This is a genomic window from Aeromonas sp. MTB (genome assembly GCF_056632455.1).
Genome location: NZ_CP147026.1, coordinates 2,373,702 through 2,429,956, shown reverse-complemented (window position 1 = coordinate 2,429,956; position 56,255 = coordinate 2,373,702). Strand labels below are relative to the sequence as shown.

General features: G+C 58.3%; 52 protein-coding genes, 6 tRNA genes and 4 pseudogenes (1 of these 62 only partly in view). 25 read left to right on the top strand and 37 right to left on the bottom strand.

What is annotated here, in order from left to right; all coding sequences use genetic code 11:
* Positions 1-116: 116 nt before the first annotated feature.
* From WBR25_RS11175 to dcuC, 5 genes are all read right to left on the bottom strand, one after another.
* On the bottom strand, positions 117-926 hold the full coding sequence (locus tag WBR25_RS11175) for a DUF2927 domain-containing protein (RefSeq protein ID WP_429107308.1): 810 nt from the start codon (positions 924-926) through the stop codon (positions 117-119).
* 65 nt (positions 927-991) lie between these two features.
* On the bottom strand, positions 992-1,495 hold the full coding sequence (locus tag WBR25_RS11170; protein WP_005333421.1) for a M48 family metallopeptidase: 504 nt from the start codon (positions 1,493-1,495) through the stop codon (positions 992-994).
* Positions 1,496-1,639: 144 nt separating this feature from the next.
* A complete protein-coding gene (locus WBR25_RS11165) occupies positions 1,640-3,283 on the bottom strand; it encodes a hypothetical protein (protein WP_429107303.1) in 1,644 nt (547 codons plus the stop codon).
* 188 nt (positions 3,284-3,471) lie between these two features.
* A complete protein-coding gene (locus WBR25_RS11160; protein ID WP_236357517.1) occupies positions 3,472-5,118 on the bottom strand; it encodes a bifunctional metallophosphatase/5'-nucleotidase in 1,647 nt (548 codons plus the stop codon).
* Positions 5,119-5,209: 91 nt separating this feature from the next.
* Positions 5,210-6,562: an anaerobic C4-dicarboxylate transporter DcuC gene (gene dcuC / locus WBR25_RS11155; RefSeq protein ID WP_479747927.1), complete on the bottom strand. Its 1,353-nt coding sequence runs from the start codon at positions 6,560-6,562 to the stop codon at positions 5,210-5,212.
* Positions 6,563-6,757: 195 nt separating this feature from the next.
* Between dcuC and WBR25_RS11150 the strand changes: the two genes are divergently transcribed.
* The gene (locus WBR25_RS11150; protein ID WP_139433042.1) at positions 6,758-7,222 is read left to right on the top strand and encodes a hypothetical protein; all 465 of its coding nucleotides are present in this window, start codon (positions 6,758-6,760) and stop codon (positions 7,220-7,222) included.
* 183 nt (positions 7,223-7,405) lie between these two features.
* Positions 7,406-8,002 carry a DUF922 domain-containing protein gene (locus WBR25_RS11145; protein WP_479747925.1) on the top strand — a complete coding sequence of 199 codons (597 nt, stop codon included), beginning with the start codon at positions 7,406-7,408 and terminating at the stop codon, positions 8,000-8,002.
* A 95-nt stretch (positions 8,003-8,097) separates the two neighbouring features.
* Here the strand turns inward: WBR25_RS11145 and mnmC are convergent, their stop codons facing one another.
* Positions 8,098-10,116 (bottom strand): bifunctional tRNA (5-methylaminomethyl-2-thiouridine)(34)-methyltransferase MnmC2/FAD-dependent 5-carboxymethylaminomethyl-2-thiouridine(34) oxidoreductase MnmC1, encoded by a 2,019-nt coding sequence (mnmC, locus tag WBR25_RS11140; protein WP_479747923.1) that lies wholly within the window; start codon positions 10,114-10,116, stop codon positions 8,098-8,100.
* A gap of 90 nt (positions 10,117-10,206) precedes the next feature.
* On the opposite strand from mnmC, the gene fabB reads away from it, so the two are divergent.
* The gene (gene fabB / locus WBR25_RS11135; protein WP_100645761.1) at positions 10,207-11,418 is read left to right on the top strand and encodes a beta-ketoacyl-ACP synthase I; all 1,212 of its coding nucleotides are present in this window, start codon (positions 10,207-10,209) and stop codon (positions 11,416-11,418) included.
* Between the two features lie 315 nt (positions 11,419-11,733).
* Here fabB and WBR25_RS11130 read toward each other — a convergent pair whose 3' ends face one another.
* Positions 11,734-13,419, bottom strand: coding sequence for an aspartate:alanine antiporter (locus WBR25_RS11130; protein WP_128815308.1), 1,686 nt, complete (start codon positions 13,417-13,419; stop codon positions 11,734-11,736).
* 137 nt (positions 13,420-13,556) lie between these two features.
* Here WBR25_RS11130 and WBR25_RS11125 point away from each other — a divergent pair, with 137 nt between their 5' ends.
* Positions 13,557-14,054, top strand: a complete 498-nt coding sequence (locus WBR25_RS11125; RefSeq protein ID WP_421266369.1) for a hypothetical protein — start codon at positions 13,557-13,559, stop codon at positions 14,052-14,054.
* A 138-nt stretch (positions 14,055-14,192) separates the two neighbouring features.
* Here the strand turns inward: WBR25_RS11125 and WBR25_RS11120 are convergent.
* Positions 14,193-14,268, bottom strand: a tRNA-Asn gene (locus WBR25_RS11120).
* A gap of 133 nt (positions 14,269-14,401) precedes the next feature.
* Between WBR25_RS11120 and uvrB the strand changes: the two genes are divergently transcribed.
* The 3 genes from uvrB (at position 14,402) to WBR25_RS11105 (ending at position 17,493) form a co-directional block, all read left to right on the top strand.
* On the top strand, positions 14,402-16,414 hold the full coding sequence (gene uvrB, locus WBR25_RS11115) for an excinuclease ABC subunit UvrB (protein ID WP_128815309.1): 2,013 nt from the start codon (positions 14,402-14,404) through the stop codon (positions 16,412-16,414).
* Complete coding sequence (locus WBR25_RS11110) at positions 16,411-16,668, top strand: YkvA family protein (protein WP_100653657.1); 258 nt, start codon at positions 16,411-16,413, stop codon at positions 16,666-16,668. The genes uvrB and WBR25_RS11110 overlap by 4 nt, the downstream gene beginning before the upstream one ends.
* A 177-nt stretch (positions 16,669-16,845) precedes the next feature.
* Positions 16,846-17,493 (top strand): DedA family protein, encoded by a 648-nt coding sequence (locus WBR25_RS11105; RefSeq protein ID WP_047437729.1) that lies wholly within the window; start codon positions 16,846-16,848, stop codon positions 17,491-17,493.
* 79 nt (positions 17,494-17,572) lie between these two features.
* Here WBR25_RS11105 and dsbB read toward each other — a convergent pair whose 3' ends face one another.
* Positions 17,573-18,094, bottom strand: coding sequence for a disulfide bond formation protein DsbB (dsbB, locus tag WBR25_RS11100; protein WP_005336895.1), 522 nt, complete (start codon positions 18,092-18,094; stop codon positions 17,573-17,575).
* 98 nt (positions 18,095-18,192) lie between these two features.
* Positions 18,193-19,773, bottom strand: a complete 1,581-nt coding sequence (gene nhaB, locus WBR25_RS11095) for a Na(+)/H(+) antiporter NhaB (RefSeq protein WP_064338053.1) — start codon at positions 19,771-19,773, stop codon at positions 18,193-18,195.
* Positions 19,774-20,106: 333 nt separating this feature from the next.
* On the opposite strand from nhaB, the gene fadR reads away from it, so the two are divergent.
* From fadR to WBR25_RS11065, 6 genes are all read left to right on the top strand, one after another.
* A complete protein-coding gene (gene fadR / locus WBR25_RS11090; RefSeq protein ID WP_026034983.1) occupies positions 20,107-20,820 on the top strand; it encodes a fatty acid metabolism transcriptional regulator FadR in 714 nt (237 codons plus the stop codon).
* 265 nt (positions 20,821-21,085) lie between these two features.
* Positions 21,086-21,226, top strand: coding sequence for a TIGR02808 family protein (locus WBR25_RS11085; RefSeq protein WP_005345965.1), 141 nt, complete (start codon positions 21,086-21,088; stop codon positions 21,224-21,226).
* Positions 21,227-21,414: 188 nt separating this feature from the next.
* Complete coding sequence (locus WBR25_RS11080; RefSeq protein ID WP_005336887.1) at positions 21,415-21,972, top strand: YaeQ family protein; 558 nt, start codon at positions 21,415-21,417, stop codon at positions 21,970-21,972.
* A 12-nt stretch (positions 21,973-21,984) separates the two neighbouring features.
* A complete protein-coding gene (locus tag WBR25_RS11075; protein ID WP_139462790.1) occupies positions 21,985-22,869 on the top strand; it encodes an AEC family transporter in 885 nt (294 codons plus the stop codon).
* 265 nt (positions 22,870-23,134) lie between these two features.
* Positions 23,135-23,599 (top strand): hypothetical protein, encoded by a 465-nt coding sequence (locus WBR25_RS11070; RefSeq protein WP_421173073.1) that lies wholly within the window; start codon positions 23,135-23,137, stop codon positions 23,597-23,599.
* 283 nt (positions 23,600-23,882) lie between these two features.
* Positions 23,883-25,718 (top strand): sigma 54-interacting transcriptional regulator, encoded by a 1,836-nt coding sequence (locus tag WBR25_RS11065; protein ID WP_139743259.1) that lies wholly within the window; start codon positions 23,883-23,885, stop codon positions 25,716-25,718.
* 166 nt (positions 25,719-25,884) lie between these two features.
* On the opposite strand, the gene WBR25_RS11060 is transcribed toward WBR25_RS11065, so the two are convergent.
* The 7 genes from WBR25_RS11060 to WBR25_RS11030 all read right to left on the bottom strand — a co-directional run bounded on the left by WBR25_RS11060 (position 25,885) and on the right by WBR25_RS11030 (position 28,258).
* Positions 25,885-25,961 (bottom strand) — tRNA-Val (locus WBR25_RS11060).
* Positions 25,962-25,999: 38 nt separating this feature from the next.
* Positions 26,000-26,076: transfer RNA gene (locus WBR25_RS11055), tRNA-Val, on the bottom strand.
* A gap of 26 nt (positions 26,077-26,102) precedes the next feature.
* A tRNA-Val gene (locus tag WBR25_RS11050) sits at positions 26,103-26,179 on the bottom strand.
* Positions 26,180-26,197: 18 nt separating this feature from the next.
* Positions 26,198-26,274: transfer RNA gene (locus WBR25_RS11045), tRNA-Val, on the bottom strand.
* A 12-nt stretch (positions 26,275-26,286) separates the two neighbouring features.
* A tRNA-Val gene (locus tag WBR25_RS11040) sits at positions 26,287-26,363 on the bottom strand.
* A gap of 159 nt (positions 26,364-26,522) precedes the next feature.
* On the bottom strand, positions 26,523-27,902 hold the full coding sequence (locus tag WBR25_RS11035; protein WP_160880470.1) for an MATE family efflux transporter: 1,380 nt from the start codon (positions 27,900-27,902) through the stop codon (positions 26,523-26,525).
* Positions 27,903-28,051: 149 nt separating this feature from the next.
* Positions 28,052-28,258, bottom strand: a complete 207-nt coding sequence (locus WBR25_RS11030; RefSeq protein ID WP_005352334.1) for a YaeP family protein — start codon at positions 28,256-28,258, stop codon at positions 28,052-28,054.
* A gap of 130 nt (positions 28,259-28,388) precedes the next feature.
* On the opposite strand from WBR25_RS11030, the gene WBR25_RS11025 reads away from it, so the two are divergent.
* Both WBR25_RS11025 and WBR25_RS11020 read left to right on the top strand, forming a co-directional pair.
* Positions 28,389-29,291, top strand: coding sequence for a DMT family transporter (locus WBR25_RS11025; protein WP_429106582.1), 903 nt, complete (start codon positions 28,389-28,391; stop codon positions 29,289-29,291).
* A gap of 102 nt (positions 29,292-29,393) precedes the next feature.
* Positions 29,394-30,011: a riboflavin synthase subunit alpha gene (locus tag WBR25_RS11020; RefSeq protein WP_429106715.1), complete on the top strand. Its 618-nt coding sequence runs from the start codon at positions 29,394-29,396 to the stop codon at positions 30,009-30,011.
* Between the two features lie 174 nt (positions 30,012-30,185).
* Here WBR25_RS11020 and WBR25_RS11015 read toward each other — a convergent pair whose 3' ends face one another.
* The 4 genes and pseudogenes from WBR25_RS11015 to WBR25_RS11000 form a co-directional block, all read right to left on the bottom strand.
* The gene (locus WBR25_RS11015) at positions 30,186-30,389 is read right to left on the bottom strand and encodes a CPXCG motif-containing cysteine-rich protein (protein WP_005336871.1); all 204 of its coding nucleotides are present in this window, start codon (positions 30,387-30,389) and stop codon (positions 30,186-30,188) included.
* A 272-nt stretch (positions 30,390-30,661) separates the two neighbouring features.
* Positions 30,662-31,320: pseudogene (gene hxpB, locus WBR25_RS11010) on the bottom strand (hexitol phosphatase HxpB).
* 126 nt (positions 31,321-31,446) lie between these two features.
* Positions 31,447-32,625, bottom strand: a complete 1,179-nt coding sequence (gene purT, locus WBR25_RS11005; RefSeq protein WP_479747917.1) for a formate-dependent phosphoribosylglycinamide formyltransferase — start codon at positions 32,623-32,625, stop codon at positions 31,447-31,449.
* Positions 32,626-32,709: 84 nt separating this feature from the next.
* Positions 32,710-33,598: pseudogene (locus WBR25_RS11000) on the bottom strand (DMT family transporter).
* Between the two features lie 226 nt (positions 33,599-33,824).
* Between WBR25_RS11000 and WBR25_RS10995 the strand changes: the two are divergent.
* A complete protein-coding gene (locus WBR25_RS10995) occupies positions 33,825-34,412 on the top strand; it encodes an FMN-dependent NADH-azoreductase (protein WP_069528160.1) in 588 nt (195 codons plus the stop codon).
* Positions 34,413-34,595: 183 nt separating this feature from the next.
* Here WBR25_RS10995 and WBR25_RS10990 read toward each other — a convergent pair whose 3' ends face one another.
* The 4 genes from WBR25_RS10990 to WBR25_RS10975 form a co-directional block, all read right to left on the bottom strand.
* A complete protein-coding gene (locus WBR25_RS10990; protein WP_005336860.1) occupies positions 34,596-34,775 on the bottom strand; it encodes a hypothetical protein in 180 nt (59 codons plus the stop codon).
* Between the two features lie 163 nt (positions 34,776-34,938).
* Positions 34,939-35,127: a DUF4250 domain-containing protein gene (locus WBR25_RS10985; protein WP_429106586.1), complete on the bottom strand. Its 189-nt coding sequence runs from the start codon at positions 35,125-35,127 to the stop codon at positions 34,939-34,941.
* Between the two features lie 2 nt (positions 35,128-35,129).
* The gene (locus tag WBR25_RS10980; protein WP_005336856.1) at positions 35,130-35,594 is read right to left on the bottom strand and encodes a MarR family winged helix-turn-helix transcriptional regulator; all 465 of its coding nucleotides are present in this window, start codon (positions 35,592-35,594) and stop codon (positions 35,130-35,132) included.
* Between the two features lie 170 nt (positions 35,595-35,764).
* Positions 35,765-36,979, bottom strand: coding sequence for a UPF0149 family protein (locus WBR25_RS10975; protein WP_429106588.1), 1,215 nt, complete (start codon positions 36,977-36,979; stop codon positions 35,765-35,767).
* 231 nt (positions 36,980-37,210) lie between these two features.
* On the opposite strand from WBR25_RS10975, the gene WBR25_RS10970 reads away from it, so the two are divergent.
* Together WBR25_RS10970 and WBR25_RS10965 are read left to right on the top strand one after the other, a co-directional pair.
* Entirely contained in the window at positions 37,211-38,071 is an 861-nt protein-coding gene (locus WBR25_RS10970; protein WP_429106590.1) for a CvfB family protein, read from the top strand.
* Between the two features lies 1 nt (position 38,072).
* Entirely contained in the window at positions 38,073-38,384 is a 312-nt protein-coding gene (locus WBR25_RS10965) for a DUF1289 domain-containing protein (RefSeq protein WP_005360950.1), read from the top strand.
* A 55-nt stretch (positions 38,385-38,439) separates the two neighbouring features.
* Here WBR25_RS10965 and WBR25_RS10960 read toward each other — a convergent pair whose 3' ends face one another.
* Positions 38,440-38,763 carry an HI1450 family dsDNA-mimic protein gene (locus WBR25_RS10960; protein ID WP_005336851.1) on the bottom strand — a complete coding sequence of 108 codons (324 nt, stop codon included), beginning with the start codon at positions 38,761-38,763 and terminating at the stop codon, positions 38,440-38,442.
* 147 nt (positions 38,764-38,910) lie between these two features.
* Here WBR25_RS10960 and WBR25_RS10955 point away from each other — a divergent pair, with 147 nt between their 5' ends.
* The gene (locus WBR25_RS10955; protein ID WP_267511908.1) at positions 38,911-39,039 is read left to right on the top strand and encodes a hypothetical protein; all 129 of its coding nucleotides are present in this window, start codon (positions 38,911-38,913) and stop codon (positions 39,037-39,039) included.
* Positions 39,040-39,042: 3 nt separating this feature from the next.
* Here WBR25_RS10955 and mtgA read toward each other — a convergent pair whose 3' ends face one another.
* From mtgA to minC, 5 genes are all read right to left on the bottom strand, one after another.
* On the bottom strand, positions 39,043-39,834 hold the full coding sequence (mtgA, locus tag WBR25_RS10950; protein WP_252657327.1) for a monofunctional biosynthetic peptidoglycan transglycosylase: 792 nt from the start codon (positions 39,832-39,834) through the stop codon (positions 39,043-39,045).
* A complete protein-coding gene (locus WBR25_RS10945; protein ID WP_005352317.1) occupies positions 39,819-40,145 on the bottom strand; it encodes an HI1450 family dsDNA-mimic protein in 327 nt (108 codons plus the stop codon). The genes mtgA and WBR25_RS10945 overlap by 16 nt, the downstream gene beginning before the upstream one ends.
* A 197-nt stretch (positions 40,146-40,342) precedes the next feature.
* Positions 40,343-40,609: a cell division topological specificity factor MinE gene (minE, locus tag WBR25_RS10940; RefSeq protein WP_005336848.1), complete on the bottom strand. Its 267-nt coding sequence runs from the start codon at positions 40,607-40,609 to the stop codon at positions 40,343-40,345.
* Between the two features lie 2 nt (positions 40,610-40,611).
* Entirely contained in the window at positions 40,612-41,424 is an 813-nt protein-coding gene (gene minD / locus WBR25_RS10935; RefSeq protein WP_005336847.1) for a septum site-determining protein MinD, read from the bottom strand.
* An 18-nt stretch (positions 41,425-41,442) separates the two neighbouring features.
* Positions 41,443-42,162 (bottom strand): septum site-determining protein MinC, encoded by a 720-nt coding sequence (gene minC, locus WBR25_RS10930; protein ID WP_013723728.1) that lies wholly within the window; start codon positions 42,160-42,162, stop codon positions 41,443-41,445.
* Between the two features lie 107 nt (positions 42,163-42,269).
* Between minC and WBR25_RS10925 the strand changes: the two genes are divergently transcribed.
* Positions 42,270-42,548, top strand: a complete 279-nt coding sequence (locus WBR25_RS10925) for a YcgL domain-containing protein (protein WP_005360946.1) — start codon at positions 42,270-42,272, stop codon at positions 42,546-42,548.
* An 856-nt stretch (positions 42,549-43,404) separates the two neighbouring features.
* Here WBR25_RS10925 and WBR25_RS10920 read toward each other — a convergent pair.
* From WBR25_RS10920 to ppnP, 3 genes and pseudogenes are all read right to left on the bottom strand, one after another.
* On the bottom strand, positions 43,405-44,775 hold the full coding sequence (locus tag WBR25_RS10920) for an L-serine ammonia-lyase (RefSeq protein WP_005336844.1): 1,371 nt from the start codon (positions 44,773-44,775) through the stop codon (positions 43,405-43,407).
* 275 nt (positions 44,776-45,050) lie between these two features.
* Positions 45,051-46,435 (bottom strand): annotated as a pseudogene (locus tag WBR25_RS10915) (L-serine ammonia-lyase).
* 154 nt (positions 46,436-46,589) lie between these two features.
* Positions 46,590-46,874, bottom strand: a complete 285-nt coding sequence (gene ppnP, locus WBR25_RS10910; protein ID WP_005336842.1) for a pyrimidine/purine nucleoside phosphorylase — start codon at positions 46,872-46,874, stop codon at positions 46,590-46,592.
* A gap of 269 nt (positions 46,875-47,143) precedes the next feature.
* On the opposite strand from ppnP, the gene WBR25_RS10905 reads away from it, so the two are divergent.
* The gene (locus WBR25_RS10905) at positions 47,144-48,385 is read left to right on the top strand and encodes a dicarboxylate/amino acid:cation symporter (protein WP_005360943.1); all 1,242 of its coding nucleotides are present in this window, start codon (positions 47,144-47,146) and stop codon (positions 48,383-48,385) included.
* A gap of 1,617 nt (positions 48,386-50,002) precedes the next feature.
* Here the strand turns inward: WBR25_RS10905 and pfkA are convergent.
* From pfkA to elyC, 3 genes are all read right to left on the bottom strand, one after another.
* Positions 50,003-50,974: a 6-phosphofructokinase gene (gene pfkA / locus WBR25_RS10900; RefSeq protein ID WP_005336840.1), complete on the bottom strand. Its 972-nt coding sequence runs from the start codon at positions 50,972-50,974 to the stop codon at positions 50,003-50,005.
* A gap of 149 nt (positions 50,975-51,123) precedes the next feature.
* Positions 51,124-51,879 carry a triose-phosphate isomerase gene (gene tpiA, locus WBR25_RS10895; protein ID WP_120414341.1) on the bottom strand — a complete coding sequence of 252 codons (756 nt, stop codon included), beginning with the start codon at positions 51,877-51,879 and terminating at the stop codon, positions 51,124-51,126.
* A 135-nt stretch (positions 51,880-52,014) separates the two neighbouring features.
* Positions 52,015-52,785 (bottom strand): envelope biogenesis factor ElyC, encoded by a 771-nt coding sequence (gene elyC / locus WBR25_RS10890; RefSeq protein ID WP_479747910.1) that lies wholly within the window; start codon positions 52,783-52,785, stop codon positions 52,015-52,017.
* Between the two features lie 101 nt (positions 52,786-52,886).
* Between elyC and cmoM the strand changes: the two genes are divergently transcribed.
* From cmoM to mukB, 4 genes and pseudogenes are all read left to right on the top strand, one after another.
* On the top strand, positions 52,887-53,663 hold the full coding sequence (gene cmoM, locus WBR25_RS10885; protein ID WP_033113262.1) for a tRNA uridine 5-oxyacetic acid(34) methyltransferase CmoM: 777 nt from the start codon (positions 52,887-52,889) through the stop codon (positions 53,661-53,663).
* A 100-nt stretch (positions 53,664-53,763) separates the two neighbouring features.
* Complete coding sequence (gene mukF, locus WBR25_RS10880) at positions 53,764-55,098, top strand: chromosome partition protein MukF (RefSeq protein ID WP_429106598.1); 1,335 nt, start codon at positions 53,764-53,766, stop codon at positions 55,096-55,098.
* Positions 55,079-55,798: a chromosome partition protein MukE gene (mukE, locus tag WBR25_RS10875; protein ID WP_005336835.1), complete on the top strand. Its 720-nt coding sequence runs from the start codon at positions 55,079-55,081 to the stop codon at positions 55,796-55,798. Before mukF ends, mukE begins: the two co-directional genes overlap by 20 nt.
* Before the next feature lie 3 nt (positions 55,799-55,801).
* A pseudogene (gene mukB / locus WBR25_RS10870) lies at positions 55,802-56,255 on the top strand (chromosome partition protein MukB) (it continues 3,973 nt past the right edge of the window).

The window sequence follows — 56,255 nt, the reverse complement described above, 5'->3', positions numbered from 1 at the left end:
GCATGCCCGCTAATGCACTGCTGATACCCATACAACAAAAAACGCAGCCAGGTGGCTGCGTTTTTGTTGGTGATGAGTTCGCGATGGCTTGTCTGGCTCTGGGTTGAGCCATGCCGTTACAACCCCGCCCAGCTTTTCAGGCTCTGCTGCTGCACCCGGCGATTGGCTTCGCGGATCTCCCCTTTGGCGCGCAGGTCGGCCAGCGCAATGGGCAGTGCGGTGCGGATCTCGTCACTGCTCATCCCGGCTTTGAGGGCAGGGTGATAGGCCATCTTGAGCAGCACATAGTCCAGCCCGGTCAAAAAGCTGTCGATGCTGTTGTCATTGAAGATGGAGGGAAACACCTTGTCCGAGTCGTTGGGCAGCCCCATCACCTGGGTGAACTCCTCCACCACGCAGTCGAGAAAGCGCCCCTTGGCCCGGCTGTAGTCTACCGGAATGATGATGGTGGCACGGCTGATCTCGTGTTTCGCATTGGTTGCGAAGTTGGCAAGGCAGAGCCCCTCCTTGAGCGCCATCTTGACCGATGGATCCCCCCCCATGGTGCGGTTGGCCCAGCTCTTCATCTTGCTGTAGTCGGTCATGATCAGGGTGAGGTTGGGCTTTGCGGTCACCATGCTGATGGGATGGCCGGTGATGCGAGCCAGATGGGCCGCCTGAACCTTCACCACGTCGGCCTGCAGCGGCTTGTCACCCGATTCGTTGATAAGTTGCAGCCGGATCGGCTGCTGCCAGCGGGCAAAACGGGTCTGCCTGGCTTCGCCATACTCCCGCTCCATGGCGATGGCCATAAAGCTCTCGGTGAGATAGCTGTCGCTCTGCCAGCGCTCATCGGCCCGGGCGCTGTGGCCCACGAGCAGAAGCAGCAGGGCCAGCAGCCCAAGTGACGCGCGGCGGGGACGGGCAGCGCAGCCCAAGCTGGCCATTACCAAAGTGGCAATAAAGCGGGTGGCGGCAAATGACATGTTTCCTCCCTGAAACGGTTGTCAGCCTAGCGGTTGGCCTTGTCGATATCACGCCAGGTGAGCCAAAGCCTGAGATCAAACTCCAGTTGATGATAGTCGGGCTCCATGTGCTGGCAGAGCTGGTAGAAACTCTTGTTGTGATCCTTCTCTTTGATATGGGCCAGCTCGTGCACCACGATCATTTTCAGGAACGGGGGCGGTGCCTCCTTGAACAGGGCGGCGATGCGGATCTCGTTCTTGGCCTTGAGCTTGCTGCCCTGTACCCGGCTGACGTAGGTGTGCAGGCCGAGGGCATCCTTGATCACGTTGATCTTGCCATCGAACACCACCTTTGACAGGGGGGCCGAGCTCTTGAGGTAGCGGTTCTTCAGCTCCATGGTGTAGGCGAGCAGCGCCTTGTCACTCTGGATCTGGTGGCTCTCCGGATAGCGTTTGGCCAGCATCTCCCCCAGCTTGCCTGCCGCAATCAGCTGCTGTACCTGTGCCTTGAGAGGGTCGGGATAGCCGCCCAGATAAGTCAGTTCCGCCATGGTGTCACTCGTTACATCAAAAAGAGCGTCATTGTAGTTATCTCGGGCGGGCTTGCCTACTGCGGGCCGCTGCTGCAAGGGGCTCTGGCGCAATAAAAAGGGCGGCCATTGCAACAATGGCCGCCCTGCGGGGCGTATTGACGATCAGCGTCGGCGATAGAGACCCGGATCCACCTCTTCATAGTGGCTGGTCAGGTATTGATAGAAGGCAAGATGGGAAGGGGAGCTCGGCTTTTTCAGCTCCTCGCTCACCCGATCCGGCTTGGCGATGATGAACTTCGGATTCTGGCGCTGGATATCGGCCAGCACCCGCTCGCGCACGTCATAGGGCGGATTGACGTTGGCAAAGAAGAGGTAGGCGGACGCTGGTTGGCGATCGGTCCAGAGATAATATTGCGGCTGGATGCCATCGACCCAGATCTTCTCGTTTGGGTTGGTCTCGGTCTTGATACGATCGACCCGTACCTGCGCCGCCGGATTGAAGGGGCGACCCTTGAGGGTCCCTTCCCAGGCGTTATTGATCATCAGCAGCAGCATGGCCAGTGTCGCCAGCCAGGGGGTGGCACTGCGCACATCCCAGGCGCGCCAGAGGGGGATGAGGATCAGCACCGGCAGCGCCCACAGCAGGCTGGTGCCGAGCACCTCGTTGACCCGCTCGAGGGACCACTCCTTGGTGCTCCAGCCAAAGGCGAGCTGCTGGGCCAGCAGCCAGCTGGCAGTGAGCACCACCAGCGAGATGCAGAGCAGGCCGATCGCATCAGCCTGTTGTTCGCTGCGATCCAGCAATACCGCCAGCGGCAGCACTGCCAGTTGCAGATAGAGCACGTCGTAGTGATCGAACACATGTCCGGAGACCGAGTTGGCGATCAGGGTAAACAGCACCCCAAACAGGGTCGCCAGCAGGGCGGGCAGATACCACTCCTGACGGCGGCTCAGCATCAGAATGATGAAGGCGGGCAGCAGCATGATAAGGCCGGTGCGCAGCAGGCCGACGGCGCCCACCATGGGGGAGAAGCCATTGCCGTAGCTCCCTTCGAAGAAGATGTCGAAGGCGTAGTATTTGAAGGCCGCCAGCAGATCATGCTGCTGGAAGTAGGCGTAAAGCGGGCCGCCAATCAGCGCCAGTCCCAGCAGGCTGGAGATGAGCAGCAAGATGGCATCACGCCACTTCTCATGCAGACACCAGTGGCAGAACAGTACCAGATACCAGGCGCCCCAGAAGGCGCCGTTGTTGGTGCGCATCCAGGCGACGATGGCGAAGGTGAGTGCCGCCACCAGCGCCGGCCACCAGCGAAATCCCTTGTCCAGCAGCAGGGTAATGAAGGCCCACTGGGCGATGAGGGCGAGGTGGAAGGTCCAGTCCTCGGTCATGTTGCCGTAGTAGTAACGGGTGCCGTAGAGAGCCAACACCGCCAGCATGGCGCCAAGGCGCGCCTTGAACGAGAGTCCGAGCTGGGCAAAGGCCTGCCAGCTGGCCAGCAGCCCGAGCCAGCAGAGCACCCACTCCAGCGCCCAGATCCCGACAAAACCACCCATTCGATAGCCCAGCGCGTCGAGGGCGAAGATCATCGGCCCCTTGATATCGATCATGTCGCGATAGAGCACACCCCCTTCGCTCCACATCTTGCCCATCACCGCGAACAGCGAAGCATCAAAGCCCGGCGCCATGGCGTGGAAGAGCGGGTTGCGCAGACAGAAGAGCAGCGCCAGCAGGGCGGTCAGCAGCACAATGGTTGGCTTGATACCCGGGTTGACGCGAGGGGGAGTGAAACGGATGGAGTGATTCATGAAGTCGCCTGTTCCTGCAGCTGGTCTTGAAAGCGGGCCTATCTTGCCGAGCTAGTGAGTGTGATGCAATGGGGCAGGCCTGTGTGGGGCAAATATTCTCGAAAAAGCCCGGTTCTTGCAGGGAACCGGGCGCTGGCTGCGGCAATATTGGCCGTCAGGGGATGTGGCAAAGCCATCCCCTCTCTGCATCAACTGATGTACTCAAGCAGGGGCGGCTGCGCTTCCAGTGTCGGCAGGTGACGGGCCCAGCGGATAAAGGCGTCGGCCAGGGTGATGCCGAGCTCCTGATTGTGCTGGGTCAGGGTACGCGCCAGTGCGGTGTAGCCCTCCTTGCCGGAGGCGGTATAGGCGCTCGACACCCCGCGATAGACCTGTTCGGCATTGACCGCTTGCCACTGGCCGGGGGCGGCTTCCCACTCCAGTCGGGTGATGCGCTGACCCTTGGGCCGATCGGCCTGATAGGTGAATCGCACCCCTGCGGTGTAGGGGAAGCTGCCGTTGCCATTGCCGACCACGCCGTTGTTGGTGGCGTTGTCGATGGCATTCTCCAGCGCTTCCGCCAACTCGTGACCGTGCACCCGATAGAGGGTGAGGGGAATGGCAAACGGCAGCAGGCGACCGGCGATATCCGCTTCGCTCAGGGGGCCCGGCTCCAGCGAGCAGCGCACACCGCCAGCGTTGTGCAGGGCAAAGTCCACCTCGCCTACCTGTTCACGGGCGGCGGTCAGCATGGCGCGGGCCACCAGCGGGGCGAGCTGGCTGCCGTGGGGCAGGGTGGCATCCGGCAGCCGCTGATGGGGAAGTGGCGCCGCCAGTCGGGTGACGATGCGCTGGCTCATGGTTTCAATCTCCGGCCGGTAGCGTTTGGCCAGATGCTGTTCGAGCTGTGGATCCGGCTCGCAGAAGGTGAGCCCGACAGGTGGCGTGGAAGCGAACGGCCAGGGCTGCCAGGGGAGCCACTCCAGCTGCCCCTCACTTTGCACGACGCGGCCCGCCTCATCGAAGGTGAGCTCGCAGACACCGAGGCAGAGGGCGCTGTGGCCAGCGTGCAAAATGGCCACCCCGTTGTTCATCAGGGGGTAGGTACCTTCGCTTGGCAGACCCAGCGGCGCGAGATCGCCGAGCAGGCTGTGGGTGTGGCCGCCAATGATGAGACTGAGCTCGGGGAAGCGCTCGGCCAGCAGCTTGTCCTGATCCAACCCGAGGTGGCTCAGCAGCACGATATGCTGGAGCCCTTCGCGCTTGATCTCCCGCAGCACTTTAGTGAGGGTCTCGGCGACCGCGTGGAAACGGGTGTGGGGATCCGGGTTGGCGATGGCAGCCATTTGGGCGAGGGTGATGCCGAGCAGCGCAAAGGGAACCCCGTCGATCACCCGACGATGCCAGGGCTGATGGGCGTCGTAGAGGTGGGGAATATCCCACAGCCCGAGGGTTGTGTCGGCAGGCTCCTGACTGTTATCCAGATTGGCGGCCAGCACCGGAAAATCGAGCTGGCGCAAGAACTCCACCAGTGGGCCGTTGCCCAGATCGAATTCGTGGTTGCCAAGTACCATGGCATCGGGGGCCAGCATGGCGAGCAGGTCGGCGTTGGCGCGCCCTTTGAAACGGTTGAAATAGAGAGAGCCCTGAAAGGAGTCGCCACCGTGCAGAAACAGAAAACGCTGGCCGGCTGCTGCGGCTTTGGCACGCAGTTGGGTCAGTCGGGTCAGGATCCGGGCATAACCGCCGCACTGGGTGCGCCATTGGCCTTCACCGACAGGGGAGAAGCTCATGGGCGCGCCATCGAAGTGGGAGTGGCAATCACTGAAATGGGCAAGTTGAACCGTAATACTCATCTCGGTCCTCCTTAGGGGGAAAATGAGCACCGAGTCTACTGCAAAGGGGGGGGAGGATACCAGCCCGGCAGGGTGCCGGGCTGGTCAATGATCAGGCGGGTACCATGATCTGGGTGGCGACGATCACCACCAGTAGGCCGACGGCGACCGGCATACTGGTGCGCTTGACCACCTCGAACGGCGAGAGCTTGCCCATCCCGGCACAGGCAACCACCACCCCGGAGACCGGAGAAATGGTGCGACCCAGGTTGGAGGCTTGCAGCATCGGGATCACCAGATAGGCCGGGTTGATGCCAAGGCTGCTGGCCAGGTTGGGGATCAGCTCCACGAAGGCGTAGAAGGGGGCATTGCCCGAGCCGGTGGTGAAGGCGGCCAGGGTGGTGATCACCACCAGTGACAGCATCATGATCAGGCCACCCGAACCGAGATCCTGCGCGTGAGCCAGCAGGGTGTCGATAAAGCCGATGGTCATCAGACCCTGGGCGAAGACACCGGCACCGACCAGCAGCATGACCACACCGGCAAAGGCGTCAGCCATGTTGCGCCAGCAGACCTGCAGACCGTCCAGCAGCTCCTTGCCATTGCGGATCCGCACCAGCTCCAGCAGGCTGGCCAGCACCATGCACATGACGATGATGGTGACGATATCCAGCTGCGGACCCCATTTGCCGTCAAACACCAGCACCCCGATGATGGGGGTAAAGGGAAGGATTGCGTAAAAGGCAGGCGCAGTCGTCACCAGATCACCCGGGGCGACCGGCTCGTTGTGCTCACCGGATTTCTGGTCAAGGTAGCGTTGCCAGAAGAAGTGGGTCACCGCCATGCAGGCGATCGCCACCAGCGAGATAGGCAGGGTCAGCTTGAAGGCAAAATCCAGCAGCGGCATGTTGGCGGCCTGAGCGGCCATCACCACGTCCCCTGAGGTCGGTGCCAGAATGATAGCGGCTGGCGAGGCGCACACGGCCACAGCCGCGCCACGGGAGATCCCCATGTTGACCATCAGCGGGAACAGGGTGGCCATCAGCAGCACGCCGAGGCCGGTAGCGGAGCTGACCGCCAGCGACATGGCGCAGGCCACCAGATAGGCAGCCACCAGCAGGATATAGGGGGACTTGATGATGCCGAGCGGTTTGCTGGCCAGCTTGACTAGAATGGTGTTGGCGCCGATATGGCTCATGTAGCCGGCGAAGCCGCACAGCACCATGATCAGCATCCCCAGTCCACCGCCACGGTCATTGAGCAGGAAGCGGACGTATTCGAAGATATCGGTTGCGATATAGCCGGTGCTGACCACCTTGCTCGGCAGTACCGGCTTGCCCATCATGGCGGTGATGACCAGCAGCAGCAAGCCGCCGCTCAGCAGCACCCCGGTCGCGGAGTATCCTTTGAAAATGGCACGGCCCACCACCAGGGTGACCAGGGTGCCAACGATGAGTTCCAGCATATGTTGCCTTCTGATTGGATGAGAGTGGAGGGAGTCTATTCCGATAGGGGTAGAGTGGCGACTGGAAACAGGATGTTGTGTGAGCTAAATCAACGTTTAACCCCGTGAACAGAATTAAAGAAAGGTAAAGGTACTTTACCCAGCGGGTTTGGCTACCTACCCTTGCCAGCCTTGGTTGTCTTTTGAGGCTTTTATATGGTGGTTGGTGATTTTTCAGGCATTAAACGCTCTCTTTTCCTGCTTGCGATGCTATTTTCACCTACTTGCGTGTTTGCGGTAACCAATGACGGTTTTCATCAAACCGGTCCTCATCAGGCGGTCGCCATGCGGCGTCTCATGGCTCCTCACTCTTACGGCGTACTGGTGGTTGCCGAGGGGAACAGACCCCGTTTTGCCGCGCTGGCATCCAAAACCACCGAAGCAAACTGCCTGGCCCGTCATGCCATCCGGGTAGATGGGGTCGCGCTGCTGGTCACCCCGAGATTCTATGCCAAAGAGGGAAAACGGGGACTTTGCGAGCTGTGGCTCAATGAGGGGGCAGATCAGGACTTTTTTGCCAACCGTCTTAAAAATGATCATTTTATTCAGATAGATGGTCATGACATCAATGTGAAAAACTATCACCTCGACTGGCAGCGCATCAGCCGTCATGCTCAATAAAAATACAGTTTTGGCCTTGTGCCATACTCTGCTCACGCAACCTGTGAGCGTGCTCTGATTTCTGGGCGCATCATTGTATTGCGCCGCCTCGTCGTCACACATAGGCTATACCCGTCATCTGTGTGGCGGTGGGGTTCACCAAGGTTGGTACTCCGCCCGTGCAATCAAGGAAGGTAGTCTGGCATGGTCAGCAAGGTTTATGGAGTAGTGGGGGTCGGGTTGTTGCTGTTGCCCCTGATGAGTCAGGCTCAGCCGAGCCGGCCGCAAGTGGTGCCAGAGTCCCGCATCAATGTCCGTTTTTATGAGGTCAATGCAACCGGTCCTGAGCAGCTTGCCCGGGCGATTGCCCAGAGTGCTCCCAAGGTGAATGGCAAGCCCGTGCTCGGCAAGGCGAGTTATCAAGTGGACTGGCAGCTGGATACCGAGCAGTTGCCGGGGCGCTGCCAGCTTAACCGGGTGACGGTGACCACCAACGCCACTGTGTTGCTGCCCCGCTGGCGTCAGAGTGCTAACAGTAACGATCCTGCCCGTCAGCGCTGGGGGCGGCTGCTCTCCAGCATGTTTGACTACGAATCCCGCTTCAAGGAGATGGTGCTGCAAGGGGCCAATCATGTGGGGGGCGCCATTGCGGCGTTACCGGGCCATGCAGATTGCCAGGCGCTGCGCTATGCCGCGTGGGCCGCGGGCAGTGGCGAGCTGAACAAGATCAAGGGACGGCTCGATGGATTCCAGCGGCAGACAGGTTACGGCGAACAACTCGGGGTGCACTGGCCCAAGTGAGCGCTATCTCAAGACGCAATATCCAGCATCGCACGATTTGATAAACAGAATGGCCGCCCGATGGGCGGCCATTCTATTTGTTTGCTGAGTCCGGTTTAGACCAGCGCTTTGCCCTTGAGCAGCTTGCGCACCCAGTAACGGGCCGGGTGGAGCGCTTCCAGTAGATCGGCGGCCAGCGGCAAGGGATCGCCGCAGATCTCGCTGGCGAGCAGCTCACCACAGAGCGGCGCCGAGCAGAGGCCCCGCGAGCCGAGCGCCCCCAGCACATAGAGGCCGGGGTGAAGGGGGAGTGGCTGGGCGTTGTGCTGATCATGCTGCAGCTGCGCATAGTGATCCGCCAGACCTTGCAATCTGGCCACTGGCCCCACCACCGGCAGGTGATCCCGGCTGGCACAACGCACCCCTACGCGCGCCTCGTTGCCGCTCACATCCACTTCGGCGGGCCAGGTTTGCTCCGGCAGGCAGGCTTGCAACCGCACCTGATTCTGGATTTGCTCCTCGACACGAAACTCAAGGCTGCTCTGGTTACGGCCATAACTGGCGCCGATGCAGTGTTGATCGTTGTGCATTGGCGTGAGGTAGCCATCGTAGCAGAGCACGGTCTTGAGCTGACGCAAGCTGGCCGTGGTTGGCACATGGCTCACCTGACCGCGCACCGGATAGAGGGGCAGCTCGGCAAAGGGGAGCAGTGCTGGCAACTGGTGACCGGCGGCGACCACCAGATTGGGGGCCTGCCAGTGGCGGCCATCCTGGCTTTCTACTTGCCAGCCATCGGCCTGCTCGGCAATGGCGCTTACTTGGGTGTGGTACTCCACCTGCAGCAGACCACTGGCTTGTGCTTCTTTGATTGCGGCGCGGGTGAAATCGGCCGGGCAGAGCCAGCCCCCCTGCGGGTAACTGACGCCGCTGTGGCCACAGGGCAGGCCAACCACCTGCTCTACCTCTAATGTAGAGAGGGGATGCATCAGTTCGGACGGGAAGGGGCCCTGACTCATCTTGGCCAGCTTGGCTGCCGATTTGTCGTCATAACCGAGCTGGGTCACTCCGCATAATTCGAAAGCGATAGGATGGCGTTCGGCCAACGCCAGCAGCCGTTGGCGGGCATAGCCAAAGGCGAGCGAATAGAAGCGTGACAGCGCATCGTGCTCGCCGTTAAGCAGTGGATAGAGGGCTCCTTGGCGGTTGCCGGAGGCGCCGGTGGCCGGTTCGCCATCTGCACACAGCAACGTCACCTTGCGACCCCGCTCCACCAGAGAGAGCGCCGTCATGGTCGAGGCGATGCCGCCGCCGATGATCACCACCTCGCCAGTGCGTCCGGCAGGACGGGCATACCAGGGGACTATGGTCTGCTGCGGCTGCTTGTCGGTGCGATCCCCCACCAGCATCTCCCGCTTGCTACCGTGGCCCTTCACCTTCTTCATGGCAAAACCGGCGGCAATCAGGCCGCGACGGACAAAACCGGCACAGGTAAAGGTGGCGATGGAGCAATCGGGACGGGCGAGGTGAGCGAGACCATCAAACAGATCCTGTGTCCACATCTCCGGGTTCTTGGCCGGGGAGAAACCATCCAGATACCAGGCGTCCACCAGACCTTCTGCCCGGTGAGGCACCTGCGGCAGCATATCCTTGATGTCGCCAAACCAGAGATCGAGGCGAATGCGGCTACCCGCAAAATGCAGGCGGTGGCAACCGGAAACCGGCAGCGGCCATTGGGCGACAAGATCCTGACTCAAGTGGCCAAGTTCAGGCCAGGAGGCCAGCGCCTTGCGCAGATCGTCCCGGGTCAGGGGGTATTTCTCGAAACTGATGAAGTGCAGACGGGAGCCGTTGCCGGATTGAGGCGCCTGTTCCAGGAAAGCTTGCATTGTCGCCAGAAAGTTAAGGCCTGTGCCGAAACCTGTTTCACCTATCACGAAACTGTCACTATCGTGGTGCGAAAATCGCGCAGGTAGCCGGTTTTGCTGCAAAAAGACGTAGCGGGTTTCACTTAGACCGTTATCATTGGAAAAGTACACATCCCCGAAGTCACTGGAGACAGGAGTTCCCGCTTCATTCCAGTCCAATCGGGCATGATGTAAGGATGTTTGACTCACGTTTTCCTCGGCTCGCGTCACAAAATCGCGGGCATTCTACGTGAAAGCAGACCAGTTTGGCAGCCGAAAGCGGGTAGACTTGGCGCCAGTTTTTCCAGACGAGATGAATTAATGAGAAGAGCAGTGATCACCGGTATCGGCGTCATCTCCAGTATCGGCAACAACAAGGAAGAAGTGCTGGCCTCCCTGAAAGCAGGTAAATCCGGCATCACCTATTCCGAGCAGTTCGAGCAGCACAACCTGCGCAGCCGTGTCTGGGGTAACATCAAACTCGATCCGTCTGAACTGATCGACCGTAAAGTCATGCGTTTCATGGGCGACGCTGCGGCCTACGCCTACCTCTCCATGCAGCAGGCCATTGAAGATGCCGGTCTGGCGGAAGATCAGGTCTCCAACGAGCGTACCGGCCTGGTGGTCGGTTCAGGTGGTGCCTCCGGCAAGAACACCTCGGAATCTGTGGACATCGCCCGTGAGAAAGGGGTCAAGCGTGTGGGCCCTTACATGGTGCCGCGCACTATGTCCTCCACCACCTCTGCTTGCCTCGCGACCCCGTTCCAGATCAAGGGTGTCAACTACTCCATCAGCTCAGCTTGCGCCACCTCTGCCCACTGCATCGGTCACGCACTTGAGCTGATCCAGCTTGGCAAACAGGATGTGGTCTTCGCTGGTGGCGGTGAAGAGCTGGACTGGTCCTCTACCATCCAGTTTGACGCCATGGGCGCGCTCTCCACCAAGTACAACGACACGCCGGAAAAAGCGTCCCGTACCTATGATGCGAACCGCGATGGTTTCGTTATCTCCGGTGGCGGCGGCATTCTGGTGATCGAAGAGCTGGAACATGCGCTGGCGCGTGGCGCTCACATCTATGCCGAGCTGACCGGTTACGGTGCTACCTCCGATGGCTATGACATGGTCGCGCCGAGCGGTGAAGGTGCGGTGCGTTGCATGAAGATGGCGATGCAGGGTGTGGGCAAGGTTGATTACATCAACACCCACGGCACCTCCACTCCGGTCGGTGATACCAAAGAGCTGGAAGCTATCCAGACGCTGTTTGGCGCCAACGGTCCCAAGATCTCTGCCACCAAGGCGATGACCGGTCATGCGCTGGGCGCTGCGGGCGTGCACGAGGCTGTCTACTCCCTGCTGATGATGGAACACGGCTTTATCGCCCCCAGCATCAACATCGAGACTCTGGACGAGAAGGCTGAAGGTCTGCCCATCGTGCGTGAGTACGAAGCGGCCGAACTCAACACCGTCATGTCCAACAGCTTCGGCTTTGGCGGTACCAACGCCTCTCTGGTGTTCAGCAAGTTCAAAGGCTGATTATCCGGTTGATATAAAAAAGCGCCTCAGGGCGCTTTTTTTGTCTTCGGGATCTACCATCACTCATTGCAGAGCAGAGCAGAGCAGAGCAGAGCAGAGCAGAGCAGAGCAGAGCAGAGCAGAGCAGAGCAGAGCAGAGCAGAGCATCGGCCATTGTGGAATAGGAAGAGTGGGTTGGTGGCAGATTTCAGCGCAGATGGTGGGGGGAGGTGACGCCACACCAATGAACCTGACCTACATCTCTCTAGCGGGGCAGATAGCAAGAAGGGAGCCTGAGGCTCCCTTCTTTGTTAGCGGTAATGTGATGGCTGTTGGCTAGAACCAGAAGCCGATGATAAAGGAGCCCGCCAGGGTCAGCATCACGTTGGCCACCGCATAGGTACCGGCATAACCGAGCGCCGGAATGGAGCTGTTGGCTGCCTCGTTGACCACATCCATCGCCGGGGCACAAGTACGGGCACCTGTGATGGCACCGAGCAGCAGCGCCGGGTTCATCTTGAGCACCCAGACCCCGAACAGATAGCCAACCAGCACCGGCAAGGTGGTCACCAGCATGCCGGAGAAGAGCACTACCGTACCCACCTCGCTGAGGTGATCCAGAATGCCGCCACCGGCTTTCAGGCCCGTGCTCACCATAAAGACCGCCAGACCAAGATCCTTTGCCAATCTGAGCGCGCCGGGCGGCACATAGCCTACCGTCGGGTGGTTGGCCCGCAGATACCCCATCAGAATACCAGCCAACAGCAGGCCGACGGCGTTGCCGAGGCCAAACTCGATCTGACCGAACACCAGCGAAACGGAGCCGATCAGCAGTCCCAACACAAAGAAGGTGGTGAAGGCCACCAGATCTGTGGTCTGACTGTGAATGCTGATAAAGCCGATCTTGTTGGCCAGCAGTTTGACCCGCTGCTTCTCGCCGCTGATCTGCAGCACGTCGCCTTTTTGCAGCATGATGTTGCGATCGAACGGCATCTCGATCTGGGAGCGCACTACCCGGTTGAGGAAGCACCCTTTCTCGGTGAGGTTGAGCTCCACCAGATGGCGGCCTACCACGGAGTCATTCTTTACCACTATCTCTTCGGTGACGATCTGCAGGTCGAGCAGGTTGCGGTCAAACACCTCTTTACCGTTGCGATAGTTGACGTCCAGCTTCTCGTGGCTCTCGGGATAGCCCACCAAGGCGATCTCGTCCCCTTCCTGAATAACGGCATCACCATCGGGACTGGCCAGAATGCCGTTGCGGCGGATCCGCTCTACATAGCAACCGGTATGGGGATAGATGCCGGTCTCTCGCAGGGTACGACCACCTATCCATGCCGCCAGCTCAGGGCCCACCCGATAGGCGCGGATGATGGGCAGATAGGTCTTGCGACTATCGCTATCGGAGAGACCCCGCTCACGGGCGATTTTTTGCGCCTCGGTATTGAGGTCGAGGCGAGCTAGCGATGGGAGGTAGCGCACCACCAGCATCAGGCCCACCAGACCCACCAGATAGGTCAGGGCGTAGCCGATGCCCATATTGTCCAGCACCGCCTGCATATCGGTCTGATGGGGCAGGTTGAGCAGACCGCTGCGCAAGGCATCCTGGGCACCCACCAGAGCCGGAGTCGAGGTGAGGGAACCCGCCAGGATCCCCGCCGCCATGCCCGGCCCCAGATTGAAGAACTTGGCGAGCCCCACTGTCAGCAGCAGGGCGGTCAGCAAGATCACCAGAGTCAGGGTGATGTAGTGGATGCCATCGCGCAAGAAGACGCTGAAGAAGTGAGGGCCCGCCTCGATCCCCACACAGAAGATGAACAGCATAAAGCCGACGTTTTCAGTGGTGGCTGCAAATTCGAAGCCCATCTGGCCGAACAGCAGGGCGGTAAACAGCACACCTATGGTGTTGCCAATCTGAAAGTTGCCAATTCGCACCTTGCCCAGCAGCAGGCCGAAGGCCAATACCACGAACAGCAGCAGGGAGTCGCTTTGATGTAGCAGTGTCACGAAATCTATGGTCATGCCCGGAAAAACCGAGGAAAAAAGTGGGGTCGATATTGTGCCGGATCTATCCCCAATAAAGAAGCGCAAGGGAGCGATTAATCGGACGTTATCGGACGCTATTTGTGGAACCGGCGGCGTGATAGGGAGACAAGCGGATGAAATCTGGCAATTTTTGCTGTAACCGCCGTTGTCAATTAGTGAAATCTGCTGCCCGCGACCGAAGTGCTCTGGCGCAGGACGATTTTTTAGATTCTGCTGTCCGGCTGCTTGGCGGGGATCAGTTTCAGCAGATTCAACCGATGGCCGCCATGGTGGATAGAGGGGCAAATCAGCTTGATATTTGCCCGTTCGCCCACGGGAAAAGGGTTGGCAAAAAGATGCTTCTGAAAAGTGCCAATAGAGCCTGTCACCCCGCTGTTCCTGAGGGGGCAAAAAAACAGCATAAAATCAGGTTGGCCAGCAAAATGACTCTTTGCCGGGGGCCATCAAGGGCAATCCCGCGTCCTGACAGGGCTTGCTGCACTTACCCACAGAATCTGTGGATAACCCTGTTTATGAAACTTGTTCATCGCCCTGAAAGCCGCGCCAGCACTGGGATGCAAGGGCTGTTCAAAAAATACCGGAAGAAAAATGTTTGTATAAAAATCAAATAGTTAGATGCGACAGGAGAAAACTCTGTCGAGCCGGGACGGGTAACAAAAGGGAGCGTCAGCAGCAAGAAGGATCTTGTGCATTAAAATTGGCAGAGGAGGGCACTAAAGTGGATAACTTGCACCGAGATGGTGAGGAATTGGCTCCCCCGACTGGACTTGAACCAGTGACATACGGATTAACAGTCCGCCGTTCTACCGACTGAACTACGGGGGAACATCAGGCAAGGAGGAGCATCATACAGAAGGTGTCCGAGGTGGTCAAGCCATTCGCGGGATGATGGCACGGGTGTACCGCTGCCAAACCCTCGGTTACACTGCTCCTCTGCTGTTTTGTGTCGGGAGTGTTCATGAGCAAATTGTTCAAGTTAGCCAGCCAGTTTCAACCCGCCGGGGATCAGCCCACGGCGATTGCCCAACTGCTGGATGGCATCGAGTCGGGGCTGGCCCACCAGACCCTGCTCGGGGTGACCGGTTCGGGCAAGACCTTCACCATGGCCAACGTCATCGCCACCCTGAACCGCCCGACCATGATCTTGGCCCCTAACAAGACCCTGGCCGCCCAGCTCTATGGCGAGATGAAGGAGTTCTTCCCCGACAACGCTGTAGAGTATTTCGTCTCCTACTACGACTACTACCAGCCCGAAGCCTATGTGCCGACCACCGACACCTTTATAGAGAAGGATGCCTCGATCAACGATCACATTGAGCAGATGCGATTGTCGGCCACCAAGGCGCTGCTGGAGCGGCGCGACGTGGTGATCGTCGCCTCGGTGTCGGCCATCTATGGTCTGGGGGATCCCCAAGCTTATCTGAGCATGATGCTGCATCTCAAAGTGGGGGATGTGATCAACCAGCGGGATATCCTGCGCCGTCTCGCCGAGCTGCAGTACACCCGTAACGACATGGCGTTTCAACGCGGTACTTTCCGGGTGCGCGGTGAAGTGATCGACATCTACCCTGCCGAATCGGACAAGCTGGCCCTGCGGGTGGAGCTGTTTGACGAGGAGGTGGAGCGGCTCTCCCAGTTCGACCCGCTGACCGGCGCCATCGAGCAGACGGTGGTGCGCTATACCATCTACCCCAAGACCCACTACGCCACCCCGCGCGAGACCATTCTGGGGGCTATCGAGCATATCAAGGAGGAGCTGCGCAGCCGCCGCGAGCAGCTGTTGTCTCTCAACAAGTTGGTGGAGGAGCAGCGTATCAGCCAGCGCACCCAGTTCGACATGGAGATGATGCAGGAGCTGGGTTACTGCTCCGGAATCGAGAACTACAGCCGCTACCTCTCCGGCCGTGCGCCGGGGGAGCCGCCGCCTACCCTGTTTGACTACCTGCCGGGGGATGGCCTGCTCATCATCGATGAGTCCCACGTTACGGTGCCGCAGATCGGCGCCATGTTCAAAGGGGACCGCTCCCGCAAGGAGACCCTGGTGGAGTACGGCTTCCGGCTCCCCTCGGCGCTGGACAACCGGCCGCTCAAGTTCGACGAATTTGAAGCGCTGATGCCGCAGACGGTGTTTGTTTCGGCGACTCCCGGCCCCTACGAGCTGGAGAAGTCCGGCGGCGATGTGGTGCAGCAGGTGGTGCGCCCAACCGGCCTGCTCGATCCGGAGATCGAGGTACGTCCGGTGACCACGCAGGTGGACGATCTGCTCTCCGAGATCCGCAAGCGGGTCGCCGTCGAGGAGCGGGTGCTGGTCACGACCCTGACCAAGCGGATGGCGGAAGACTTGACCGAGTATCTGGCGGAGCACGACGTCAAGGTGCGCTACCTCCACTCCGATATTGATACGGTCGAACGGGTGGAGATCATCCGCGATCTGCGCCTTGGCAAGTTCGATGTGCTGGTGGGCATCAACCTGCTGCGGGAAGGCCTCGACATGCCGGAGGTGTCGCTGGTGGCGATTCTGGATGCGGATAAAGAGGGCTTCCTGCGCTCGACCCGCTCGCTGATCCAGACCATCGGCCGGGCGGCGCGTAACCTCAACGGCAAGGTCATTCTCTACGGCGATACCATCACCAACTCGATGAAGGTCGCCATTGAGGAGACCGAGCGGCGCCGCGCCGTGCAGCATGCCCATAACCTCAAGCATGGGATCACCCCCAAAGGGCTCAACAAATCCATTGGCGATGTGATGGACATGGGGGGCAGCCGCACGGCAGGCAAACCAGGCAAGGGGATGCGCAAGGCAGCCGAGCCGCAAGGGGAATACCATGTCCGCTCTGCCAGCGAGATTGCCAAAGAGATCAAGCGGATGGAGGAGCAGATGTTCCAACATGCCCGGGATCTGGAGTTCGAACAGGCGGCGGCACTACGGGATCAGATCCAGCAGTTGCGCAGCGAGTTGATCGAATCATGAGCCGCAAACGCTGGTTGATTTGGCAACGGCTTCGTCGTCTCTATCAGGGCTTTCGCCATCCCGGTACCCCCTGGTGGGCGAGGGGACTGGTGATCCTTATCCTGCTCTATGGCATCAGTCCGGTGGATCTTATCCCTGACGTGGTGCCCTTGCTGGGATGGTTCGATGATGTGACCCTGCTGCTGGTGTTGCTATGGGGCTGGGAGCGTTGTTTGCCCCCCGCAGTGCGCAGCGAGCTGGAACAGGTCTCCTAGTTCATTTTCAACACCACGCTCGGCATCTCTCTTTGTGCTCCCACCCTCGAAGGAAGCGGAAAAACGGTTTCATTTGAAGGTGGGCGCTGCGGGATGAAAAAGAGGCTGGCCCGGTGATTGTCGCCCGGATGGCATTGGCGTAGACTCCACGCCGTTCACTTTATGGGTATGGAAAAAATGGATCTGATCCTCTTTGCAATCGACTTTATCCTGCACGTAGACGTGCATTTGAAAGAGCTGTTCGAGAACTATGGCGTCTGGGTTTACGCCATCCTGTTTCTCATCATCTTCTGTGAAACCGGCTTGGTAGTGACGCCGTTCCTGCCGGGTGACTCCCTGCTGTTTGCCGCCGGTGCGCTTACCGTGGGCAGCGTGCTGGACGTCCATACCCTGGCGGCCGTGCTGATCATCGCTGCCGTGCTGGGCAACGTGGTCAACTACACCATTGGTCACTTCTTCGGCGAGCAGCTGTTCCGCAACCCGGACTCCAAAATCTTCCGCCGGGATTATCTGGAGAAGACCCACGCCTTCTATGCCAAGCATGGTGGCAAGACCATCATCATCACCCGCTTCCTGCCCATCGTACGTACCTTTGCGCCGTTCGTTGCAGGGATGGGTGCCATGACCTATCCGCGCTTCCTGGCGTTCAACCTGGTTGGCGGCTTGCTGTGGGTACTCTCCTTCGTTTATGCCGGCCACTTCTTTGGCAATCTGCCGGTGGTGCGTCACAACTTTACCCTGCTGATCTTCGGCATCATCGGTATCTCCCTGTTGCCCATGGTAATTGGCGCGGTCAAGGCCAAGATGGGTACTGCCAGGGCGTAACCAGAAATAGGGTCAGCCATAACGAGAAAGGGGGAGCCATCATGGCTCCCCCCTTTTTATCTCCACGCGGGCATGATGATCAGTTGCAGCAGCGCCCTTTCACCAGATTGCCGATGGCCACTACGGTGAAGACCAACAGGTAAGCGGCGAAGATGACGACCAGCCACTGGGGCATGGAGTAACCGAAGAACTGCCAGGTGATCTGGGCACAATCCCCTTCTGGCATAAAGAGCCAGGGGAGCCACTGATCGAGCGGAGCCCAGCTCGGGAAGTCGGCAAACGGGCTGCAGACGTTGAACGGGGAAGGATTGACCTGATAGTCCACATGCTTGAGGGCCAGCTGGAAGCCGCGGAAGGCACTGTAGCCCCATAGCAGCATGGCGCTCCAGCGAACATACCACTTATCCGGCGCCACCATGCCGAGCAGACCGGCGGCCAGCACACCCAGGGTCGCCAACCGTTCGTAAACGCACATCACGCACGGGGAGAGGCCCAGCACATGCTGGAAGAAGAGGGCGCACAACTCGAGGAACAGGGCTGATGCTGCCAACAGACCCCAAGCCAGCCGATGGGCGGCAATACGGCGGAGAAACTCGATCATCTCATTGATCTCTCAGAAAAAACAGTGGCTGAATTAGAGCAGAGCGGAACCGAAAAGAAAAGGGCCCTGAAAGGGCCCTCGGAAACCATCTCAATGGATTAATGCAGTGCCGGTTGTACCGCTGGCAGCGCACTCTCCATCACCAGCCATCCGTGCTGATAGAACCACTCGGTGGCAGGACCAAGCAGCAATTCGACAGAGAAAAAGCCGATCAGCCCCAGCACCAGGGTGTAGGGCAGCGCCATCCAGACCATGCGGCCATAGGAGAGACGTAGCAGCGGCGCCAATGCCGAGGTGAGCATAAACAGGAAGGCGGCCTGACCATTGGGGGTTGCGACCGATGGCAGGTTGGTACCTGTATTGATGGCTACCGCCAGCAGATCGAACTGGGCGCGGTCGATGGCACCATTGAGCATGGCTGTCTTCACCTCATTGATGTAGACGGTGCCGACAAAGACGTTGTCACTGACCATGGAGAGCACCCCGTTGGCCAGATAGAAGAGGGCCAGCTGGTTCTCCGGTTTGGCTGCCAGTACCAGCTGGATCACCGGCTTGAACAGCTGCTGATCGATGATGACGGCGACTACGCTGAAGAAGACCGCCAGCAGGGCGGTGAAGGGGAGTGCCTCCTGGAAGGCTTTACCCAGCGAGTGCTCCTCGGTGATCCCGGTCAGGGAGGTGGCCAGCACGATGACCGAGAGACCAATCAGGCCAACGGCAGCCAGGTGCATGGCCAGACCGACGATCAGCCAGACCGCAATCAATGCCTGAACGATCAGCTTGGCCTTGTCTTGCGGGCTGCGTTTTGCCTCTTCGTAGCGGTTGTACTCCTCCATGATGGCGCGCACCGTGTCCGGCAGGCGGGCGCCATAGCCAAACCAGCGGAACTGCTCTACCAGCACGCAGGTCAGCAGACCGCAGATAAAGACGGGGACGGTGACGGGTGACATGCGAATGGCAAATTCGGCGAAGTTCCAGCTCGCTTGCTCGCCGATGATGAGGTTTTGCGGCTCGCCCACCAGGGTGCAGACACCACCCAGCGCGGTGCCGATGGCGGCATGCATCATCAGGCTGCGCAGGAAGGCGCGAAAATCGTCGAGATCCTGGCGATTGAGCTCGGCGACTTCCTTATCATCGGTATGGTCATGGCTGTGACCAAACTCCTTGCCGGACGAGACCTTGTGATAGATAGCGTAAAAGCCGGTGGCGACGCTGATCACCACGGCAATCACGGTCAGGGCATCGAGAAAAGCCGACAGGAAGGCGGAGACCAGACAGAAGGAGAGGGAGAGCAGGATCTTGGAGCGTACGCCGATCAGCAGCTTGGTGAAGACATAGAGCAGCAGCTGCTTCATGAAATAGATGCCTGCCACCATGAACACCAGCAACAGCAGCACTTCGATATTCGCGACCAGCTCGTGCTTGACCTGATCGGCGGAGGTCATGCCGATCAACACGGCTTCGATCGCGAGCAGACCACCCGGTTGCAGGGGGTAGCACTTGAGGGCCATGGCCAGGGTGAAGATAAACTCAACGACCAGTAACCAGCCCGCAATGAAAGGATCAAGGTGGAAGGCAATCGGATTGATCACCAGAAATAGCAAGATGGCGCTTTTATACCACTGTGGTGCATTGCCCAAGAAGTTCTTGGCGAATGCCTGCCCTAGGCTTATTGGCATGATAATGGGTCTCAACTTTGTTGTTAGGATCTGCTTCTATGCAGTCAAGGATGATTCGACCTGTGCCTCCGGATGTTGGCCTTTATCTGTCTGATTCCTCGTGATTTTAATCAAAAAGCGTGACGATTATAAATGATAGCCGATGGATCTCTGCCCATCTGTCTGTTTTATAACCACCTTGTCGGGGTTGGCTGGCTCCCTCGTGGCGATTAGATACATATTCCCAACACTATATTTGCCATATGTGAGCAGAGGACTGACCTTATGCTTGCCAGCCATCATCGCTTTGATATCATTCGTCAGCCTTTTTACGCATTACAACAGAGTCAATTCATGGTTATAAAAGCGCAGAGCCCAGCTGGGTTTGCCGAGGAATACATCATCGAGTCCATCTGGAACAATCGCTTTCCTCCCGGATCTATTCTGCCCGCCGAGCGTGAATTATCCGAGTTGATCGGGGTGACGCGGACGACCTTGCGCGAAGTGCTGCAGCGACTGGCCCGTGATGGCTGGTTGACCATACAGCATGGCAAGCCGACCAAGGTGAACAATTTCTGGGAAACCTCCGGCCTCAATATTCTGGAGACGTTGGCTCGTCTGGATCAGGACAAGGTACCTGATCTGATAGCTCAGCTGCTCTCCGCCCGTACCCATATCTGCACCATCTTTATCCGCGGGGCGATCCGTCACAATCCGGAACAGGCCGCCGAGATCCTGCGTGGTGCCGATGGGGTCGAGAACAACGCACAGGCTTATGCCGAGTTCGATTATCGCCTGCACCACCAGCTGGCGTTTGCTTCCGGCAATCCGATCTACGCCCTGATCCTGAACGGTTTCAAAGGGTTGTACAGCCGGGTCGGCAGCTACTACTTCTCCGACAAGCAGGCCCGCGAGACCGCAGATGCCTACTACAAGACCCTGCTTAATCTGGCGGAGACCAAGAACCACGAAGCCGTGTTCATGACGGTGCGTCAGTACGGTATCGAGTCCGGCAAGCTGTGGACCCGCCTGCGTCAGGACATGCCAAGCGATCTGTGCGACAACTGATCCCTTGCCTGTGCTGTCCAAGAAACGCGCCATCCGGCGCGTTTTTTTATTCTGCCGTGTTTGTGTCTATCCTTGATTGGCGGTGGTAATTGCTTGAACTGCATGGATATTTGGCCAAAAAGCTTGATCCAGCGCAAATGAACCCTGCATTTATCACTTTGGTGGCATAGGACCCAACCGCTGATTGAGGTCAAATGGAGGCATCAAGAGCGGAACCAATATCCGCCAGAAGGAACACACCTTTCACCGGATGAAGGACACAACAATGAGTCTTCTTGAACACACCATCTGGACAGTACTGGGATACGGGGCCATGCCCTTTATCTTTCTGAGCGGATTCGTGGCGGTGGCAGTGACCTGTTGCATGCTGCTGAATGCGTTCGGGGTACAGTCCGCCGAGAAGTGAGTCGCTTCTCCATGCCGCCAAATGCCAGTCTTCGGACTGGCATTTGTTTTTTGTGTCTTTTAAAGCACTTATCCCGGCAGGGAAGGGGAAATCTTTGGTCAGGATGGTCGAACCTGCCGCCGATTTTGATTACACTGGCGCCCGTATTTCCAACTCACCCTTCTCTTATCAGGTGTTCAAGGTTTTCTATGGCTCTCAAGGCAACCGTATTCAAGGCCCAGATCAGTTTGTCTGATATGGATCGCAATCTGTATCAGGACTTCTCCCTCACGCTGGCGCGCCACCCCTCCGAAACCGATGAGCGGATGATGATCCGGCTGGCGGCCTTTGCCTGGCACGCTGCCGAGCGACTGGAATTCACCAAGGGATTGAGCGCCGATGATGAACCCGAGCTCTGGTGCAAGAACTACTCGGACGAAATAGAGCTCTGGATCGAGCTGGGCCAACCCGATGAAAAACGGCTCAAAAAAGCCTGCAACCGCGCCCGTCAGGTGGTGCTCTACCTCTACGGCGGTCGTGGCACCAGCGTCTGGTGGAAGCAGAACCAGGGCAAGCTGAGCCAGCATGACAACCTCAGCATCATCGAACTCTCCGACAGCCAGACTCTGCCGCTCACCGCCATGGTCGAGCGCACCATGCAGCTCACCTGCACTATCTCCGATGGTCAGCTCTGGGTCAGTAACGGCGCACTGGAAGTGACGCTGGATCCGGTGGTGCTGATGGGCAAACCGGCCCGCGAGCTGTAACGGACGCCGCCCATGTTCAGCGCCTTGCTCAATATCGTCATTCCGGTGTTCGGTGTGGTCGGGCTCGGCGCCCTCTACGGGCGATTGCGACCGGGGGCTGCGCTCGGTTACGTCAATCGGGCCAATATCGAGCTGTTTACCCCGGCGCTGGTCTTCTCCGCGCTGGTCAAGTATCCGCTGGCGTTGGCGGAGCATATGCCGCTGATTGCTGCGGGGGCGCTGGTTATTCTGTTACCCGGTCTGCTGCTCGCGCTGCTCAAACTCAAAGGGATTGAGCGGGCAGCCCTGATCTTGCCCGCCATGTTCCGAAATACCGGCAATCTCGGTATCCCCTTGATGGTGCTGGCGTTTGGCGAGCAGCAACTGGGGGCCATCGTGATCCTCTTTGTGCTCTCCAATCTGCTGCACTTTTCGGTCGGCATGTTTATCCTCTCGGCCAATACCTCCCGCTGGCTGTGGCTGCGCAGCCCTGTGTTGTGGGCCGCGCTGGCCGGTTTGCTGGTGGCCAACCTGCACATTGCGCTGCCGGAATATGTGGTGACCACGGCCTCGCTGCTCGGCCAGATCTCGGTGCCCCTGATGCTCTTTGCGTTGGGCATTCGCCTGATGGAGGGGGAGCTTGATCACCTTGGCCTCGCGCTCAAGTGCAACCTGCTCTATCTGCTGGCGGGGGGATTGTCGCTGCTGCTGGCGATCTGGCTGTTGCCCCTCAAGACGGAGTGGATCCCGCTGTTGATGTTGTCGGTTTCCTTGCCCCCTGCGGTCTTGAATTACATGCTCTGCGAGCAGTATCACTGCCAGCCGGACAAGGTGGCCAGTATCGTGCTCGGCGGCAATGCCCTCTCTGTGCTGGTGATCCCGCTGGCGGTCTGGTTGGCACTTCATCTGCCCGGCTAAGCCAGATTGCATTGGTGCGACGGTGCGACTCACTGGCCAATTGCTTGATCGAACCGAGTCACAGTCGTTCGCATCTCATCCTTGCAGGGGAAAGTTAGCCTATCAGGATCAGCAAGCTCTTCCATGCCATCTCTGTCCATCATTGCATCCGTAATATATCTGTCGTCCCCGTATCCGGCCCTGAGCCCCGGGCCTAACGGCGACAGCTATAGTATGAAAAAGAGCTGACTGACACTGTTTAACCAATGCCAGTGAGGGAAACCGGATGGGCACAAGTGAGCAATCTGAGCCTGTGGGGCAGGCAAAATCGCGCTATGACCCGGCATTGCCTACCGGTTATGACTGGCGCAGACACCGCCGTTTTATCCTCAGTGGCGGTGGTTACAAGGCAGAATGTCGCCGTCGCAACTGGTTTCTGGAGTTGCTCAACCCGGTGCCCTATGTGGTGGTGCGCGACATAGCCATCGGCGGCATCGGCATTCTGGGGGCCATACGGTTGAAGGAGGGGGATGAGCTGGTGATTGCCATTCCCTCTGGCGAGAAGCTGCGCGGTCTGGTCGTGAGATCCCAGCCAGACCCACTCTTTCCCAAACTCTATCGCACCGGTATTCGTCTGCATCGATATCCGACGGCCGAGCTGTTTGCCCGCTGGCAAAGTTACATTCAGCCGCAAGATAAAGCGGATTTCGACCATGAGTGCCAAGTCTTGAAACAGGTACGTGGTGCGTGAACCAGATGCCATTTCAGAGGTTGTTTTCCCCACATTCAGCATGATCTGTCGATGGACTTTGCGGATCAGCAGGCTTGGCTGGCCCAAGTGATTTATCTTGCTGCATGTGTTTTCATCTTTTTGTTTTTATTGAATTTTATCTGTGCCTCTGAAGTCACGGAGGATACGGATCATTTTCCCTTTTCGTGATCCCCCCCGAAGTAGTTCCCCCTGATATCCCTTAGTATCTGGCCAGCATGACTCCCTTTAGGGGGAGGATAACAAGAACAAAAAGGAATGATGGATGAGATCCGTGAGCAACCAGTGTCTGTTGATGCAGATCCAGCCGACCATCTTGCGCTTTGCCAAGATGCTGGCGAGTGTGCTGCAGCTTGAGGTCGAAATTGTGGATGCCGATATGGTTCGGGTGGCTGGCACCGGGCCCTATGGCAAGTTCTTCGGACGTCAGCTGGAGGGCGACTCCCGCCTGCTGCGCTATGTGATTGATAACCAGCGGGAGAAGATCGTTACCCACACCAGTGATGATCCCGTGTGTGACGGTTGTACCTGCAAGGAGAGCTGCCGTGAGCGCGCCTTCCTCGGGGTGCCCATCATGGTGGACGAGCGCTGCATCGGGGTGATCAGTCTGGTGGCCTTCAGCGACGAGCAGCAGGCGCGCCTCAACAACAATCTGCAGGATGTGTGTGACTATGTGCGCCATATCTCCACCATCTTTGTAGCCAAGTTGCTCGATTCACGCGGGCTGTCGGATGGGGTCAACAAGGTGTTCCTCAATCTGATGACCAACATGGATCAGGGTTGCCTGCTGCTCGATGACAAGAGTCAACTGCTCTACGCCAACGAGGCGGCACTCCATCATCTGGGTTGCCAGCAGGAACAGCTGCAGGGGCGCGAAGTGGGGATCCGCCCGCTCACCTTCTCCCAGCAGGGGCTGAGTGGTCATCTTCAGCACATCATCACCTTTGAAGGTCGTCAGGAGCTGATCATCGGCCAGCTACATCATGTGCAGGGCCAGCAGCTCTTTCTGATGGCGTTTCACCAGTCCCACTCCGGTCAGGTTCAGGAGCCGGATCCGGATGTGCGGATCGATCAGCTGATCGGCGAGAGCAAGCCGATGCGCACCCTCAAGCGACTGCTGCACCGCATCGCCCAGAGCCCCTCCAGCGTGCTGATTTGTGGCGAGAGCGGCACCGGTAAAGAGGTGGTGGCCCGCGCTGTCCATCGCCTGAGTCCCCGTCAGGACAAGCCTTTTATTGCCATCAACTGTGCCGCCATTCCCGAACAACTGCTGGAGAGCGAGCTGTTTGGCTATGTGAAGGGCTCCTTTACTGGCGCCTCCAGCGGCGGCAAGCAGGGCCTTATTCAGGCGGCCCATCAGGGCACCCTGTTCCTCGACGAGATTGGCGACATGCCGCTCACCATGCAGGCCAAGCTGCTGCGGGTGCTGGAGCTGCGGGAGGTGACCCCCATCGGTGCCAGCCGACCGGTGCCGGTGGATATCCGCATCATCGCCGCCACTCACCAGCATCTCGATCAATACATCGCCGAAGGGAAGTTTCGCGAGGATCTCTACTACCGCATCAACGTCATCCCCCTCAACCTGCCGCCACTGCGGGAGCGGGAAGGGGACGTGGAGCTGCTGACCCACTACTTCCTCAACCTGCACACCAGCCGCATTGGCATTGTCTATCCTGGTTTGGCTCCCGAGGTGATGGCGCTGCTCAAGGGGTATCGCTGGCCGGGCAACGTGCGCGAGCTCAGCAATCTCATCGAATATCTGGTCAACGTCAGCCAGGCGGGCGAGGTGATTGACGCCAGCCTGCTGCCCCCCAACATCATCCGCAATCAGGAGCCCCATCGCGTTGCGGCCCAGTCGATCCCGGTGACCAACCTGGATGCGGCGTTCAATGTACCTGCCACAGCGCCGCGTGCCACCACGCTGGAGAAACTGCCTGAACCCGTACCGGGTGAGAGCGGCCTTGAGAGCATGGAGAAACAGATGATTGAAGAGACCCTGCAGCGGCTCGGCAACAAGAAACTGGCCGCACAGGCGCTGGGGATTGGGATTGCCACCCTCTATCGCAAGATAAAGAAGTACGAGATTGCCGTGCAGAGCTGAGGCGCTGGCGGCATCGATCTAGCCCGTGTCGTTTATCGGATGACACGGGTTTTTTATGGGAACAAGGCTCTGCGCCATTGCCGAACAGTGCTGAACGGAGTGGCGGGGCAGGGGAGTGGCTGGACAGAATGCAAAAAGCCCGCTCGATGAGCGGGCTTTTTTAATCTGGTGCGTCCTAGTGGATTCGAACCACCGACCCCCACCATGTCAAGGTGATGCTCTAACCAGCTGAGCTAAGGACGCAGGGTGCGCAATGCGACTTTTATTTCTTTATGCAGAAGTGGTGGGTTTAATTGGATTCGAACCAACGACCCCTACCATGTCAAGGTAGTGCTCTAACCAACTGAGCTATAAACCCACATCTGCATTTCTTTCAATGCTGAATGGTGCGTCCTAGTGGATTCGAACCACCGACCCCCACCATGTCAAGGTGATGCTCTAACCAGCTGAGCTAAGGACGCATAATCAGTGTTCTGTAATGGTGCGTCCTAGTGGATTCGAACCACCGACCCCCACCATGTCAAGGTGGTGCTCTAACCAGCTGAGCTAAGGACGCATCACAGAAAAGTGGTGGGTTTAATTGGATTCGAACCAACGACCCCTACCATGTCAAGGTAGTGCTCTAACCAACTGAGCTATAAACCCACTTTCTCTTACTTCACTACGCCAGCGCTGCTGACGTGGTCGGCATACTACCCATGCCCCCCAAGGCTGTCAACAGGCCATATGCACAAAGGAGACTGTTTGCCCAGTTCTTGCGCAGCCTGTTGATTTTGCAGGCGAGTTGTCGCTCGCCAAGCCCTGTTACTGAGATCGCGACAGGGTAGTGCAGGCCTCCGGAGTGGCAAAACGGCCATAGATGTAGCGCAATCTCGCCCCCAGCATCAGGGCCGCACTGGTGAGGCCGACGATAAAGCCGATCCAGAAACCCTGCGGCCCCATCCGCGGCACCAGCCAGTCGGTCAGACCCAGGATCATGCCGGTGGGCAGCCCCAGTCCCCAGTAGGCGACGATGGTGACGTAGAAGATCGCCTGGGTATCCTTGTAACCGCGCAGTGCGGCGGCCGCGACCACCTGCACCGAGTCGGAGATTTGATAGATGGCGGCGAAGAACAGCAAAATGGCCGCCAGGACGATCACCTGCTGATCATCGGTATAGATGGAGGCGATCTGCTCGCGCAGCAGCACCGTCATGGCGGCAGTGGCAGCGGCGATGGCTATCCCCAGCATCAAGCCGGTGCGGGCCGCTACCCGGGCATGGTGGGGCTGCCCTTCACCGATGCTGTGGCCGACCCGGATGGTGACACCCACCCCGATGGAGAGGGGCAGCATAAAGACCAGGCTGGAGAAGTTGAGGGCAATCTGGTGACTCGCCACCGTCTCGGCGCCGAAGGGGGCCAGCATCAGGGCCACTACGGTAAACAGGGTCACCTCGCAGAAGATCGCCATGGCGATGGGGAACCCTAAGCGGAACAAGCGCCAGATCCGGCTGCCGTTGGGGCGAGCCAGCTGGGAGAAGAGCCGGATCTCGGTGAAGTGACGGGAGAGCTTCACATAGAGGATCATCGCCAGCAGCATGGCCCACAGCACGATGGCCGTGGCCACGCCACAACCCACCCCGCCCAGTTTCGGCATGCCGAAGTGGCCGTGAATGAAGATGTAGTTGGCGGGAATATTGACCGCCAGCCCGACAAAGCCGATCACCATGGTAGGCATGGTGTGGGAGAGCCCCTCACTGAAGTTGCGCAGCACCTGGAACAGCACGAACGCGGGCAGACCCCACAGGATGGCGTGCAGATAACCAGTGGTCTTGGCCGCCATCACCGGCTCCACATCCATGAACTGCAACGCCAGCGGGCTGTAATAAAGCGCAATCATCGCCAGCGGGGTGACGATCAGTGCCAGCCAGAAGCCCTGATGAACTGCCGGACGGATTGCCTCCCGTTTACGGGCACCATTGAGCTGGGAGACGATGGGGGTGAGCGCCATGATGATCCCCTGCACCAGCAGGATCACCGGTAGCCAGAAGCTGGACGCCACCGACACGGCAGCCAGATCGACCGCACTCACCTGACCCGCCATCACGGTATCGACGAAGTTCATGGCGACCTGGGCGACCTGGGCGACCAGAATGGGGCTGGCTAGACGGACGAGCTGCTTCGCCTCGGACCAATAACGTTGCACTGACACCTCCGAGTGGATCAGATAAGAGTAAAAAAGAGCGGAAATCGGGAAGAGCCTTTGCACTTTCGGACGAAAGTGCAAAGGGTGGGGGAGGCATTCTAGCCTGAAATTCAGCCAGGACGAAATAGTTGCCGCCCCGGGGGGCAGGATCAGGCGTCTTCGTGATCGCTGATCAGCAGGTTGGCTGCCGCATAGGCTGCCTGTTCACGCAGTTCGGCGGGCACCCGTTCATCGGCGGCGACCGCGTTGAGGGCGCGGATAGTGGCGGCGATGGCCTTCGGCACATAGCCCTGCTCACCGGAGCCAATCTGGTTATAGGCGATACGGATCGCTTCACAGCACTCATAAACCATCATGATTTGCTTCCTTGAAAGTAAAAAGGCGAGCAAATATAGCGGTTTTGCTCCCATTTTGTCAGTCTCGCGGTTGTAATTTGCGGCAAGCCCGTTAGTTTGGTTACCCCCTTTTCCTGTTTCGGCCTCTTTGATGCTGTTCTCTTCGCGCAACTCACTGGCGATCTTTCTGACGCTGTTTGCACTTCTCGCCCTGACGCTCAAGGATGGCGCGGACAAATATCTGGTACTCCATGGCTACTCCGTGATGGAGATGGTTTGGTTTCGCTTCTTTGTTCCTTTCCTTGGTCTGCTGCTGTTGTTGCCAAGGCGCACCATGTCGGCGCTGCTGGCGGTGGATCGCTGGCTATTGTTGCGCTCGCTGCTGTTTCTGGTCTGTGCGCTGGTCTCGGTGATTGCGCTGGCCCATGTACCACTCAACGTCTACACCATCATTTGCCAGCTTGGTTCGCTGGCCTTCGTGGTGGCGGGCGTGATCTTTTTCAGGGAGCGGCTGACCCGGGCCAAGGTGGCGGCCGTGTTGCTGGGGCTGTTTGGTGTGCTGGTGGTGACTCATCCCGACGGGGGCGATGCGAATCTCTACTACCTGCTGCCACTGGTCATCGTGCTGGCCAACACCGGCTACAACCTCATCACCAAGCTGGTGGATCCGCGTCTGACCACCCTCGATATCCTGATCGTCACCTGCTTCATGCTGGGGATGGTGGCAATGGTCGTGCTCTGCTGGCAGCCTGCACTGTGGCGCTTTCCGGTGCTTGCCGACTGGCCCTATCTGCTGGCGCTACCAGTGGTGACCCTGCTCTCCCAATATTGCCTTATCAAGGCGATGCAGTATGCGCAGGCCTCTACTCTGGCGCCCTTCTTCTATTTCCAGATCTTTTTTTCTACCCTCTGCGGCTATCTGATGTTTGGTGAAATGCCGACTCTCAGTAGTATGGCGGGGTGTCTGCTCATCGTGCTGGCTGGCATAGTGGTCATCCATTCCCAGCGCCGGGCTCGTGTGCTGGCGCGGTCTGAGGCGGCGGAGCAGGTGTGACAGTTTGTACGAAACGAATTGTGTAAAAACGGATTATGTAAAAGAAGCGGCCACAGGCCGCGATAAAAAACAGAGCGTGTTACCAGAAACAAAGAGGTGATGATGTTTACCGGAATTGTGCAAGGTGTGGCCGAGCTGGTCGCCATCGAAGAGAGTGCTTCATTTCGTACCCACGTGATCCGCATGCCCAGCCGGGAGTGGGGGGAAGGGTTGGCCCTCGGCGCCTCAGTCGCTCACAACGGCTGCTGCCTGACCGTCACCCGTGTCGAGGGGGAGCTGGTCAGCTTCGATCTGATGCAGGAGACCCTGCGCCTGACCAACCTCGGCAAGCTGCAGGTGGGGGACAAGGTCAATGTGGAGCGGGCCGCCCGCTTTGGCGACGAGATCGGTGGTCATGCCATGTCTGGCCATATCATCGGCATGGCAGAGGTTACCTCGGTGATCAATACCCCCAACAACCGTCAGGTGTGGTATCGCCTTGCTCCCGAGCTGATGAAATATGTGCTGACCAAGGGGTACATCGGCATCGATGGCATCAGTCTGACCATCGGCGAGGTGCGCGAGCGGGAGTTCTGCGTCCACCTGATCCCCGAGACCCTGGCCCGTACCAATCTGGGTTGGGTCAAGGCTGGCTGGCAGACCAATATCGAGATCGATCCCCAGACCCAGGCCATCGTCGATACAGTGGAGCGGGTACTGGCGGCGCGCGCGGGTAACTGAAAGGAAACGGCTCGGTGTTAATCGCCTCATAAGCAAGGGCCTGCAGTGTGCAGGCCCTTGTTATTTACATGGTGAAAATATCCACTCAACTTTCTATGGCTCGCAGTCACAACATCTGCTCAGCTCTTTGCGACTTGCAGGCAAAACAGCTGTTCGGCCTTTTGTGACTCGTAATCAAAACAGTTGCTCGTCGTCTGCATCCACAAACAACTGCAAACAGTCGCGGGCTTCGTCGCGGTGAAGCCGCAGGTGGATCGGATTGCAACAGGCCATGCAATCTTCGTAAAACTCCTGATCACCCTGGCTGGCATCCAGCTCGACCCGGGTATGGTGACCGCAGTGGGGGCAGACGATGCGCTTGCTGGTGTACTCGATCATGATAACCTCCTCGGGCCCTGAGGCCGCCTATCTACCCTGATTCTAGTCGGGCTGCAGGGGGTTAACCGCGAGCAAACGCACGTTTATGACAGAGATCAAGCCTTAGAAATGGCAAGGCCCAACTGGTTGCGTGGGCCGTTCAGGATAAGAGCCGTCTGGTTGCTGATCGCGGGTGACAAGAGGGGGATTGCCAACGGTTGTTTGGCAATAACAGGGGGCCAGCTGCCCCCTGCGGGTATGAGGACGCGAGCGCAACAAGGCGCCGATAGGCGCTACTTGACCCAGCTGGCCAACATGTCGGCATTGAGCTCGGCCAGCGAGCTCAGCTGGTAGTTGGCGATGGCCAGACGCGGGTCGCCGACTAAAGCGGGATCCGGCACGATCAGCGCAGTCATGGAGGCCGCCTTGGCCGCCAGCAAACCGGTAAAGCTGTCTTCGATGGCCAGACAGTGTACCGGTTCCACCCCCAGCTTTTCGGCGGCGTGGATGTAGACATCCGGGTGCGGTTTGCCGAAACGCTCGATTTCAGCGGAGTGAACCGCCATAAAGCGATCGCGAATGCCAAGTTTGCCGAGCACCGCTTCTACCATCGCAAAGGGGAGGAGGTGGCCAGACCCACTTTCAGGCCGCGGGCTTCGATAAGGTCGAGCGCCTCCAGCACACCGGCTTTGGCCTGACCTTCGGAGAGGATCAGGGCGTTGACCCGATCCAGAATGCGCTGTACCACTTCTTCCTGGCTCGGGCCGCTCCACGGGCGCAGACGATACCAGTGGGCGACCAGCTGATCGATGCGCACGCCGATGGTCGATTCACAATCCTCGACGGTGTGGGGGTGACCCAGTTCGGAGAAAACGGCGATCTGGGCCCGTTGCCAAAAGGGTTCCGAGTCGATCAGAACACCATCCATATCGAAGATCACGGCAGCTAACATCTTGTACTCCTGACAAATTTGAAGAGGGGATTATAAGCCTGACGGGGAAATGCAAAAGGGGCATTGCCATGCCCCTTGCGCCCGATCACATCGGCAAACGTTTGTTTTGCTATGGCAAAAAAGCCCTTAGAACAGTACATCGACCTTGGCGGCCACGGCTTTGGCTTTCTCTACCGCATCCTGGCAATCCGCTGCGCGGGCCAGCGCCACGCCAAGACGGCGGCGACCGGCGATCTCCGGTTTGCCAAACAGCCGCAGCTGGGCGCCCGGCACCAGCGCCAATGCCTCACCAATTCCCTGATAGCGGATATTCTGGCTGTGCCCTTCGCGCAGTACCACGGCAGAGGCGCTCGGCCCGTACTGGGTGATGGTGCCGACTGGCAGCCCCAGAATGGCGCGCACATGCAGGGCGAACTCGGAGAGATCTTGCGAGATCAAGGTCACCATGCCGGTATCGTGGGGACGCGGCGAGACCTCGCTGAACCACACCTCATCGCCCCTGATAAAGAGCTCGACCCCGAAGAGGCCGTAACCGCCCAGCGCCTCGACCACCTTGGCCGCTACCTCTTTGGAGCGGGCCAGCGCCAGTTCGCTCATCACCTGTGGCTGCCAGGATTCGCGGTAGTCGCCATCTTCCTGCCGGTGGCCGATCGGCTCGCAGAAGTGAATGCCATCGACGGCGCGTACCGTGAGCAGGGTGATCTCGTACTCGAAGGGAACGAAGCCCTCGACGATCACCTTGCCACGACCGGTGCGGCCGCCTTCCTGGGCGTAGGTCCAGCTCTCATCGAGCTTGGCGAGATCGCGCAGTACACTCTGCCCCTTGCCGGAAGAGCTCATCACAGGTTTTACCACGCAGGGCAGGCCGATGGCCTCGACGGCGGCGACAAACTCCTCCTTGCTCTGGGCAAAACGGTAGGGTGAGGTGGGCAGACCCAGGGTCTCGGCGGCGAGGCGGCGGATCCCTTCCCGGTTCATGGTGAGCTGGGTAGCGCGGGCGTTGGGCACTACCTTGACCCCTTCTTGCTCAAGGGCAGCCAGGGTATCGGTGGCAATCGCTTCAATCTCGGGGATGATGAGGTCGGGTTTAACCTCGGCAACCAGGGCACGCAGGGCGTTGCCATCGAGCATGTCCAGCACGTGGGCTGCGTGGGCCACCTGCATTGCGGGGGCGTTGGCATAGCGGTCGGCGGCGATCACTTCGATCCCGAACCGTTGCAACTCGATGGCGACCTCCTTGCCAAGTTCGCCGGAGCCCAGCAGCAGGGCACGGGTGGCGCCGGGGCGGGTTGCGGTTCCAAACATACGATCTCTCCTGATGTCGATGGTCATTGTTGATGATCGCTATTACACAAATAGCGGACAAAAAAGAGGCACGCATGGCGTACCTCAGGAAACGGGTTTGTGAGCGCGCTGCTCCAGATGGGTCAGCAAGGTAATGGCGCCAATGATGATGGCGGCGCCAAGCCACAGACGGCCGGGGGCGCCCAGCCAAATACCAGCCAGCCCGCCAGCACGTTCATCGGCAGCTTGGCAAAATCGAAAGGTTGTACGAAGGAGGCTCCGCCACGCTGTAAGCACGAGCGATGGACATCTGGGCCAGCGCCGTCAGCACGCCGGAGGCGGCTACCAGCAGCCATTGGCTCTCGCTCGGCCACTGCCACTCCGGCAGTGCCAGCATGACGTTGAACGGGGTACTGAAGATAAGCAGATACACCACTATGGTGTGGGATGATTCGTTGGCTGCCTGATAGCGCACCATCAGGGAGTAACCTGCCCAGAACAGCGCCGCCGCCACCGGCAGCAGGGAGGCCCAGTTGAACTCGTCAGTCCAGGGGGCGAGGATCAGCATGGCGCCGGCAAAGCCCGCCAGGGTGGCCAGAATGCGGGCGCGGCTCACCTGCTCCTTGAGCAGCAGCGCGGAACCCAGGGTGGCAAACAGCGGCGAGGTCATCAGCAGGGCGATCCCCTGCCAGATGGGGACGGGGTACGCCAGCGCCCAGAGCCAGAGCTGGATGCCGATCACCGCCAGCAATACCCGCAACAGGTGCAACCGGAACTGATTGGTCATCAGGGATTGGCGCAAGCCATGACGAACCAGCCAGGGCAACAGGCAGATCAGGGCGATCAGGTATTGATGAAAGGCGACCTGAGTAGAGGCAAGGCCGAGTTTGAAGCTGACATACTGGCTCAGGCTGTTGACGGCGGCGAAGCAGAGTCCTGCCACCATCATCCAGACTGCACCGGCCAAAGGAGAGTGCCTGCGCGAGGGTATCATGGGATCCGGGTCGCTGGAAAAAAGTGCGGCGGATCATAACGGCAATCGTTTGTTCTGCCAAGGGTTGAAGCGCGGCCGCGAGATTGGCTGGCGAGGAAGTGGCCTTTCATCAAAAATTTTGAACAAGTTGAGCATCTATTTTCGCTATCAGCAAATAAGCACAATGTTTAGAGTGACCTCCATCGACAGCAACGCTGTTCAACCGACAACCAAATGGAGTTTCACCATGGCCAATATCCTCGTACTCAAATCCAGCATCCTGGGTCAATATTCCCAATCCAACGCCCTGATCGACGGCTTCCTGGCTGATCATCAAGATGATGCCGTCACCGTGCGTGATTTGGCTGCCCTCAACCTGCCGGTGCTGGATGGCGAGCTGGCCTCCGGCCTGCGCGGTGGTGATAACCTGAGCGAGCGTCAGTTGGCAGTGATCGCCCAGTCCGACGAGCTGATCGCCGAACTCAAAGCAAGCGACTTGGTGGTGATTGCGGCCCCCATGTACAACTTCAACATCCCGACCCAGCTGAAAAACTGGATCGATCTGGTGGCTCGCGCTGGCGTCACCTTCCGCTATACCGAGACCGGTCCGGTCGGTATGGTTGAAAATACCCGTGCGCTGGTGATCAGCCCCCGTGGCGGCATGCACGTTGGCAGCGCCACCGATCTGGTCACTCCCTACATGCGTACCGTGCTCGGTTTCATCGGTATCAAAGAGGTGGATTTCATCTACGCCGAAGGGATGGGAATGGGTCCGGATGCCCAGAGCAAGGGGATGGAAGCGGCCAAAGCGCAGCTTGAGGCTCTGGCTATCTAAGGGCTCTCTCTATAAGGGCTATCTATCCCGTCAGGGGTTATCTCTTCAAGGGGTTGCCCCGCGAGATACAAGAACGCAGCCATCAGGCTGCGTTTGTTTTTGGGCTAGATATGATTGCGACAGACGTTGCTGCTACAGAGAGTATCAGGGCAAGTGGTCGGTATAGACGTTCTGACAGAGTCACTACTCCATCATAAAGCGGCGACAACCGCGTACCAGCAGCAGCGCCACCGCGACCAGCAGGCCAAGCAAGAGGGTGGTCAGCCACTGTTCGGTACTTTGCGGCAAGTGGGGCGTGAAGAGGCTGATCATCAACAGGGTACAGAGCGTGATCAACAGGCTCTGTCGGGTCATCAATATCATGGGGTCATCCTTGGTTTGCTCACCTGAAACGATTTTAATGCCCTCTTGTGACAGGGTGATGTATCCGTGCATCACCCTGTTGGGGCTCTTCAGACCATATCAGGTTTTTACCGCAGAGCCAGTGCCATCACTGGCCCTGTGATCCCGATCCCGCTAGCTCTCTTTATCTGAACTGTTTCTGTGCTGGCTGGTAGTGAAAATCGCCGCCAGCGAGCCGCGCTTCCAGTGCAGCCTGATCGATCTCGTGCGCCTTGCAGAGATCATCCAGGTCGTCATAGCGATCACGCAGCTGCATATTGACGACGCTCAGCAGCATGTTGATGTCCATGGTGGCGAACTTTTTCAAATCCATGATTATTTCTCCCGATCCAGTGATTGCAGCTGCTCAATGGCGGCGCTGACGCTGTGCAGATGCTGGCGGATCGCCTCGCGGGATTCGCTCGGCAGATAGTCGGTCAGGGTGTGTTGCCAGCTGCCAGCTTCACTCTTGAGCTGCAGGAAGAGGGCGAGCCCAGCATTGGTGAGGGAGACCAGGCTGATGCGTTTGTCCTGCTCGCTGCTCTCGGTAAAGATGATCCCTTTTTCGACCAGACGGCGGATCTCGCGGGAGATGCGCACCTTGTCCATGCCGCTCGCCTCGACCAGCTCTTTCTGGCTGATGGGGTAGTTGGGGCCGAGCACCATCATCAGGCGCCACTGCGGCACGGTCAGCTGGTAGCGCTGTTCATAAAACTGTTCGAAGGTATCCCGTAGCATCTCGGCGGCATGTACCAACTGATAGGGCGGGTAGTGAGCGAGTAACGCTATGATTTTTGACATATTACACCCTGCTGTGACGGCTGCATCAGATGCAGTTTCTTTTGATACTTTGACATTGATGATACGAAACTCAAGCTGATTTGTCTGACCCGGTTGCGATGAAATGTGCGGTGGCGCACGCCCTCAAGGAAAAACCGGGTCTGACCGACGGGATTTTAAGCCAACACTGTTCAGCCTTTACGCAACCAGATGAGGGCGTTCTGCTTGAGCCAGGCCTCGCGTGTGTGGATGGCGTAGAGCGCGGCCTCGTCGCGGCTGCCCGCTTGCCAGCTTTGTGGCTCCTGTTTGGGCAGCTTGCGCTGACCCAGCAGGCAGGCCGGAATGTGCGGGTTGGCCTCGATGGCGACCAGCAGATGGGGCTTGGCTGCCTCGGCACCCTCGGTAGCAAAGACCATCAGCGCCTTGTTATAGAGCAACCAGCTGGAGGCTTCATCGAAGCGCACCAGCAGGGCGGCCAACGCCTGCCAATCCCCTTGCAGTGCATAGAGGGTGGAGAGGTTGTAGCGGCAACCCAGCTCATCGGCTACGCAGATTGTCAGCAGCGCCAGATACTCCGCTTTGGCCTCGCCCAGCTTGCCAAGGCGCAGCAGGCAGTCGGCGCGGCCGGCTCTGGCGGCCAGCAGAGGACGCAGCTCGGGGGCACTCCAGCCGTGGCCGGCGATTTGCTGCCAGAAGGCTTCATCAAAGAGCGGAGTGGCATCGGCGATGATCTTCTCGAACCAGCCGAGGCGGGCCTGATGATCGCGGCAGCTGTCGGCCAGCTCGAACCAGGTCTGCCACTGCTGGGCCTGCTCGCCATTGAGGGTGACATCAGCGCTGGGGGCGGCCTGATACTGGTCGAGGTTGAGCAGCTGGTTGAGGGCGGTTTTCATATTCTGGCGCTGGCGTTTGCAGAACTCGACAAAGGGGAGTTCACTGGCGGCGGCGCTATAGAGCATCTGGGCCATCTGCTTGTCGCGAAACAGGCTCAGCTCGGCGGCCAGACTGAAGCGGTACTGGGTGGTCGGGTCGTTCAAATCCTTCGGCTTGGGCCAGGTGGCAAAACCCATGCTGAAGCCATAACACCATTGACCGAGGGGGTGGCTCTGTTCGAACACCTGCTCGGGGTTATCGCTGGGCAGGCGGCACTGGCTGGGCAGGGCCAGCTGGGCGTCGTCGGCTTGGGATTCCAGTTCGGCGATCAGGTGGTTGAGGGCTTCTGCGCTTTTTTCATCCAACTCGGCATCCTGTTCCAGCAGACCAGCCAGCGGGCGTTGCCAGTCAGGGCTTTCCGGCCCCACCAGACGAGCACAGAGAAAACCGTGCAGGGCCGGGTAGGTCATGTCCTGATCGCTGTGGCTCTGGATCCATTGATTAAGATGGCGGGTACGAGTGGATGGGTTCATCGACAGTTCCTCTGGATTTGAACAGCCGCGAAGTCTACCTAAAAGTGGGGTTATTTGCAGCAAATGGCCGCCTGTTTGGCGATTTAATCACCATTGGCGGATAAGATAGGGGAGAAAGGGCGGCTCGTGGTGGCTTGGGGACTAGGCCGGATCACCGCTCTTGAGGTAACATGCGCGCCCATAGGGGCCATGATCAATTGGTCCATCCGGGTAATGAAAAAAGAGAGCACCATGATACAGATTGGCAAGATGAACACCCTCACCGTTGTTGAACTCGAAGATCGCGGCGCCTGGCTTGCGGCCGATGAGTACGGTGAACTGCTGCTGCCCAAGCGTCAACTGCCAGAAGGGGTGAAAGAGGGGGATAGCGTGCAGGTCTTCCTCTATCTGGATGCCGACTGCGAACCGGTGATCACCACCGACAAGCCATTTGCCATGGTGGACGAATTTGCCGGTCTGAAAGTGGTCAATGCCAACAAGATTGGTGCTTTCCTCGACTGGGGCATGAAAAAGGATCTGTTTGTGCCCAGCCGCGAGCAGAACAAGCCGATGCAGGTGGGCCACGTCTATCTGGTGCGTCTGCAACTGGATAACGAAGGGCGCATGGTCGGCACCAGCCGCATCGAGCGTTTGCTGACCCCGGCCGGCAGCAACTTCAAGGTTGGTGACGAAGTGACCGCGCTGCCGGGTGAGCACTCGCCCCTTGGCATCAAGGTGATCGTCAACGGTCAGTATCCCGGCATGCTGTTCAAGAACGAAGTGTTTGGCCGGGTGATGACCGGTCGGCCGCAAACCGCCTGGGTCAAGCAGGTGCGCGAAGATGGCAAGCTCGATCTGACCCTGCAAAAGCCGGGTCTGGCGCGGGTTGATGACGCTGGTGAGCGCATTCTGAGCCGGATGAAAAAGCAGGGCGGCAGTCTAGCGGTGGGTGACAAGAGCGAACCCGAGCTCATCTACAAGCTGTTCAGCATGAGCAAGGGTACCTTCAAGAAGGCGATCGGCGGCCTCTACAAGCAGGGCAAGATCGTCATCGAAGATAACGCCATCACTCTGGTGGCCACAGAGACCGACTCGGCCGTGGATAGCGAATAAGATGCCGAGTCCCTGTGTTGGCCTCTGCAAGGCGAAAGACGGGCTTTGCCTTGGTTGTGGCCGCACCTTGACCGAGATCGGCCACTGGTCGGCGATGGATAGCAAGGCCCAGCTGGCGGTGATGGCCGAGCTGAATGGCTCGAAAAGCACCCACCGCTGTCCGGGTTGTGGCGAACCGGCCTATTGCGCCGTCTCTGCCGGTCAGACCATCGCCCAGTGCTGGTGCAGCCAGTTGCCGGTATTGCCGATGCAGGAGGCCAGCGCTTGCTGGTGCCGCCGCTGTCTGGCCAAGGCCATCGCAGCGCAGGATTAGCAGAAAACAGCAATAAGAGTGCACGGAAACAAGAAAGGCGCCGATGGCGCCTTTTTTATGCCTGCTGCTGGCGATGCCAGCGCACATGCACTTGATCTTCGGTCAGTAGACGGGGCAGCAGGAAGGTGGCGAAGATCACCTCAAACTCATCCTGATGATCCAGCAAACCGACCCACACTTCGACCCAGCGCTCCATATCGACCGGCTCACCCAGCTCGGTCGACCAGTCGGCATTGGGCAGGGTTGCCTCCACGGCGCCACGCTGCTCAAACTCCAGGGTGATGTCGACTATTTGTTCGGGGGCCAGCATATCGGCGGCCTGCTCAAGAAACTGATCATAGGCCCATTCGACCAGCTGATCCGGGGTACGCTGTTCCATGAAATCACTCCAGATACATCGAGGTTCGCTACTGTAACAATTATTGGCTGTGGCGGCCAGACCAGTGCACCGGGCGTGGCTGACCTGTCCAAGTTGCCGTTGGGGGAGTATGGTTAAGGCGCGGATCATCTGGCAGGGAGTAAGGGGATGAAGCAGCGGGGACGGCGGCAACAGATCAAGCGACGGCGCGAGGCCTGGTGGTGGCACTATCTGCCGCTTCACCGCGAGACGGTGGGCGGCCATCTGGGCCCACCGGAGAAATCCGATGAGCCCTGAGGATCAGTCTGCCTGATGCACCCGATTGAGGGTGATCTGGCCCAGTTGACCCATTTGGCGGCGGATCCAGACCGAGCGCTTCTGCACATAGGGTGAAGGGGGCTTGACCCGATAACGCCACGGATTGGGCAGGGCGGCGGCCAGCAGGGATGACTCGTAGCGGGTCAAGCGGCTGGCCGGTTTGCCAAAGTAGGTGCGGGCGGCGGCTTCGGCGCCATAGATGCCGGGGCCGAACTCCACGATATTGAGATAGACCTCGAGAATGCGGGCTTTGTCCCAGCCCAGCTCCATCAGCAGGGTAAACCAGGCCTCCAGCCCCTTGCGCAGGAAGCTGCGATCACTCCACATAAAGAGGTTCTTGGCGGTCTGCTGGCTGAGGGTGCTGGCACCGCGCACCCGTTCGCTGTGCTGGTTGTGCTTGAGTGCGGCGTTGATGGCATCCATGTCAAAGCCGTTGTGATCGGCAAAGCGCTGATCCTCGGCGGCGATCACCGCCAGCTGCAGCTCCTTGGAGATGGACGCCAGATCTACCCATTGATGGCGCACCTGGGTGATCTTGGCGGGCGGAAACAGGGCCCGCTCGATACGCCAGCTCCACATCGGCGGATCGATAAAACGCAGCAAGGCGACCGAGCCGACCGAGCAGAGCAGCCCGGCCAGCGCGATCTTGCCTGCCCACCTCAACACCCGGCGCCCAAACGATGCTGATGGACGTACGGGGGCCACGGCGTCAGGGCCAGACTCCCACTGATAGTGGCTGGGATCATCGGGATCCGGAATTATTGGGGCAGCCATTCGATGTGGCAGAACTTCTCGTCAACACGGCGGGAGAGCAGCATGCGGGCAAACAAGTGCTCATACTCTTGTTCTTCATTGCCAAGGCCAACCCAGATCTCGGCATAGTCGGTGTCGCTCACCGCAAATCCCACGTCCGCTTCCCAGTCATCGGCCGGGTCGGTTTCGGCCAGCAGGCCGCGGTCGTTGAACTCCTGATTGAAGCGGGCGATCTCCTGCTCCGGCAGGTTGTCAGAGGCCAGCTCCATAAAGAGTTCAAGGGCGGTATCGAGCAGTTCCTCGACGCTGTGCATTTCGTCATTCATAGACATAAGCGGTCTGTTCCAGAAAAGAGAAAAAGGTGCCATCACAGATCACAGCCTGCGGGGCGGCGCTATTCTAGCGGTCGGCAGACCCCTTGGCGAGATGAGGCGAACCGCTGTGACCTGTTTTTGTGCCAATAAAAAACCGGATCCAGTGACAGGATCCGGTCTTCATTGGGGGAAGGGGTCACGCATAGGGCGTCAGCTCATCCCTTCTTGTCATCGGCGAAGGTGATGTTGAGCTCCAGTACCGACAGCTCATCACTCTTCTGATCCAGTTGGACGGTTATCTTCTCCGGATCAATGTTGACGTATTTGCGGATCACATCGAGGATGTCCTGCTTGAGCTGGGGCAGGTAATCCGGCCCCCCTCTGGATGAACGCTCGTGAGCAACAATGATCTGCAACCGCTCTTTGGCCAGTTGTGCGGTGTTCTGTTTCTTGTTGGAACGAAAATAATCCAATAATGACATGTTTAACTCCCGAACAGTCGGCTAAAGAAGCCCTTCTTCTCTTCTTCCAGAAAACGAAATTCCTTGGCATCGCCCAGCAGGCGGGACACCGCATCTTCGTAGGCCTGACCGGCATCGGACTCCTTGTCCAGAATAACCGGTTCGCCGGAGTTGGAGGCGCGCAGCACCGCCTGGGACTCCGGGATCACCCCGAGTAGCGGGATGGCCAGGATCTCCTGCACATCCTGCACGCTCAGCATGTCGCCGCGGTTGACGCGGGTCGGGCAGTAGCGGGTCAGCAGCAGGTGCTCCTTGATGGGGTCTTCGCCACGCTCGGCGCGACGGGACTTGGAGGCCAGGATGCCAAGGATGCGGTCGGAGTCACGCACGGAAGAGACTTCCGGGTTGGTGGTGACGATCGCTTCGTCGGCAAAATAGAGCGCCATCAGTGCGCCCGCCTCGATCCCTGCCGGGGAGTCGCAGACGATGTAATCGAACTTCATCTCCGCCAGCTGATCCAGGATCTTCTCGACCCCCTCACGGGTGAGGGCATCTTTGTCCCGGGTCTGGGAGGCGGGCAGGATAAACAGATTTTCCGAGCGTTTGTCCTTGATCAGCGCCTGATTGAGGTTTGCTTCCCCGTTGATGACGTTGACGAAGTCATACACAACGCGCCGCTCGCAGCCCATGATGAGATCCAGGTTTCTCAGACCGATGTCAAAGTCAATGACCACTGTCTTGTGACCACGCTGGGCTAAGCCGGTGCTCAGGGCCGCACTGGTTGTGGTCTTGCCAACGCCACCTTTACCCGATGTAACGACTATGATTCGCGCCATTCTCGCTTCCTTGTAACTCTATTTGATACGGTCTATTCGGAGTTGTTCGTTGTCCAGCCGGACGTGTACCGGTTGCTGGATCAGGCCTGCCGGCAATGCATCGCTCAGCTGGAATGTGCCCGCGATGGAGAGCAGCTCGGCCTGTAATTGCTGGCAATAGATCCGGGCCTGGGTGTTGCCCCGGGCACCGGCAATGGCTCTGCCACGCAGGGTGCCATAAATATGAATGCTGTCGTCGGCGAGCACTTCGGCTCCCGGACTGACGGACCCCAGCACCACCAGCGAGGTGCCGGCGGCGTAAATCTGCTGGCCGGAACGAACAGGTCCCACATGTACCTTGCTCGGGATCAAGGGGGCGGGTTCGGGCTCGGGAACCACCTCAGGGGCGGCTGGCGCGGGGGCAGGCTCGGGTTCCGGTTCGCTCTTGCGACTCTTGCCCGAGGCCATCACGGCCAGTCCCACCGCCTTGGCGGCTGTCTTCATCTCTTCACTGCGCGCCCCCGTGATGCCGACCAGCACAAACTCTTCGGACTCCACCAGCTCCTTGAGCTGTTCGAAATCGGGAATATGTTCCAGTCGGGAAACATTGATCACCAGCGGCGCACAATTAAAAAAGTAGGGTGCCTGGGCCACTTTTTCGGCCAACAACTGACGGATCCGCTCAGGCTCGCCATCGCTGATATGCAACACAGAAATAGTGAAGGTGGTCCCTTTCAATTCGTTATCGCGCTCAACCATGAATCTTCCCCGAGGCAGAGATGCTAATCCGTTATTGTTATTCAATTCCTGATGTTATAGTTTGCCCCCATCAGAGGCAATAAACTCGTCGGATTATATCAATTTCCATGTTGTGTGCAGTCTATAAAAGTCGCAAAAAAGCCGAGACCTACCTTTTTGTTGAAAAAAGAGAGGATTTCTCCCGCGTTCCCGAGCCATTGCTGAGCGCATTCGGGCGTCCCGAGCTGGTGCTGATGACCAAGCTGGATCCGGCCAAGCCCTTGGGGCTGGCTGATGTCGGCAAGGTGATGGCCGCGCTGACCAACCAGGGGTTCTACCTGCAGGTGCCACCGCCCCCCGAGAATTTGCTGGAGCAGCACAAGGCCAGCCTGAAAAAACCATCCTGAATATCCAGCCCCGTTGTGTGATCTGCCCAGCGGGGCTAATTCTTTGTGACTCTGCATGACGCATTCCGGCTCCGGAGAGGTAGCTTGCGATAATCCCGTGACAGGATCTGGCCAAATTAAACCCTCCCTTTGGTGATATTCACTTTTCGCTGTTTAAATAGAAAGTCAATCTGCTCCCAACACCATATCGTCAACCTTTGCTGGCGCTCACAAAAATAGCGAGTGGCGCGTACTCATATCCTCCATTTCAACGGCTATTGGCTCATTCATCGATTATTTTCAGCCTCTTCCTTGGGCGTTTTTTTGGCCTCCACTGCGTGATGAGTTGTCCATCAAAGTGCGAGTAAAGAGGGCGGTGATAACTGTACTAAAACCAGTTTGTGCGATGCGCTGTGGCCAAAATGATGAGCTAACCCCCTGTTTGTGTGCTTGATTGTTTGCCCTGATCACGAAAGTGCCACATAGGTGGAAATCAATGTGGCGGCGTGATAATCCGCAGGGTGAGTGGTAACCGCGTCTTGCCAAACAAGGGTATGACCAAAGGGGGGGGATATTGAGCTGAGGGGTCATCTCGATATCGATTAGTTGTGAAAGCGTGACCGGGGCAAGATAGCGGGTAAAGGTTACTGGCAGGGTAGAATGTCGCTTCCAATCCATTGAGACGAGTTAATCAAGGGATGTAATTAGAGAGGTATGCAGACAAGGCAATCCGCATTGCGGTGGCGTAGCAGGGGTATATCAGCGACGCCCTACAGTGAAATGGTCGGTATGCCGGTATAAGTGCCCGGCATCCCATTCGGGCAATAAAAAAGGCGGGATATCCCGCCTTTGTTCAGATGAGGGTCGCAACCCCTATTTATTCGCAAGCAACCTGCATCACCTTGATGGCCAGACCACCACGGGAGGTTTCACGGTACTTGGAGTCCATGTCCTTGCCGGTGATGTACATGGTCTCGATCACCTTGTCCAGGGAGACGCGCGGCTTGGAGGTACGACGCAGGGCCATACGGGAGGCGTTGACAGCCTTCATGGCTGCGATGGCGTTACGCTCGATGCAAGGCACCTGTACCTGACCGGCAACCGGATCACAGGTCAGACCCAGGTTGTGCTCCATACCGATCTCGGCAGCTTCGCAGACGTGCTCCGGGCTACCGCCCATCAGCTCGGTCAGACCGGCAGCGGCCATGGAGCAGGAGACACCCACTTCACCCTGACAGCCCACTTCGGCGCCGGAGATGGAGGCGTTCATCTTGTAGAGGATGCCGACGGCACCGGCAGCCAGATAGAAACGGGTGTACTCGTCACGGCCAACCGGCTGGATGAACTTGTCGTAGTAAGCCAGTACGGCCGGGATGATACCGGCAGCGCCGTTGGTCGGGGCAGTGACCACGCGGCCACCGGCAGCATTCTCTTCACTCACGGCCAGAGCGAACATGTTGACCCAGTCAACGATGTTCATCGGGTCGCTCGAGAGGTTCTCGTTGGTGTTGAGCTGACGGTAGAGCGGTGCGGCACGACGAGGTACACGCAGCGGGCCGGAGAGAACGCCTTCGGTACGGCAGCCGCGCTCGATACCTTCACGCATGGTGTTCCAGATCTTGCCGAACTTCTTGTAGATCTCTTCCGGAGTGTTGAAGCACTTCTCGTTTTCCATCATCAGGGCAGAGATGGAGAGACCGGTCTGGCTGCAGTGGGCAACCAGCTCAGCGGCGCTCTTGAACGGATAGCGTACGGACATGTCGCCGCTGTCAGCCTTGCCGAAGTTCTCTTCGTCAACGATGAAACCGCCACCGATGGAGTAGTAGGTCTTGCTGTAGACCACTTCATCTTCGATCAGCGCAGTCAGCTTCATGCCGTTTTCGTGCAGCGGCAGGGCTTCGTCGTGGAATACCATGGCGTCACGCGGGAAGCTGACGGTGTGGCAGTGCAGGCCAATCGGCAGACGCTCGGTCTGCTCAACACGGGAGATAAACTCGGGGATGGCATCGATATCGACATTTTCCGGCAGGTTGCCAGCCAGGCCCATGATGATGGCGGTGTCGGTATGGTGGCCTTTGCCAGTCCAGGAGAGGGAGCCGTAGACATCGACATTGATCCGGGTTACATCGCGGATCTTGCCGCCCGCGCGCAGCTCGTCAACAAACTGTTTGGCCGCTTTCATCGGGCCAACAGTGTGGGAAGAAGAGGGGCCTACACCGATTTTGAAGATATCAAAAACGCTGATCATGTCACTATTACCTCAGGGTAGAAGGGGGCGGCATGCCCACTCACAGAAATTTGGGAGATCCATGGAACGCGCTTGTCAGCGCAGGTCACAGAACCAGATAACCGTAGTGTAACGGCTCCAGACCTAAAAAAAGTTGAAATAGATCTATTTTTGTTGAATCTGAGGCGCGAGTATAAAATTTATTTTTGTGCTTATCCATTTTGTTAAGCGTTTGCCCATAAAAATACCCGGCGATGCCGGGCATTTAGGAACCAAATGGAGTCATTTGCCATTTTTTAACATTCGGTAATGTTAACGGCGAGGCCGCCACGGGCCGTCTCCTTGTATTTGGTCTTCATGTCGTTGCCGGTTTCCCACATGGTCTTGATCACCTTGTCGAGCGACACCTTGTGCTCGCCGGTGCCGCGCAGGGCGAGGCGGGCGGCATTGATCGCCTTGACCGCCCCCATGGCGTTGCGCTCGATGCAGGGCACTTGCACCAGTCCGCCTATGGGATCGCAGGTGAGGCCGAGATTGTGCTCCATGCCGATCTCGGCGGCGTTCTCCACCATGGCCGGGCTGCCACCCAGCAGTTCGGTCAGCGCGCCAGCCGCCATGGAGCAGGCGACTCCCACTTCCCCCTGACAACCCACTTCGGCGCCGGAGAGGGAGGCGTTCTTCTTATATAAGATGCCGATGGCAGCCGCGGTGAGGAAGTAGCGGATCAGCGTCTCGTCATCCACCTTGTGGACGAAGCGATCGTAGTAGTGCAGCACGGCGGGGATGATGCCCGCAGCGCCATTGGTGGGGGCGGTGACCACCCGCCACCGGCGGCGTTCTCTTCATTGACGGCCAGCGCAAAGAGATCGACCCACTCCATCACCATCAGCGGATCCTTGTTGAAGTTGGTCTCGCAGCTTAGCTGGCGGAACAGCCCCGGGGCGCGGCGCCGAACCTTGAGGCCGCCCGGCAGCACCCCTTCGCTTTTGCAGCCTCGCTCGACGCAGCCCTGCATCGCCTGCCAGATCTTGCGCAGCCCCGCTTTTATCTGCTCATCGCTGCGAAAGACCCGCTCATTGGCCAGGATCAGCCCCGAGATGGAGAGGCCGCTCTCCTGACAGTGGGCCAGCAGTTGGGCGCCGCTGTCGAACGGGTAGGGGACAGGATGTTCGGCATCAGACTTGGCGGCCTCTTCCTTGGCGGTGGCAAAGTGGCTCTCTTCAATGATGAAGCCGCCCCCGATGGAGTAGTAGGTCTGGCTGAAGCGCAGGTTTTCCTCTTTATCAAAGGCCCGCAGAGTCATGCCATTGGTGTGGGCCGGCAGGGTTTTGCGGCGGTTGAAGATGATGGCACCGGTGCGTGGAAAATGGCTTGGTTGCTCGCCTGCCAACTGCAGGCTCTGCTCATTTTCCACTCGGGCCAGAATGGCGGGAATCGCATCGATATCGACCGATTCCGGTTCAAAGCCCGATAACCCCAGAATGATTGCCTTGCCGGTGCCGTGCCCTTTGCCGGTCTGGCCCAGCGAGCCGTAACACTCCACTTCGACCCGCGTGACCTGTGGCAGATGCCCTTGCAGCTTGAGCTGCTGGACGAAGGCGTAAGAGGCACGCATGGGGCCGACAGTATGGGAAGAGGAGGGGCCAATTCCGATGGAAAACAGGTCAAACACGCTGATCATGACATCAATCCGGTGATGGTTTATGTCTGTTTATTCTAGGATTTTTGCCGTGGATGGAAAGCGGGGATGTGCGGTGCTGTGACATGGACACAGATAATAGGGCTGGGGGTTGCCCAAGAAGGTTGAAGGGGCTGATCCCCTTCAACCGGCCTGATCAGTCGAGAAATTCGCACAGATAAGCTGTGGGGGTTTTCACTTCCAGTTTGAAGGAGGAGTGACCGGCCACCAGGAAGGATTCACCCTGGCTGTAGGTGTGCCACTCATCTTCATCAGCCAGCTGGATGGTGAGGGCGCCCTTGATCACTGTCATCCGTTCGGGGGCGGCAGTGTTGAACAGGTAGTCACCGGCGTTCATCACCCCGACGGTTGATTTCTCGCCTTTTTGTTCGAAACCGATGGATTTTACATTTCCGTCGAAATACTCGTTAACTTTCAGCATCTTTACATCCCTGTGTGTACGTTTGTGCAGCCAAACTAGCACAATCTTTTGCCAGTTGTCATGGGGGATGAGGTAAAAATAGCCGAGACCGCTTTGAATCTTCACTTTTTCGCAAACTTATTAATAGCCAAGGTTAATGATTTGCTGATTTAAAACAGCAATTAAATGTGAGATAACACGCGCAAACAGGGGAATGGGCAGCCGCTCATTCCCCTGTTTGGTTAATTGCACTGGGAAAGTGTGAATTTTGCTACATAAAGGAACATATTGTGTTAACTAAAGGACTCATTAAAAACATCGGCTTCCAGGTTGTGGTCGCCATGGTACTGGGCGCAGTGGTCGGCGCGTTCATGGGTGAACAAGCCACCGTGTTTGCACCGCTCGGTACCCTGTTTATCCAGCTGATCAAGATGCTGGTGATCCCGCTGGTGGCGGTAGCCATCCTCTCCGGCGCCGCCAATCTGGGCGCCAGCCCGGCGGCGGGCAAGATCGGTGCAGCGACGCTGGCCTTCTTTCTCGTGACCTCCGCGTTGGCCGTGTTGCTGGCACTGGTGATGGGGCAGATCTTCAAACCGGGTGTCGGGGTCGATTTCGCTTCCGTTGCCTCTATGTTTGGTGGTGACTATGCCGATAAAGGGGCGTTGCCTGATGCAGTCGCCACCTTGCTTGGCATGATCCCCACTAACGTCTTCAACTCCCTCAACGAAGCGAACATCCTGCAGATCCTGGTGTTCTGCATGTTCCTCGGCATTGCGCTGGCCAAACAGCCGCGCGAGCGGGCCAAGCCACTGGTCGATGGGCTCAATACCCTGGTGGATGCCTTCGTCTGGATGATCAACAAGGTGATGATCATCGCGCCGCTCGGGGTGTTCGGTCTGATGGCTGAGGCCATCGGTACCTATGGCTTCGATGTGCTGACCCTGGTACTCAAGCTGTTCGTGGTCTATGTGGCTGCCATCCTCATCTTCGGCTTTGTGGTCTATCCGCTGCTGGTGATGATGTTCTCCAACACGCCGGTAATGAAGTACCTCTCTGCCATGAAGAAGCCGCAGATCGTGGCCTTCTCCACCGCCTCTTCCATGGCGACCCTGCCGGTCAATATGGAGACCTGCGAGCATGATCTGAAAGTGACCAACGCGACCGCCTCCTTCGTGTTGCCGCTGGGTGCCACCATCAACATGAGCGGCAACGCCATCTATTACGGTCTGGTCGCCATCTTCTTCGCGCAGGTTTACAACATCGATCTGAGCGTCGGCGCCTGGGCGGCCATCATTGTGACCTCCACTCTGGGGGCGATCGGTCAGGCCGGTGTGCCGGGCCCAAGCTTCCTGGTGGTTGCCGTGCTGTTGGCGGCCGGGATCCCCATTGAAGGGTTGCCGCTGCTGTTCGCGCTGGATCGTCTGTTCGACATGATCCGCACCTCCCTCAATATCACCGGCGATGCGGCCTGTGCTGTCATTGTTGACCGCTTTAGCCCGGAATATGACCCAGAGCGTTGGAACAAGGCATAACTGCTTTGAGCTGGACTGAGATATAACAGCCCTGAGCTGACACTGCGTAACGCGAGCCCCTGCCATGATGGCGGGGGCTTTTTTATATCTGCCGGACAAGTATCAGAGTAAAGGTGTGCACAAGAGATTGCTGACGGATTTAGCTGTGTTGAATGGAGAGTACAGGAGGGGAAAACATCAGTTGTGGGCATGGGCCGTGTGGCTTCAACCGGCCTGTTGTAGATGACGGGGGAGGGGATTGTCAAACGGCGGGTAACAAAAAGGGGAGCCTTGCTCCCCTCGGATATGATCTGCTGCTGGTTCTACTCCATCAGGCCATATGGTTAAACCATCCTGGTTACACCCTTGTGGCGAAAGAAACAGCGTCAACGTGATGAAATCATATCTATGTTGACCATCTCGGCATTATTGCTGAAAAGCGCCAGTTGGTGGCGATTAAACAGACATGACAAAGAGGGTCGGTCCGGATTGATGCCTCTCTATCCGGCTCAGAACTGTGACAGTGAGGGCAGAGAGACAGCAACCAGGGTGAAAAACACCGTGAAAACGGCAGTAACGACAAACTCTTTCATTTTTCTCTCCCTAAGTTGTTGGTTGATGTAGTCAAGATACCATAACAAGGGGGTAAAACAAGGTGTGAGTTGATAAAATAGCTGTTTTATGTGTGTGGTTGGTTGAGATGGTTATTTTTGTCACATTGAGCTGATTTTATCACCTGCTCTGGCATGTCAGGCATTCAATATTCTGTTTTTATGATTATTTCATTTAAATTCAATTAGTTGGTAGGTTGCTGGCTGGCTTTGTGATGGGTTTTGTATGGGGCTTTAATGGCATTCAATAAGTTTTCCTCCTCGTAATAGTGTCATTAAGGTCATGAAAAGTGTGCGGGGCAATGATTTGACGACTCCTGACGTAGATAGTCCATCCAATAGAAGTCTATGGAGAGAGTCTGGTTGCCAACCCTTGTCACACCATCACTTTATCAGTCCGGAGTCTCCGCATTTTTACAGCAATACACTGGGTTCATAGGGAGGAGAGCCGTGCATCGGGGGGATACAGAGTAGCAGCTGGCTGTTTTATCACCGCCAATTTCCCCGTTGGCCTCGGAATAGACATGGCCGCAGCAAGAGTGAGGTGCGCAATAGGCCAGAGGCGTATTCTCTGGCTGGGCTGGGCTGGGCTGGGCTGGGCTGGGCTGGGCGCGAGTAGCGATTTGCGTGTGCATCTGCGTGAGTCATGTGAGTGCAATACGAGCGCAGCGCCGGAGCATGGTTGGGGAAGATATCTGAATCCCTTCTGCAAGATTGAGATATAAAAAGCGGCGTATGACTAGGAGGCTGAACAAGCTGGTTTCAGGGGCGACAGGGCGCAGTTCAACGCAAGCCTGTTCGCAGTGATAAAACATCCACGACGATACCGGAACTCTGTGCGTAGGCTGATGCCGGTTGGTGTGAGGAGGGGAAGGTTAGTAATCTGTCCTATGGCGCAAGGGTTGGGATCAGGCAACCCATATGGTGAGGGGCACACAGCGTGCCGATGCACCCGTTTTTGTAAGATATAAAAAAACCCTCCGATGGAGGGTTTTTGTCATCAACAGCCGGTAAAAAGCCGCGTGGCTTAGAACAGGGTGGTGGAGAGGTTGTACAGCTCCTGATCGAACGGACGCTTCATGTTCTCGATGCAGTCGATGATGTCGTGGTGTACCAGCTCGTTGCGCTGAATGCCGACGCAGCGACCACCGTGACCAGCCAGCAGCTGCTCAACGGCGTAGGCACCCATACGGCTGGACATGATGCGGTCACGAGCAGTCGGGGCACCGCCACGCTGGATATGACCCAGGATGGTGGCGCGGGTTTCACGACCGGTCAGGGCTTCGATGTCCTTGGCCAGCGCGTTCACGTCGGTAACGTGCTCGCAGATGGTGATGATGGCGTGCTTCTTGCCTTTGGCTTCGCCTTCCTTGATCTGCTTGAGCAGCTTCTCTTTGTCAAAAGCCACTTCCGGCACGATCACATATTCGGCACCACCGGCAACGGCGGCGGACATGGCCAGATCGCCACAGTGGCGACCCATGATCTCGACCACTGAGATACGGTGGTGGGAGCTGCAGGTGTCACGCAGACGGTCGATGGCGTCAACAACCACGTTCAGAGCGGTATCAAAGCCGATGGTGAAGTCGGTACCGGCGATGTCGTTGTCGATGGTGCCCGGCAGGCCGATGCAGGGGAAACCCTCTTCGGTCAGCTTCTTGGCACCCATGTAGGAGCCGTCACCACCGATGACGACCAGCGCATCGATACCGTGCTTTTTCAGGTTCTCGATCGCTTCGGCACGCACTGCGGGGTCTTTGAAGGCAGGGAAACGGGCAGAACCCAGGAAAGTACCACCACGGTTCACCACGTCGGAGACGCTGTGACGCTCCAGCTTAACGATGCGATCCTGGTGCAGACCGAGGTAGCCATCATAAATACCGTAAACTTCCAGGCCATGATGCAAACCGGCGCGAACCACGGCGCGAATGGCTGCGTTCATACCCGGTGCGTCGCCACCACTGGTCAAAACACCAATACGTTTGATTTGTTTGGTCATGAGTGCCTCTGGATCTGAGTTGTCAAATACGAATGTTTAAATAGACAAGCCACTTTTACTATATCGGCTTTCATATGGGATGCGGGGGCCACCATAGGAAAAGCGATACAAGAGAGGGGACGAGCCCCTCTCTATGCCGTAATCAGCGATTACTTGGCAGCGCCAGCGATGATCTGGGAGAAGTCGTCCACTTTCAGGGACGCACCACCGACCAGGCCACCGTCGATGTCCGGCTGACCGAACAGGTCGGCTGCAGTGGCGCCAGTGACGGAACCGCCGTACAGGATCTGTACTTTGGCAGCAACGGCGGCATCAAAACCGGCCAGGTACTGACGGATGTGAGCGTGAACGGACTGAGCGATTTCCGGAGTGGCAGTCTTGCCAGTACCGATGGCCCATACCGGCTCGTAAGCGATAACGGCGTTGTTGAAGGAGGCGATACCGCAACGGTCGATAACGGCTTTCAGCTGGGTCTCAACCACGTTCTTGGTCACGCCGGCTTCGAACTGCTCCAGAGTTTCACCGATGCACAGAACCGGGATCAGGCCGCCTTTCTGGATCGCTTCGTACTTGGCAGCAACCACGTCGTCACTCTCTGCGTGCAGGGTACGACGCTCGCTGTGGCCGACCAGAGAGTAGGTGCAACCAAAGGCTTTCAGCATGGAGGGGGCGTTCTCGCCGGTGAAGGCACCAGACTCGTGAACGTCAGCGTTCTGGGCACCGTAGGCAATCTTGCTGCCAGCGGTCAGTTGCTCAACCAGACCCAAAAAGATAACCGGCGGGCAGACGGCGACTTGCACAGAAGGATGAGCGGCAGCAGCCGGGGTCAGTCCTTTGATCAGAGCTTCTACAGAAGCCTTGGTGCCGTTCAGTTTCCAGTTACCCATTACCAGGTGCTGTCTCATCTTGTATATCTCCTAGGCATTTGATTGCGCGACATTATATGAATTGAACCGAGCCCAAGATAGCTGACCCGGCGGCAAATGACGTAATTTTTTTTCGCTTTCCTGATCCAAATCAGGAATGAAACGCTTGATCGCTCATTCGTTAACCTGCCCCCGCAAGCGAGCCCACCATACCCCAATCCATTCGTGGATGGCAGCTTCGGAATACATCAAATAACGCCCTTTGGGTAAATAACTGTAGAGGGGCTGGGGTACCTGGCTCTGCTTGGCGGTGTAATCGGTGGGGGCCGGTACGGCCTTGAGTCCCTGACCCTGATAGAGGGCCATGGCGCGCGGCAAATGAGTGGCTGAACTGACCAGTGCCACCTCTTTTCCCTTGAGGTGGCGGCTGATACTGACCGCTTCATCATGAGTGTCTTTGTTGTTTTCAAACAACGTCATCCGCGAACGGGATATGCCGAGGCTCTCGGCCATCCGGGCATTGACCTCGGCATTGGAGAGGGGCTCCCCCGACACATAGCCGGAGAAAACCAGCTCGGCGTCGGGATAGGCCTGGGCAAGGCGAACCCCTTCGAGAGTGCGGGCCAGCGAGATATTGTTCTGCCAACTGCGCATCGGTACCGCCGGGTCGCTGACATGACCGTTGCCGAGCACCACGATGGCCTCGATGTTGGGATGCTGGCTCACCTCGAATGGCGGGTAGGTCTGCTCCAGCCCGCGGGCCAGTTCATAGCTCACCGGCCGCATCCCCATCAGCGCCACAATGAGCAGCGAGAGAGTGGCCAGCAGCTTGCCGGTTTTCTGAAAACGGGTGAACCAGAGCAGCAGCAGGGCGACCAGCAGCAGGGAGAGGGAGAAGGGGAGCGGCATCAACAGCTGACCCAGCCACTTTTTGAGCACAAACACGACAGACACTTCCTTGAGTTTTCAGCAAATTCGGGATGTGACAGAATACCTCTCTTTTTTGGGATGGCCACAACCCTGTGGCGCTAATGTTGAGTTTCTCCTTGAAGCACGATCAGAGTTTTGACGGGCGCGCCGACAAGTTCGCCCGCAACATTTACGACTCCACCAAGGGGCGCATCCGCACCACCATTGTCTGGAGCGACATCGAAGCCTGCCTGGCCCGCCTTGGCAACCGACCGCTGCGCATCCTCGATGCGGGGGGCGGTTTTGGCTATTTCGCCCAGAAGCTGGCGGCCATGGGCCATCAGGTGGAGCTGTGCGATCTGTCAGCAGAAATGCTGGAACTGGCCCGCAGCCAGATCGCTGAGAAGGGGCTGGAAGACAAAATCCGTCTCATCCATTGCCCCATCCAGGATCTGAAGCAACACGTGACCGGGACCTTTGATCTGGTGCTCTGCCATGCGGTGCTGGAGTGGCTCGCCGAGCCGCGCCAGACCTTGCTGGGTCTGTTCCCTTTCGTCAATGCCGGGGGCATACTGTCGCTGCTTTTCTACAACCGTCATGGTTTGCTGTTCCAGAGCCTGGTGGTGGGCAATTTTGACTATGTGCGCCTTGGCCTTCGCAAGAAGCGCCAGACTGCGCTTACGCCCACCAACCCCCAGCTGCCGGAGCAGGTCTATGACTGGATTGGTCGCGGGGGGCTGCGCATCATCGGCAAGACCGGGGTGCGGGTGATCCACGACTATATGCGTCACAAGCAGGATCAGGTGGAGAAGTTCGACGATCTGCTGGCCATGGAGCAGCAATATTGCCGTCAGGAGCCTTTTGTCTCCCTCGGTCGCTATATCCATGTGATGGCCCAGAAGCCGGCCAGCTGATTGCTCGCTGTTCACGTCGATGTGAACCATGTTTTCGATGCTACCGGATGTAGCCGCGCGCACGATTTTGCGCCCAATACAACAACGAGATGACAACATCATGATGAGTACATCCCGTACCCTGCCAGAGCGTTCTTTGCCGGAGCTAGTAGGGTGGGTCAGGCAGGAGGGGTTGGCGTTGAGCCTGCCAACCGACCGGCTGGCCTTTCTGATTGCAATCAAGACCCTGTCCGAAGATGAATCGGACCTGTCGGAAGCGGCGCTGCACGATGCCTTTGGCTATGTCAGCAGCGCCTTCGGCCAGATGGACGAGACCCTCACCGGTCGCGCCAACAACGCCATCAACGATCTCATTCGCCAGCAGCTGCTGTCGCGCTTCAACACAGACATGGTGGCGGGGGAGAGCCTCTACCGCCTGTCACGCCTGGGTGTGAGCATCGTCGACTTCTTTATGGATCAGCGTCAGGTTGACTCCATCAAGCTCTCCATTCTGCTAGAACACCTGGCTGCCGAGCTCGACACCGCCCGCAAGGCGGCGCTCGAGACCAACACCCGCGAGCAGTGGGATGCCGAGGTGCTGCCGCGCCTCACCTTCTCGCTGGAAGAGACCCTGGGGCGCATCGATCTCACCCAGCGAGCCATGGATGAGCAGCAGAATCAGGTCAAGAACGAAATCGCGGCCCTGCTGACCCAGAACTGGGTCGATGCCATTCACAGCTGCGAAAAGCTGCTGCACGAGACCGGCCAGACCCTGCGCGAGCTGCAGGATACCCTGGACGCTGCCGGCCACCGCCTGCAGGCGGGGCTGCTCAACATTCAGGAAGCGGCGCAGGGGCGAGATGATCTGTTCCACGTCGAGGAGCTGACTCACGCCTTGCAAGGGCGCCTTGACGTCATCACCAGCTGGGGTCAGCAGTGCATCGAGCTCTGGTCCCGCTACGACAGACACGTCCACAAATTTATCCGCAACGCCATCGATATGGACAAGAACCGCGCCTTCAGCCAGCGGCTGCGCGAGTCTATCCGCAACTTCGAGCAGCACAACTGGCAGCTGCGGGTGGCCGAAGAGCCCCGTCTGCTGGAGCTGCGCGACGAGACCATCGCCATCCACGACGAGGAGGTGACCGGTGAGGTGCCCCTCGAGATGGAGTACGTCGAGATGGTGGACATCAACCAGGAGCTGGCCGAGCGTATCGAGCGCTATCTGGCCCGCTACCCCGAGCAGGGCCAGCAGCTGGACTTGGCCGATGTGCTGCGGGAATACCTGCTGGACTACCCGGCTCATGCCCACTTCGATGTGGCGCGTCTTCTGATCGACCAGGCCGTGCGCCTGGGCCATGCCAGCGGCGAGCGCGAACTGCATCGCCAACCCGCATGGAAACCCATTAACCAAGCTGGATCCAAGGTTCAGGCCTATGTCATTGATCAATTCTGAGTTTCCCTTGCCGCTGCGCCTCGCAGAGGCGATTGCCAACCCCTTGTTTCCGCGCATCGACACCGCCTTGCGCTCCGGTCGCCACATCAGTGCCGACGAGTTCGAGCAGCATTCGGCGCTGGTCGAATATCACAGCGAGCTGGAGATCTTCTACGGCCGCTATCAGGTGGAGCTGATCAAGGCGCCGGAAGGCTTCTTCTATCTGCGTCCGCGCCCGAGCTCCGACATCGGCACCACTGTGCTCTCCGAGCTCGATATGCTGGTGGGCAAGGTGCTCTGCTACCTCTATCTGAGCCCGGATCGTCTGGCTTCCGAAGGGGTATTCGCCATGGCCGAGCTGCAGGAGGAGGTGCTGAGCCTCGCCGACGAGAAGCAACTGCTGCGGATGGTCAACAGCCGCTCCGGCGGTACCGATCTTGACAAGAAGAAGTTGCTCGAAAAGATCCGCACCTCCATGCGCCGTCTGCGCCGTCTTGGCATGATCACCGCCCTTGGCAACGGGGATAAATTCCGGGTCAACGAATCGGTGTTCCGTTTCGCCGCTGACGTGCGCTCCGATGAAGATCCGCGCGCCGTTCAGCTGCGGATGATCCAGGAGGGTGAAGCTATCTTCCACGACGACGAAATGCCGAGCAGCGACTCGCTCTTTGATGACATCGAGGCGGATCTCGATGAAGAACAACTGGATCTGGAGGTATAACCGGTGCGAGGCAAGTTCAAATCCCTGACCATGGTCAACTGGAACGGCTTCTTTGCCCGGACCTTCGATCTCGACCAGCTGGTCACTACCCTTTCCGGCGGCAACGGCGCGGGCAAGTCCACCACCATGGCGGCCTTTATCGCGGCGCTCATCCCCGACCAGTCACTGCTTCACTTCCGCAACACCACGGAAGCGGGATCGAGCAGCGCCTCCCGTGACAAGGGGCTCTACGGCAAGCTGCAGCGCGGCCACTGCTACTCACTTCTGGAAGTGATGAACAGCCGCGAACAGCGGATCTGGGTCGGCGTGCACCTCGAGCAGGTGGCCAACCGTGACAACAAGGTCAACATCACCCCGTTTGCGCTGGTGGATGTGCCGGAAAATCTGGCACCGACCGATCTGCTGCTGGAGAAGCTTGATGGCGGCAAGGGGCGGGTGCGCGCCTTTACCGATCTGA

Bases quoted from the DNA above. Each gene is read 5' to 3' on its own strand.
- fadR (WP_026034983.1), top strand. From the start codon at position 20,107: ATGGTTATAAAAGCGCAGAGCCCAGCTGGGTTTGCCGAGGAATACATC.
- minE (WP_005336848.1), bottom strand. From the start codon at position 40,609: ATGTCATTATTGGATTATTTTCGTTCCAACAAGAAACAGAACACCGCA.
- WBR25_RS11160 (WP_236357517.1), bottom strand. From the start codon at position 5,118: ATGAGTATTACGGTTCAACTTGCCCATTTCAGTGATTGCCACTCCCAC.
- WBR25_RS11165 (WP_429107303.1), bottom strand. From the start codon at position 3,283: ATGAATCACTCCATCCGTTTCACTCCCCCTCGCGTCAACCCGGGTATC.
- pfkA (WP_005336840.1), bottom strand. From the start codon at position 50,974: ATGACCAAACAAATCAAACGTATTGGTGTTTTGACCAGTGGTGGCGAC.
- WBR25_RS10980 (WP_005336856.1), bottom strand. From the start codon at position 35,594: ATGTCAAAAATCATAGCGTTACTCGCTCACTACCCGCCCTATCAGTTG.
- WBR25_RS11150 (WP_139433042.1), top strand. From the start codon at position 6,758: ATGGTGGTTGGTGATTTTTCAGGCATTAAACGCTCTCTTTTCCTGCTT.
- WBR25_RS11025 (WP_429106582.1), top strand. From the start codon at position 28,389: ATGCTGTTCTCTTCGCGCAACTCACTGGCGATCTTTCTGACGCTGTTT.
- mtgA (WP_252657327.1), bottom strand. From the start codon at position 39,834: ATGGCTGCCCCAATAATTCCGGATCCCGATGATCCCAGCCACTATCAG.
- WBR25_RS11065 (WP_139743259.1), top strand. From the start codon at position 23,883: ATGAGATCCGTGAGCAACCAGTGTCTGTTGATGCAGATCCAGCCGACC.
- WBR25_RS11130 (WP_128815308.1), bottom strand. From the start codon at position 13,419: ATGACCATAGATTTCGTGACACTGCTACATCAAAGCGACTCCCTGCTG.
- WBR25_RS11110 (WP_100653657.1), top strand. From the start codon at position 16,411: ATGAGCCGCAAACGCTGGTTGATTTGGCAACGGCTTCGTCGTCTCTAT.
- purT (WP_479747917.1), bottom strand. From the start codon at position 32,625: ATGTTTGGAACCGCAACCCGCCCCGGCGCCACCCGTGCCCTGCTGCTG.
- WBR25_RS11075 (WP_139462790.1), top strand. From the start codon at position 21,985: ATGTTCAGCGCCTTGCTCAATATCGTCATTCCGGTGTTCGGTGTGGTC.
- WBR25_RS10990 (WP_005336860.1), bottom strand. From the start codon at position 34,775: ATGATATTGATGACCCGACAGAGCCTGTTGATCACGCTCTGTACCCTG.
- minC (WP_013723728.1), bottom strand. From the start codon at position 42,162: ATGGTTGAGCGCGATAACGAATTGAAAGGGACCACCTTCACTATTTCT.
- mukE (WP_005336835.1), top strand. From the start codon at position 55,079: ATGTCATTGATCAATTCTGAGTTTCCCTTGCCGCTGCGCCTCGCAGAG.
- WBR25_RS10975 (WP_429106588.1), bottom strand. From the start codon at position 36,979: ATGAACCCATCCACTCGTACCCGCCATCTTAATCAATGGATCCAGAGC.
- WBR25_RS10965 (WP_005360950.1), top strand. From the start codon at position 38,073: ATGCCGAGTCCCTGTGTTGGCCTCTGCAAGGCGAAAGACGGGCTTTGC.
- mukF (WP_429106598.1), top strand. From the start codon at position 53,764: ATGATGAGTACATCCCGTACCCTGCCAGAGCGTTCTTTGCCGGAGCTA.
- WBR25_RS11145 (WP_479747925.1), top strand. From the start codon at position 7,406: ATGGTCAGCAAGGTTTATGGAGTAGTGGGGGTCGGGTTGTTGCTGTTG.
- WBR25_RS10970 (WP_429106590.1), top strand. From the start codon at position 37,211: ATGATACAGATTGGCAAGATGAACACCCTCACCGTTGTTGAACTCGAA.
- WBR25_RS11105 (WP_047437729.1), top strand. From the start codon at position 16,846: ATGGATCTGATCCTCTTTGCAATCGACTTTATCCTGCACGTAGACGTG.
- minD (WP_005336847.1), bottom strand. From the start codon at position 41,424: ATGGCGCGAATCATAGTCGTTACATCGGGTAAAGGTGGCGTTGGCAAG.
- WBR25_RS10920 (WP_005336844.1), bottom strand. From the start codon at position 44,775: ATGATCAGCGTTTTTGATATCTTCAAAATCGGTGTAGGCCCCTCTTCT.
- nhaB (WP_064338053.1), bottom strand. From the start codon at position 19,773: ATGCCAATAAGCCTAGGGCAGGCATTCGCCAAGAACTTCTTGGGCAAT.
- dsbB (WP_005336895.1), bottom strand. From the start codon at position 18,094: ATGATCGAGTTTCTCCGCCGTATTGCCGCCCATCGGCTGGCTTGGGGT.
- WBR25_RS11015 (WP_005336871.1), bottom strand. From the start codon at position 30,389: ATGATCGAGTACACCAGCAAGCGCATCGTCTGCCCCCACTGCGGTCAC.
- WBR25_RS11070 (WP_421173073.1), top strand. From the start codon at position 23,135: ATGGGCACAAGTGAGCAATCTGAGCCTGTGGGGCAGGCAAAATCGCGC.
- WBR25_RS10955 (WP_267511908.1), top strand. From the start codon at position 38,911: ATGAAGCAGCGGGGACGGCGGCAACAGATCAAGCGACGGCGCGAGGCC.
- WBR25_RS11080 (WP_005336887.1), top strand. From the start codon at position 21,415: ATGGCTCTCAAGGCAACCGTATTCAAGGCCCAGATCAGTTTGTCTGAT.
- WBR25_RS11020 (WP_429106715.1), top strand. From the start codon at position 29,394: ATGTTTACCGGAATTGTGCAAGGTGTGGCCGAGCTGGTCGCCATCGAA.
- WBR25_RS10945 (WP_005352317.1), bottom strand. From the start codon at position 40,145: ATGTCTATGAATGACGAAATGCACAGCGTCGAGGAACTGCTCGATACC.
- tpiA (WP_120414341.1), bottom strand. From the start codon at position 51,879: ATGAGACAGCACCTGGTAATGGGTAACTGGAAACTGAACGGCACCAAG.
- WBR25_RS11030 (WP_005352334.1), bottom strand. From the start codon at position 28,258: ATGATGGTTTATGAGTGCTGTGAAGCGATCCGTATCGCCTATAACCAG.
- WBR25_RS10925 (WP_005360946.1), top strand. From the start codon at position 42,270: ATGTTGTGTGCAGTCTATAAAAGTCGCAAAAAAGCCGAGACCTACCTT.
- fabB (WP_100645761.1), top strand. From the start codon at position 10,207: ATGAGAAGAGCAGTGATCACCGGTATCGGCGTCATCTCCAGTATCGGC.
- dcuC (WP_479747927.1), bottom strand. From the start codon at position 6,562: ATGCTGGAACTCATCGTTGGCACCCTGGTCACCCTGGTGGTGGGCCGT.
- WBR25_RS11170 (WP_005333421.1), bottom strand. From the start codon at position 1,495: ATGGCGGAACTGACTTATCTGGGCGGCTATCCCGACCCTCTCAAGGCA.
- WBR25_RS10960 (WP_005336851.1), bottom strand. From the start codon at position 38,763: ATGGAACAGCGTACCCCGGATCAGCTGGTCGAATGGGCCTATGATCAG.
- WBR25_RS11085 (WP_005345965.1), top strand. From the start codon at position 21,086: ATGAGTCTTCTTGAACACACCATCTGGACAGTACTGGGATACGGGGCC.
- WBR25_RS10995 (WP_069528160.1), top strand. From the start codon at position 33,825: ATGGCCAATATCCTCGTACTCAAATCCAGCATCCTGGGTCAATATTCC.
- WBR25_RS11175 (WP_429107308.1), bottom strand. From the start codon at position 926: ATGGCCAGCTTGGGCTGCGCTGCCCGTCCCCGCCGCGCGTCACTTGGG.
- uvrB (WP_128815309.1), top strand. From the start codon at position 14,402: ATGAGCAAATTGTTCAAGTTAGCCAGCCAGTTTCAACCCGCCGGGGAT.
- WBR25_RS10985 (WP_429106586.1), bottom strand. From the start codon at position 35,127: ATGGATTTGAAAAAGTTCGCCACCATGGACATCAACATGCTGCTGAGC.
- ppnP (WP_005336842.1), bottom strand. From the start codon at position 46,874: ATGCTGAAAGTTAACGAGTATTTCGACGGAAATGTAAAATCCATCGGT.
- WBR25_RS11125 (WP_421266369.1), top strand. From the start codon at position 13,557: ATGAAATCTGGCAATTTTTGCTGTAACCGCCGTTGTCAATTAGTGAAA.